This is a genomic window from Frigidibacter sp. RF13, assembly GCF_026626305.1.
Taxonomy (GTDB): Bacteria; Pseudomonadota; Alphaproteobacteria; order Rhodobacterales; family Rhodobacteraceae; genus TMP-24.
Genome location: NZ_JAPNUE010000002.1, coordinates 276965 through 332759, shown reverse-complemented (window position 1 = coordinate 332759; position 55795 = coordinate 276965). Strand labels below are relative to the sequence as shown.

Genomic DNA, 55795 nt, shown 5'->3' with positions numbered 1-55795 from the left:
GCGCCGGGCTGAAAGTGACGGTCCTTGAAAAGCACGCCGACTTCCTGCGCGATTTTCGTGGCGACACGATCCATCCCTCGACGATGGAAGTGATGTCACGGCTGGGGCTTCTGGACGATTTTCTGAAGCTGCCTCATCAAAAGGTGCCAACGGTTGCGGCGAATTTCGGCGGGGAAGAGCTGATCCTTGGGGATTTCTCGCATCTCAAGGTCGCGGCGCCCTACGTGGCGATGATGCCGCAATGGGATTTCCTGAATTTCCTCGCCGCGCGTGCCGCCGCCTTTCCCGGCTACGACCTTCGAATGCGGACGGAGGCGACCGGACTGATGACCGACGGCGGTCAGGTCACCGGCGTCCGCGTGCTAGGGCCGGAGGGTGTCGGCGAAATTCCGGCCCGGCTGACGATCGCGGCCGATGGGCGCGGGTCGGTCCTCAGACAGGCGGCGGGGCTGGAGGTGATGGACCTCGGCGCATCGATCGACGTCCTTTGGTTCCGCCTTTCGCGTCGGCCGGGCGATACCGACCAGACGCAGGGCCGCTTCGACCGGGGGCGGATCTTCATCATGCTGAACCGGGGCGAGTACTGGCAATGCGCCAAGGTCATCGCCAAGGGTGCGAACGCGCGGATCCGGGATGCCGGGATCGCAGCCTTCCGGGCAGAGCTTCGCCCGCTTCTGCCCTTCTCCGACGACCGCACGGCGGAGATTGACGACTGGGATCAAGTCAAGCTTCTGAATGTCCAGGTCAACCGGCTGAAGCGCTGGTGGCGACCGGGGTTCCTTGCCATCGGCGATGCTGCACATGCCATGTCGCCGGTTGGCGGCGTGGGCGTGAACCTTGCCGTGCAGGATGCGGTCGCCGCCGCGAACCTGCTGACCCGCCCGCTGCTGGCGGGAAATGCGACGGATGCCGATCTTGCCTCGGTCGAGAAACGGCGGCTCTGGCCCACGCGGGCAACGCAGGCCCTTCAGGTCTTCGCGCAGAACCGGGTGCTTGCGCCCGCGCTCGCCGCGACGGCGCCGAGGCTGCGCGCCCCCCTTGCGGCGCGTCTGGTCGCCCGCCTGCCCTACCTCAACTGCCTGCCCGCCCGGTTGATCGGCATCGGGCTCCGCCCCGAACTGCCCGACCTTTCATTGCCGCATGTCAAGGCTCCGTGAGCCATTGAAGCATTCGCTTGCGGCGTTATCATCTGCACCCATATGCGTGCGGCGACGGCAGCGAAGGGAGTGACGATGACCACCGCGACCAAGACCTATGCCAAGACCGACGAAGCAATTTCCCGGCTGACGCCGGAACAGTACCGCGTGACCCAGACCGACGGGACCGAGCGCGCCTTCACCGGCGAATATTGGGACCACAAGGAACCGGGCCTTTATGTCGACGTGGTTTCGGGCGAGCCGCTTTTTTCGTCCGACGACAAGTTCGACAGCCATTGCGGCTGGCCGTCGTTCACAAAGCCCGTTGTAGACGAGCATGTCGAGGAGCTGGAGGATCGGACCCATGGCATGATCCGCACCGAAGTGCGCTCGAAGCACGGCGACAGCCATCTGGGCCATGTCTTCCCGGATGGTCCGCGTGACCGGGGCGGCTTGCGCTATTGCATCAATTCCGCCTCGCTGCGGTTCATCCCGCTGAACCGGCTGGAGGCCGAAGGCTACGGCGCGTTCGCCAACCAGATCAAGGGAGGCAAATGACATGGCATCAGAGACCGCGATCCTCGCTGGCGGCTGCTTCTGGGGCATGCAGGACCTGATCCGGCGCATGCCCGGCGTGATCTCGACCCGCGTCGGCTATACCGGCGGCGATGTGGCGAACGCCACCTACCGCAACCACGGTACCCATGCAGAAGGGATCGAAGTGATCTTCGACCCCGCACGGCTGTCTTACCGCCAGCTTCTGGAGTTCTTCTTCCAGATCCACGATCCGACCACGCTGAACCGGCAGGGTAATGACCTCGGCCTTTCCTACCGCTCGGGCATCTATTACCTGAGCGAGGCGCAAAAGGCGGAAGCCGAGCGCACCATCGCCGATGTCAATGCCTCGGGCATCTGGCCGGGGCACGTTGTGACGGAAGTGAAGGCGGCAGGGCCGTTCTGGGAGGCGGAGCCCGAGCATCAGGACTATCTCGAGCGCTACCCGAACGGCTATACCTGCCACTTCCCCCGTCCGGGCTGGAAGCTGCCGAAAAGCGCGGCCTGACTGGCGGTTTAGTCCTTGGCGGTTGCGGGTAGCTCCATCGCCCGCAGCCGCCGCAAGAGCCCGCGAAGCGCCTCGGCGCTTTCCGGGCCGAGCCGCGCCCTCAAGTCCGCGTCATAGGACAGGGCAGATCGGCCAAGATCTTCAAAGACCGCCATTCCTGTTTCGGTAAGTGACAGGATTTCCGCCCTGCCGTCGTTCTCGCTGGGTGCCCGGGCCAGGTGCCCCGCCGCCTCCAGGGTCGCGACGGCGCGGCTGACTTTGGTCTTCTCGACGTGGCTCGCGGCACAGATGTCGCTCGCGGTCATCGCGCCAAACCTGCCAAGATTCGCCATGACCCGCCATTGGGTGCGCGTCATGCCGTAGCGGTCGCGATAGACGGGCTGAAACCCCTGACTGACCGCCTCGGCCGCCTGATTGAGCAGGTAGGGCAGGAACTGGTCGAGGTCGAAGTCAGTGTCGCGGCTTGTCATGCGTTCTGCAGCCTTTCGAAAAATCAGCCGGCCTGCTTCGCCCGGTCGGGATGCGCGGCCTGAAAGGCTGGCAGGGCCTCCAGCGCCTCTGCCACCGCGGCAGCCCGCGGGAAGGTCGCAAGGTCCACCCCCCAGCGGCGGGCATTGTAGATTTGCGGGACGAGGCAGATATCGGCGAGCGTGACGCTGTCGCCATGCGAATAGGGACCGCCCGCGTTCCGCTCAAGCAAGCCCTCGACGCCTTCGAGGCCGAGCGGAATGAAATGCCGCATCCAGCCTTCCATCGTCGAGCCGAGACTGACGGCATATTTCGCCACGCGCAGATTGCAGACCGGATGGATATCGATCGCGATCGCATGGGCGATCGCCCGCACCTCGGCGCGCTGCGCCGGATCGCCGGGCAGCCAGCCCGCCTGTCGCGTCTCATTGAGATAGTCGAGAATCGCGAGAGATTGCGTCAGGCGGAGCCCGTCGATGTCGAGGGTCGGCACCAGACCTTGCGGGTTGCGCGTGAGATTCAAGGCGTCCCGCTGCTCTCCCGCCGTCAGATCGACTGACACTGTCCGATAGGAAATGCCAAGCAACGCCAGAGCGATCCGGATCCGGTAGGAGGCTGAAGACCGCCAGTAGTCGTAGAGAACGGTTTCGGTCACCGGCTGCCTCATGATAAGTTGCACACGCAACTTTATCTTGACTTAGTTGCAGATGCAACTATTCCCTGTCCCGAGCTTTGCAGGGAGTCGTTGCCCTGCCCGACCCCGTTTCGTGGAGGATGAGATGACCGCACATGCGCTGCCGAAAGGCATGATCCGTGCCCTGTCCGTACCCGGCCCGCACGAAGGTTATATGCCGGGTTTCGGCAATGATTTCGAGACCGAGGCGCTGCCCGGCGCCCTCCCGCAGGGCATGAACTCGCCCCAGAAGTGCAACTACGGGCTTTACGGCGAGCAATTGTCCGGCACCGCCTTCACCGCACCCTCGCACCAGAACGAGCGGACCTGGTGCTACCGCATCCGGCCCTCGGTGAAGCACACCCACCGGTTCACCAAGATCGATGTGCCCTTCTGGAAATCCGCGCCCTGCATCGACCCCGATATCGTCTCGCTCGGTCAGTATCGCTGGGACCCGCTGCCGGTGCCTGCCGAGCCGCTGACCTGGGTCACCGGCATGCGGACGATGGTGACTGCGGGCGATGTGAACACCCAGACCGGCATGGCGAGCCATGTCTATCTGGTGACGGAATCGATGAAGGACGACTATTTCTTTTCGGCCGATGGCGAGCTTCTGGTCGTGCCGCAGGAGGGGCGGCTGCGGTTCTGTACCGAGCTTGGTATTATCGACCTCGAACCCAAGGAAATCGCCATCCTGCCGCGCGGTCTGGTCTACCGGGTCGAGGTGCTGGAAGGTCCGGCCCGCGGTTTTGTCTGCGAGAATTACGGCCAGAAGTTCCAGTTGCCGGGCCGCGGGCCGATCGGCGCAAACTGCATGGCCAACCGGCGCGATTTCAAGACGCCCGTGGCGGCCTTCGAAGATCGCGAGGTGCCCTCGCGCGTGGTGGTGAAATGGTGCGGCCAGTTCCATGAGACGAAGATCGGCCACTCGCCGCTGGATGTCGTCGCATGGCACGGCAATTACGCGCCGGTGAAGTACGACCTGCGCACCTATTGCCCGGTCGGCGCGATCCTGTTTGACCATCCCGATCCGTCGATCTTCACCGTGCTGACGGCGCCGAGCGGCATCGAGGGCACCGCGAACATCGATTTCGTCCTCTTCCGAGAACGCTGGATGGTGGCGGAAAACACCTTCCGCCCGCCGTGGTACCACAAGAATGTCATGTCGGAACTGATGGGCAATATCTACGGCGTCTATGACGCCAAGCCCAAGGGGTTCGTGCCGGGCGGCATGTCGCTGCACAATTGCATGCTGCCGCACGGGCCAGACAAGAACGCCTTCGAGGGCGCCTCGAATGCCGATCTGGGGCCGGAAAAGCTCGACGAGACGATGAGCTTCATGTTCGAGACCCGCTTCCCGCAGCATCTGACGCCTTTCGCCGCGCAGGCGGGCCATCTGCAGGAAGATTACATCGACTGCTGGGGCAGCTTGGAGAAGAAGTTCGACGGCACGCCGGGCGTGAAATAGGCCCCGCAGCAAGGCGGGGGGCGCTGCCCCCCGGACCCCCCGAGGTATTTGAGCCAAGATGAAGGGCAAAGAATGGGACTGAAGCGATCCTGGGTCGAAAGCGCCAATGCACCAGACGCGGATTTTCCGCTGAACAATTTGCCCTGCGGCGTCTTCTCGACCGGGGCGGAGGAGCCGCGCTGCTGCATGGCGATCGGCGATTTCGTACTGGATGTGAGCGGGCTGGAGGCCGCGGGGCTTCTGACGCTGGGCGGCGGGCCGCTTCTGGATGTGCCGTTCTGGAACGAGGTGATGGCGGCGGGGCCGGAGGTCTGGGCCGACTTGCGCGCCCAGGTGACCGCCCTTCTGGCGGAGGGCGCGGAGCGGGTGGCGGAGCCCTACCTTCATGCCCGTGCCGAGGTGGAGTTGCATCTGCCCTTCCTCGTCAGCGAATATACCGATTTCTACGCCGGTCGGCATCATGCCTTCAACGTGGGCACCATGTTCCGGGGCCCTGAGAATGCGCTGCCGCCGAACTGGCTGCATATTCCGATCGGCTATAACGGCCGCGCCTCGTCGGTGGTTGTTTCGGGCACGGATGTTCGCCGCCCCTGGGGGCAGGTGAAGGGACCGGACGATGCCGCGCCGCGTTTCGCGCCCTCGGCCCGGTTCGATATCGAGCTGGAACTAGGCGCGGTCGTCGGCCTGCCGTCCGAACACGGCCAGCCGGTGACGGTAGCGGAGGCCGACTCGATGATCTTCGGCTATGTGCTGCTGAACGATTGGTCGGCACGCGATATCCAGGCCTGGGAGTATCAGCCGCTGGGCCCGTTCCAGTCGAAGGCGACCGCCACGACGATCAGCCCCTGGATCGTGATGAAGGCGGCGCTGGAGCCGTTCCGCACTTCGACGCCCGCCCGCGAAAAGCCGCTTCTGCCCTATCTGGCCGAGCCGCGCCCCATGCTCTACGACATCGCGCTGGAGGTGGGGCTGACGCCCGAGGGCGGCACGGAGACGGTGATCAGCCGCACCAATTATGCCGAGATGTATTATTCCGCCGCCCAGCAGCTTGCCCATCACACGACCTCCGGCTGCGCGATGAACACCGGTGATCTTCTGGGGTCCGGCACGATCTCGGGTCCGGTGAAAGAGAGCCGGGGCAGCCTTCTGGAGCTCTCGTGGGGCGGGAAGGAACTGTTCGAGATCGCAGGCGGGCGCCGCAGTTTCATCGAGGATGGCGATGAGCTGACCCTGCGCGGCCATGCGCAGGGTGAAGGCTACCGGATCGGCTTTGGCGATTGCACCGGCAAGGTCATTCCGGCGCTCGCCGATCCTTACCGGCGGGACTAAGGGCTCTATCGCAGTTTCAGGACGATCTTCCCGATATGGTCGGCGCCTTCGATGCGCCGGTGGGCGTCGGCCGCGGCGGCAAGGGGAAATTCGCTGTCCATCACCGGCGCGATCCGCCCGGCATCGAGCAAGGGCCAGACATGGGTGCGAAGATCGACTGCGATCCGTGCCTTGGCCACGTCGGATTGCGGGCGTAGCGTCGATCCGGTGATCGTCAGCCGCCGTGACATCACCTGGGCGAAGTTCAGTTCGACCTTCGGCCCCTGCAGGAAGGCGATCTGCACCAGCCTCCCGTCATCGGCCAAAGCTTGCACGTTGCGCGGCAAGTAGTCGCCCCCCACCATGTCGAGGATCAGGTCGGCGCCGCCTTCGGCCTTCAGGATCGCGACGAAATCCTCTGTCCGGTAATTGATCGCGCGTTCCGCGCCGAGGCGCGCGGCGACCGCGCATTTCTCGTCCGATCCGGCGGTGGTGAAGACCCGGGCACCGAAGAGCGATGCGAGCTGTATCGCCGTTGTCCCGATGCCGGAGGTGCCGCCATGGACAAGGAAACGCTCACCCGCTTTCAGCCCGCCACGCTGGAACACATTGGTCCAGACGGTAAAGAAGGTCTCCGGCAGGCAGGCCGCTTCGCGCAGAACCATCCCCTTGGGGACCGGCAGCGCATGGGCGGCGGGTGTCACGACATAATCGGCATAACCGCCACCCGGCAGAAGGGCGCAGACCTGATCGCCCACCCGCCATTCGGCAACCCCGGGACCGACGGCCGCGACCCGGCCCGCCGCCTCCAGCCCTGGCAGGGGAGAGGCCGAGGGCGGCGGCGCATAGGCGCCCGCGCGCTGCAGCGCATCGGGGCGGTTCACGCCGGCATAGGCCACCTCGACCAGGATCTGACCCGCGCCCGGACGAGGCACGGGCCGTTCGCAAAGCTGAAGCACATCCGGCCCGCCCGGGCGGGTGATTTCCACCGCCCGCATCACCTCTGGAAGGTCCATCCTCAGCCCTTTCTTCCGGGAAGATCGTCTGCCCCGCGCACTGGTGCGCGGATCGCCTCCAGCCCCTTCAGCGGGGCCGCGAGCAGCTTCGCCCAGGGCGAAGCGCGGAAATCGGCCTTGGCCTTTTCAAAGCGCATCACATCGCCGATCCGCCGGTCGAGGAAGGCCCAGGTGGCAGCGTGACCTTCGCTTTCATCGCCGAGCCAGTAGAGCACGGTCGATCCATAGACCGCCGACAGGGTAGCTCGCTTGGTGTACCAGTTTACATCCGTGGACGTATCACCGAGCGCCCGCCAGATCGCATCGGCCGTGCCCCAGATCAGCTCTGCCCCCCGGCTCGCATTCTGCGGCAGGGCAAAAAGCGCAGCGCCCTTGCGCACCACCTCGCGGTCCGCGGACTGAAGCCTGAGCCGCACCGCCGTCGCCACCCGGTCGCGGAACCTGAGCCCCGCAAGGTCGGTGTCTGCCAGCCGCGCCTCCATCGCCCGGTCGCCCGCGCGGTGATAATCAGCGGCGAGGTCGCGCGCGCCCGCCGGGCAGAGAACCCGCCCAAGCGCCGGGTCCATCCCCGCATCCGCGCAAGCCGCCGTAAAACAAGCCTCCGACCAGCCGTCGAAGGCCACATGCGGCAAAGCCGCCGCCAGAAGCCGGGTACGTGCGTCCGCCATGTCGCTGGATTTCCCTTGCATGTTTTCTTTTACCCCGGCAGCGCGGTGGACAAAAGCCCAATCCCCTGCTATGGGGGCGCCTCCTGCGACTTGAAGCAACTCTAACTTAGGAAGGTGGTGACACCACATGCAGGTCAGCGTTCGCGACAATAACGTCGAACAGGCTCTTCGCGCCCTGAAGAAGAAACTTCAGCGGGAAGGCGTGTTTCGCGAAATGAAGCTCAAGCAGCATTTCGAGAAGCCGTCCGTGAAGAAAGCCCGCGAGCAAGCCGAGGCCATCCGTCGTGCCCGTAAACTGGCACGCAAGAAGGCCCAGCGCGAAGGTGCTCTCTAAGCGCCCGAAGGCTCGGAACGTTGGCGGGGGCAACCCCGCGCCAAGATCAACCCCTGGGGCCCGGCCGCAGGGGTTTTTCTTTTGCGGCTTTGGCTATTCCTGCGGCAGGCCGTCGTCGATCGCGTAATAGGCGCCCTTGCTGTCGGTGAAGATATGGCGGGCCAATTGGCCGCCGGTCGGGCCATCGACGCAGCCCGCCTCGACCGAGAACTCTCCGTCAGCGGACCGGAACCACAGGCTCGACCCACAACCGCTGCAGAAGCCGCGTGTACCGCCGCCCGGCGTTCTGTATTCGGAAAGGTTGCGTTTCGCGCGGTAGCGCAGCGTCGCCTCATCGGCATCGAAGGACGCTGAGTAGTGGCCGGAAAGCTTGCGGCACTGGTCACAGTGGCAGGCCCAGACCTCGCCTGCCGGACCGGAAACCGAAAAGGCGACATCGCCGCAGAGGCAGCCGCAGGACAGGTCCGCCTGTTCTGGGCCGGGCGTCGGCGGTGGGCCATCGGGGGCGTAATAGTCGCCCGCATCCTCGGTGAAGATATGGCCCGAGAGCGTGAAGGGCGGCGCATCGTCGAAGGCGCCGGGCGCGATGGCCATGCGGCCCTCGCCCTCGGGTTTCCAGAACAGGCTCGCGCCGCAGCGGCGACAGAACCCGCGCTCCGCCGTCGCGGACGAGCGAAACCATACAAGACCTTCGTCCGTGGTGATCTCGAACCGCTCAAGCGGCACCGAGGTTGCCGCCCAATAGTGGCCGGAGGTCTTGCGGCATTGGCTGCAATGGCAGCCCAGGACATCGCGCAAAGGGCCTGTCGCTGTGAAGGCAACAGCGCCGCACAGGCAGGAACCGGGATGGGGTGTTGTATCGCTCATGGCGCCATCCTGTCATGGCACCCGGCGCGCGCAACAACCGGATACGTCAAAGTGCGCCGAAAACCGACTCGAGGATTGCGCTGAGTTCGCGCGCGTCTTCCTCGGTAAAGGCCGCGGGCAGATCGCTGTCGATATCGAAGACGCCGATCAGCCGACCGCCGCGCCCGAAGACCGGCAGGACGATCTCGGATCGGGTCGAAGAAGCGCAGGCGATGTGGCCGGGGAAGGCATCGACATCGGGGACAAGCTGCACCTCGCCGGTGCGGGCGGCCGCCCCGCAGACCCCGCGTGAGAAGGGGATGACAAGGCAGCCGTGTCCGCCCTGATAGGGGCCGATCTTCAGAAGTTCGGGCCCCACGACCCTGTAGAAACCCGTCCAGTCAAAACGTGCGTCCGAATGATGGACCTCGCAGGCGACAGTGGCCATCAGAGATACCTCGTCGGTCTCGCCATGGGTCAGGCTTTCGATCGCGGCGGCAAGGGCGGTATAGTCGGGCATGTCTGTCTCTCGTGCGCTTTCGGACGTCATAGCGCCCTGAAGCGACGATTCCCATGGGCTGCCCGGCCGACGGATACCGATTGGTAAGGATTGGCCCCTAGGCTCTGTCCGGACGGCGGTACGGAGAGGGCCGATGAAACTCACATCCGAAATGATTGACGGCGCGCAGGTGGTGAGGGTGGAGGAGGAGCGGATCGACGCCTCCGTCGCCATCCAGTTCAAGGACCGGATGCGCGAACTTGCGGCCGGCGCCTCGGGCCGCGTCATCCTCGACATGGGGCGCGTCGGCTTCGTCGACAGTTCGGGCCTTGGCGCCATCGTCGCGGTGATGAAGCTTCTCGCCCCGGCGACGAAGCTGGAACTGGCGGCCCTGACGCCGACCGTGGGCAAGGTCTTTCACATGACCCGCATGGATTCGGTCTTTGCCATTCACCCCGAGGTTCCTGGCGAGGGCATGAGGCATGCAGTCTGACGCCACCGCGCACGCGCCCGACCAAGCGGGGGAAAGCGCCCGCTTTCGCCTTCAGGCGAGCGAGCGAGAGGTGCGGCGCGTTCTGGGTCGCATCATGGCGCATCTGGGCGACGGGCTTGCAGAACCCGATCGCGGCACGGTGGAGATCGTGCTGGCTGAGGTTCTGAACAATATCGTCGAACATGCCTATGCGCGCTGCCCGCCGGGGCGTATCCGCCTATTCCTGACCCCGATCGAAGAGGGCCTTGCCTGCAGGGTCGAGGATGACGGCCATCCGATGCCAAGCCTGGTTCTGCCCGACGGGCGCCTGCCCGACATCTCTGACGAGCTTGACCTCTTGCCCGAAGGCGGTTGGGGTTGGAGTCTGATCCGGTCGCTGACCGCCGATCTGATCTACGAGCGCACCGCCCGCGCTAACCGGCTGACTTTCCGAATCCCGGTCAGTTGGAAGGCGTGCCGCGACCCAGACCGCGATATGGTCGCCCGCCAGCGTGTCGCAGGCGGTTAAACCCTGCGGGAACCCGCAACGGACAAGAAACGATGCCGCGCGGATACGGCAATTGTTCTCATTTGAGCCATCATCATTTCTGCGTGCCGCCACAATCACCCGCCATTGTCACGCTGTAGCTTTCAGAGCTTCCCTCGGCGGTGCGTTTTTAGCCCCCTTTTCGTGCCGCCGAGGTCTTTCCTTTCGGTCTGCTGCTTCCTAGGCTCCCCGCACGGATCTGCGGAGGAAGACCATGCGCGATTTCGAAAGACCGGGCCGCTCTGCCGTCTTTGCGACCAACGGGATGTGCGCCACCTCTCATCCGCTTGCCGCGCAGACGGCGGTCTCGATCCTTCAGGCGGGCGGCAATGCCGTTGATGCCGCGATTGCCGGGGCGATGGTGCTGAACATCGCCGAACCGCAGATGTGCGGGCTGGGCGGCGATTGCTTCGTGCTGCTGAAACCGGCGGGGGAGGAGCGGGTCGTCGGCCTGAACGGCTCTGGCCGCGCGCCTGCGGGCCTCGACGCGGCGGCGCTGCGCGCGAAAGGCTGGTCATCGATCCCGACCGAGAGCGTCCAGGCGGCGACCCTTCCCGGTGCGGTCGATGCGCTTTGCCGCCTGTCGGCCGACTGGGGGCGCCTTGGCCTCGGCCCCACGCTCGCGCCCGCAATCCGCTATGCGCGCGAGGGTGTTCCGGTCGCACCGCGTGTCGCCTTCGACTGGGCTGACGATGGCGCCCGCCTCGCCGGTGCGGCCCGCGATTTCTATCTGGTAAACGGCGCAGCCCCCGCAACCGGCGCGATCTTCCGCGCCCCCGGACAGGCCGAGGTCATGGAGCGAATCGCGCGTGATGGACGCGCGGGCTTCTATGAAGGGCCGGTCGCCGAAGACATGATCCGTAGTCTTCGCGCGCTCGGCGGCAGCCATACCGAAAGCGATCTTGCGGCGACTGTTTGCGCCTATACCGAGCCGGTCGCGGGCGATTATGGCGGGATCGAGCTTCTGGAGCATCCACCAAACGGCCAGGGCGCCACCGCGATCCTGCTGCTAAACATCCTGTCGGAATTCGATCTGGCAGGCCTCGACCCGCTCGGGCCCGACCGCCTGCACCTGGAAGCGGAGGCCGCGAAACTTGCCTATGATGCCCGCAACCGCTTCATCGCCGACCCCGACCGCACGGCGCGGCTGGGCCATATGCTCGCGCCGGAAACCGCGCGCCGCCTCGCCGCCCTGATCGACCCCGATAGCGCGATGCCGAACCCGCCGCCCGCCGCGGGCGCCGCTCATCGCGACACGGTCTATATCACCGTCGTCGACCGCGACCTGATGGCCGTCTCGCTGATCTATTCGATCTACTGGGGCTTCGGCGCCGGGCTCGCGTCCGAAAAATACGGCATTCTCTTCCAGAACCGCGGCGCGGGCTTTTCGCTGGAATCGGGCCACCCGAACGAGGCGGGTGGCGGCAGAAAGCCCATGCACACGATCATCCCGGGTATGCTCAAGAAAGCGGACCGGGTGATCATGCCGTTCGGTGTGATGGGCGGCGCCTATCAGCCCACGGGGCACGCCCGCTTCGTCTCGAACATGGTCACCTACGGTATGGACCCACAGACGGCGATCGACGCGCCCCGCGCCTTTGCCAATCAGGACCGGCTGGAACTGGAACGCGGCTATGGGGAGGAGGTGCGCGCGGCACTTGCCGCCAAGGGCCACAGGATCGCCTCACCCGATGGCCCGCTCGGCGGCGCGCAGGCAATCTTCATCGATCGCGAAGGCGGGTATCTTCTGGGCGCCTCCGACCCGCGCAAGGACGGGATCGCGCTTGGATATTGAGACAGCCGACTAGTTCAGCCGAACCTGCAAGGGATAGCGGCCATCCTCGAAATCGCCGAAGAGGTCGGGCAGGTCGGGATGGCCAACCGGGCCGCCCGCATCGTCCGGCACGAGGTTCTGTTCTGAGACATAGGCGACATAGTAGTTCTCGCTGTTCTCGGCCAGAAGGTGATAGAAGGGCTGATTTTTCGCAGGACGGCTTTCCTCGGGAATGGCGGCATACCATTCCTCGGTATTGGCAAACATTGCATCGACATCGAACACCACGCCCCGGAAGGCGTGCTTGCGATGCCGGAGCACTTGCCCCAGATGATATTTCGCTTGCGTTTTCAGCATAGTCTCAGCCCCTAGTCTACAAATACTCCCCGAAGGCCGCCAAGTCCAATTCATTGCGCAGGGGCAGCGGAAACAGTTTGTGACGACTCGTCCGACAGTCTGGGACAGTCCGGGGCGGCTTTGTGATTTCCCCCGCGGGCGATTTCGCGTAAGGTCTGAAAAAAAAGAGCAGACCTGAGGCAGTATGAAGAAGTTTCTCCGTCTTGCGGTGCTTATGGCGCTTGTCTCCTGCGGGGGCGGCGAAAGAAGCGCGCCGCGCAATCTTGACAATGCTTGCGCGATCCTGGGCGAACGTCCGCATTACCTGCGCTCGCTCGAGGCGACAGAGCGGCGCTGGGGCATTCCCCGCCATGTGCTGATGGCGACGATCCATCAGGAATCGAAGTTCATCGGAAACGCCAAGACCCCGCACAAATTTGCGCTGGGGATCATCCCGATGGGCCGCCAAAGCTCCGCCTATGGCTACAGCCAGGCGATCGACGGCACCTGGGACGACTACCGAAAGGCGACCCGCAACTTCGGGGCAAAGCGCAACCGCTTCGACGATGCAGCCGATTTCATGGGCTGGTACATGAACGAGGCGGTGACGAAGCTTGGCCTCTCGCCCTATGACGCGACGAGCCTTTACCTTGCCTATCACGAGGGGCTGGCGGGCTTTGGTCGCGGCACGCACCTGCAGAAGTCTTGGCTGATGCGCGTGGCCGCGAATGTGGGCGAACGGTCGCAGACCTACCAGAACCAGCTGATCGCCTGCGGGAAGTTCTAGATCAGTTCAGGCCGCGCGCCCGCATCTCGGCATCGATGAGGAAGGTGGAGGGCGGATAGTTTCCGCCTTCTTCGAGCTTGTCGAGCAGAACGGTGGTCTGCCCGCCGGTCTCATCCGTCACAACCCATTGGCGCAGCGTCACCGGGTTTGCCGAAAAGCCAAGCGCCAAGGTGCCATATTCCGGATGGGCCGGGTCCTGCGCGGTGACGATGGTCAGCGCGCCTTCCTCGGCATGGCCCACCACCATCCGCGCCGCCTTCAGGTCGATCTTGCGCCCAAGAATCAGGTTCAGGGGTGTCTTTGACAGCGGATATTGCTCAGGCGGTTGGTTCGACTTCGCATCGAAGATCGCGACCTGACCCGAGGAGGCCAGAACCACCGTCTTGTCGGGCTTGGCATATTCGAACCGCATCCGCCCAGGGCGACGGATGATCACCTTGCCCTTGGCACCCGACCCGTCGGGATTGATCTGAGTGAAGGCCGCTTCGGCGATCGTCAGCCCGTTCAGATAGGCCGAGATTGCATCAAGCGACAGCTTCTCCGCCTGCGCGGGCAGGGCGAGAAGGGTGACAAGGGCCGAAGCCAGAAGGGTGCGTCTCATCATCATGGCGCCAATCTAGGGCGGCCCCGGCGGTTATGCCATAACCGGGAAGACGCGGGCGGCGAATGTCCGCCGTCCCGCATGACCTGCGCGCGGGATCAGAGCGACGCGTCGATCCAGTTCTTCAGCGCGGCCTTGGGTGCGGCGCCAACCTTGTTCGACACGACCTGGCCGTCCTTGAAGAGGAACAGCGCCGGAATGCCGCGCACGCCGAACTGGGTCAACAGGTCGGGGTTTTCATCGGCATTGACCTTGGCGATCTTCACCTTGCCCGCATATTCGGCAGACAGCTCTTCGAGCGACGGACCGATCTGTTTGCACGGGCCGCACCATTCCGCCCAGAAATCGACAACGACCGGAACGTCCGACTTGCGGACTTCACTGTCAAAGGTGGCATCGGTAACGGCGACGGTGGCCATGATAATCTCCGGATTCTCGTGTGTGGAAGGGTGAGGTCGGGTAAGGAAGGTAGGTCCGCCACCCCGCCCCGTCAAGGGAGTGTGGCTGTCTCGAAGGCGTTCCTCACGATATTGAGAGGAACCAGCATCAGCTCTGCCGTTTCGGTCCAGAGGACCGCCACCTCGATCTCCCGGTCGGGATAGATCGCTGCCAGCATCGCCGCATAAGCGCCAAGTTGGGCAAGAATACCCGATGGAATGTCTTCGGCGCGCGCGGGCACCATGCGGTTCGACTTGAAGTCCACCGCCACCACACGGTCCGGTGTCACGATCAGCCGATCAACCGTCCCCGCCATCAGCCGCCCGTCCAGCGCAGGCACCCGCGCCGCCAGCTCGACCTCGGCCAGGCTCCCGGGCCCGACCAGCGCAGCGAGTGCAGGGTCGGTGAGAAGGGCCGTAGCGCGCCGGAAAACAGTCTCTGTTTCTGCTGATAAAGGCCCGAGGAGTCGCCGGGCGATCCGCTCCCGGCCCGTCTCCGCCGCCCCTGGCAGATGTTCCAGCAAGAGGTGCAGCGCGGTCCCCAGCCGCTTCGCCATCTCCTGATCAAGCCCCGCCTCACCCGGTAGGGCCTTGGGCCCCGGCAAGGCAGAAGGCAACAGGGCCCGCTCCGGCTCCAGCCCGGTCGGCGCCGCCCGCAAAGCCCAATCGGGAAGGTCCGCCGGGCCGGGCGCACCGCGGCGCGCGGCCGCGACCGGTTCGGGCCAACGCCCCCAGTCATACCGCATGCCATGCCCGAATGGCCAAAGCTCACCCTCGGGCGGCAGCGAGGCCGCGCCCGCATGGTCCATTCCCGCCTCGACCAGCCGGTACCAGCTTTCGTCGCTCTTGCCCACATCGCCCGCCGCGCAGACGATCAGCCAGCTTTCCGCGCGCGTCATCGCCACATAGAGAAGCCGCATCCACTCTTCCCGCTCGGCCGCGCGTCGCGACCCGGCGAGCGAAGCCAAAAGCGGCGGCTTGGCGTCATCGGCCATCCGCCAGAAGGCGCCGTCCTTCGACGCCATCACCGACCCGCGCTCGCGCGGCGCCCATTTGGCGGTATCGGGCAGGATCACCAGAGGCGCCTCCAGCCCTTTGGCGCCATGGACCGTCATCACCCGGATCGCGCGGGCCGTGCCGTCATGGCGCCGCTTCACCTCGACATCGCCCGACTGCATCCAGACGAGGAAACCCGTAAGGCTCGGCACGCTCGCCTGTTCATAGGTCAGCGCCTCGGCCAGAAGCGCGTCGATCGCATCCTCGGCCTCGACGCCAAGCCGGGCCAGCAGTTTTCGCCGCCCGTCATGGCGTGTGAGCAGCCGTTCGATCAGTTCATAAGGTCTCAGGAAATCTGCCTGATCGCGCAGGTCGGCGATCACCGCCCGCGCCGCCTCAGCCTCCGCGCCGTCCCTGCTGCGCAGCGCCTGCCAAAGGTAACTGCCCTTCGCCCTCGGCTGGGCAAGTCGGTAGAGCGCGTCCTCTGACCAGCCGAACAGAGGCGAGCGCAGCGCAGCGGCAAGCGACAGATCGTCTTCCGGCAGCGCGAGGAATGACAGAAGCGCCAGAATATCCTTCACCGCCAGCTGATCGCCCAGGGTCAGCCGGTCGGCCCCCGCCACCTCGAGCCCCGCCGCCTTGCAGGCCCGGACCAGTTCGTGAAACAAGGGCCCGCGCCGGCGGACGAGAATAAGCACATCGCCCTCATCGAGCGCGCGCGACCCCTCCCGCGTTTCGATCGCCGTGCCCTCATCGATCATCCGGCGAATCTCGCCCGCGACCTTGCGGGCCAGCACCACGCTTTCATGACTGTCCGCCAATTGGTCTACGGGGTCGGACCAGTCGCCCTCCTCCGGCTCGCCCGGCTTTTCGACCGGTTCCCACAGATCGACACGCCCCGGCATCGCCGCATGAAAGGCGATATGCCGCGTCTCGCCACCGAGACCCCGGCCCGCCGCCGCCTTGAACGTGTGGTCGACCACATCGAGGATCGCGCGCGACGACCGGAAGGAATGCCTGAGCGACAGGCTCTCGAACGGCGCCACTGCACCCTGATGGCGGCTCTCGAACTCCTCTGCCATCGCGTCGAAAGTCGCAAGATCGGCACCTTGGAAGGAATAGATCGACTGTTTCTTGTCGCCCACCACGAAGATGCGGCGGCCTTCGCCCCGCGCGCCCTCGCCTGCGGTAAACTCCTCGGCGAGCCGCTCGATCACCCGCCACTGGCCGGGGCTCGTATCCTGCGCCTCGTCAACAAGGATATGGTCGATGCCGCCATCCAGCCGGTACAACACCCATGCTGCGACCGACCGGTCCGACAGAAGCGCAGCGGCCCGCGCGATCAGATCGTCGAAATCGAGCGCACCGCGCGCCGCCTTGCGCGCCGCGTAGCGGCCAAGAAAGGGCCGCGCGAAAGCGTGAAGAGCCAGCGACCGCTCCACCGCCGCAAGGCCCACGCGCAAGGCCCGCGCCGCCTCGACCCGCAGCATCAGCGCTTCAAGCGCGGGCATCAGCGCCGCGCCTGCCCCCTGCGCCACCGCTTTGGTGGGTACCGAACCGATCTTGGCGCCGAACGGAACCTTGGCCTTCGCCCCGGTCAGGAAATGTGCCTCAAGCTCGATCAGCGTCCCGATCGTCGGCGGATCGAAGGCCAGATCGGCCAGTGCCCGTCCAAGCTTCACATCGTTCACCGAACTTGCAGCGAGGAGCGGCCGCAAGGCCGCGAGGAGCGGCCCCTCGCCGCCCAGAAACACGTCTGAAAGAAGCGCGCGCGCGTCCAGACCGGGCGGCAGCCCGAGCGCCTGCCCGAGGCTTTCGCGCGTCTCTTGCCGTGAAAAAGCGTCTCTATTCCCGCAGATTTCGGTCAGAAGGGCGGCCAGATCGTCGCCCTGTACAAGGCTCGCGAGGGCGGCGACCGCGCTTTCCGTATCCTCTTCCGCCATTTCCTCGACGATCTCGCGGCGCATCAGGCCCGCCGTGCGGTCGTCAAGTTCGGTGAAGTCCGGCGACACCCGCGCCTCCAGCGGAAAGCGGCGCAGAAGTCCGGCGCAGAAAGCGTGGATCGTCTGGATCTTCAGCCCGCCCGGCGTCTCGATCGCCCGGGCAAAAAGCCGCCGCGCGCCTGCGAGCACTTCCGGCGTGATCTCCCCTTCGACGCCCAGTTCGGCCAGTTCGCCGCGCAAGGCCCCTTCCTCCAACATCGCCCAGCGGCCAAGGCGGCGGAAAAGCCGGTTCTGCATCTCGCTCGCCGCCGCCTTGGTATAGGTCAGGCAGAGGATGCGCTGCGGTTCGGTGCCGCCAAGCAGAAGCCGCGCCACCCGGTCGGTCAGGACGCGCGTCTTGCCGGACCCCGCATTGGCGGCAAGCCAGACCGAGCGGAGGGGATCGGCGGCGCGCGCCTGCGCGCGGCTGGCTTCGTCATGGGTCATTGGACCCTCCGCCCACATCCTCCGGAACCGGGACATCACTCATCTGCCATTCGCCAAAGCGCGCCAGATGGTCATAGTCGCCGGGGTCGTCCTTCATGAACGGCGCCCGCCGTGCACTATAACCTTTCGTGGGCCGAGCATAGGCAGCGATCAGCGCCTGAAGCCGCGCCCATTCGCCGTCCGGGTCAAGGTCGTCGCGGCTGATCGCCTGCTCCTCGCCCGTGCCGCCCAGCCGGATGAAAGTCGCCCCTGCAACCGGCCGCGGCCCGGTAGCGGCAAAGGCCCCGCGTTCGGCCATCGCAGCCTCCAGCGGCATCTGCTTTTCGAACTGCCGCCGCTGCTGGGGCGAGGGCGGCTTTCCAGATTTGTAGTCGATGATCTGCAAGGCGCCGTCGGCCAACATATCGATCCGGTCGGGCCGCGCCGTCAGGCGGAAATCGAGGCCCGGCAGACCGACCCCGCCCGCCTTTTCCAGAAGCACTGGCGCGCCCATCGCCTGCCGTCCGGCTTCGCTTTCCACGAACCAGTCAGCGATCCGCGCCATCCGCGCCTGCCAGAGCGCACGCGCGGCGGGCCATTGTACCTCGGCGGCCAGAACAGTGTCTGTTAAGGCCAAGAACCGCTCTTTTGCCGCCTGAGGGCCCTCGCCCTCCGGGCGGGTCTGGACGAATGTCTCGACGATCCGGTGCAGGATCTGGCCGCGCATCCGCGCATCCGGCTCTGCCAAAAGCGGGTCGAGCGGCTTCAGGCGTAATATCTCCCGCGCATAAATCGCGTAAGGATCGCGGATCAGCCGGGCGATAGCGGTGACCGGCAGTTCCTTCGGGCGGGCCTCCGGCGGTGGGCGCGGGCTGGGGCGGCGGGCTGATGGCACGGCTTCGCGCGCCTCTACCGCGCGGGTCAGCGCCAGCCAGCGCTGCCCGCGTGCGCGCATGTCGGCCAAGGCGCCGCCCTCGCCCTCAAGCCCGCCCATCAGGTTCACTAGTCGGTCGAGCCAGCGTGAGGCAATGGTTTCGGCCTCGTCATCGCGCATGGCGCGCGACAGGATCACCTGCGGCGCAGCGGCGGCGATCTGGAAATCATGCGCCGACAGGCCCACTTGGCGCTCTGGCAGCAACAGCCCCGCCTTCAGCCGCATCTGCCGCGACAGCCACGGATCGGGCGGCACCGCGGCGGGCCATATCTCTTCATTGAGACCGCCAAGCACCACCAGATCGGCCTGAATCTCGCGCGCCTCGCGCGTGCCCTCGACGGTGATCAAGCGAGAGGCCGCATGCGTCGGCCGGACGGTTTCGGCTTGCAGAAGCCGGGTCAGCAGGTCGGCGAAATCGGCGGCGGACAAAGAGACCTCCGCATCCGCTTCAGCGCGAAGCCCCGCCATCAGTCCCGCCGCCGCTTCCCCGGCCGCTTCGCGCCACAGCTCGCTCGCCTCCGGCACCCCGCCCGGCCCGGCGGCGAGCGCCTCGGACAGGGACAAAACCGTCTCTAACCAGGCTGAAAGCGGTCTCTCGGATGCTTCCGGCAAGGCCGAAAGACAGTCCGCGAGCCACATGGCCCAGCCGGTTCGCGCGGGTTCCTCTTCGAGCGCCGCCCAGGCAAGAAGATCGGCCCCGGCCGGAAAGGCCGGGCCCTTGCGGCGCAGGTGCAATTCCAGCTCACGTGTAAAGCGCAGGTGATCGCCCCGGTCGGTACCGCCGGTCGCCGCCAGCGGATGCTTGAGGAGGGTGAGCAGCGCTTCGCCCGTCACCCGCCGCCCGAACAGCCCGGCGACATGGCGCAGCAAACGTCCCGGCGCGCTTAGATGCAGCGGGCGCCCGGCGGAATCGTCGGGCTCGATCCGCCAGCGGTCGAGCTGCGCGGTGACGCGCCGGGCGAGCGTCCGGTCGGGCGTCACCAGCGCGGCACGCACGCCCCTTTCCGCCGCCTCGCGCAGCGCGAGCGCGATCGCCAGCGCCTCGGTGCGCGGGGTCGGTGCCTCGATCAGGCTCACGCCCTCCGCCGCACCGTCGAGCGGCAACAGGGCCTGCCCTTCGCTCAGCCACTGGTCGGTGACTGGTGCGGGGCGGAGCGCAAGCGACAGAAGCCTGTTCCGCGCCGGGTCGGGTGCCGCCCCGTGCCACAGGCCAACCTCCGAGGGCCGCATGCCAAGCGTGCCGAAAAGCTTCGCGAAGCGGAACTGCGGATGATCCTCATTAGGGACGCGCGCGCGCGTCAGGCTCTCCCACGCCGCAGCGGTCATGAATCCGTCGAAGCCCGGCAGCACAATGGCCCCTTGTGGCAGCCGCGCCACCGCCTGCATGAAAAGCGCCGTCGCCCCGCGCGAACCGGTCGATCCGGCGACGATCACCGGACTTTGTGGCACGCCATCCCGCCAGCGCTCGATCAGCAACTCGGCCGCGCGCCGTTGCCGGGCGGCGGCGCCCGCCGCCGTGCCGCCGTCCGCGAAGAAGGGCGCGATGATCCGCAGGAAACGGAGCGAGCGTTCCCAATGCACCGCATGGTCCTCGGCGAGGCCCGGGTCTTCCAGCGCCTCGGGCGGCACGCCTTCGGCCGCCATTTCATCCATCAGGTCGGCCAGACTGTCGGCCAGATCGATCGCGGCGGTGCCGGGGGCGAAATCCGCCTCGCGCGCCATCAGTTCACGCACCAGCCGCATCAGTTCCAGCCGCCGGCGAAGCGCGGGCTGGGCCTCGGGCAGGTCAAGCGATGGGTCGGCGTCAAGCTCAGAGAGAAGTTTGAGGCGCGGCAGCAACATAGGCCCGTGCGCCCGAAAGGCCGCGCGCACCCGTTCGCGCATCTTGGCGGTGTTGAGATAGATCGTGACGGCGGCCATCGCCTCGGGCGGCTTGTCGGCCATGCGCGCCAGCACGCCCGCGACGAAGCTTTGCGCGAAATCGGCGCCGGGCGGCAGGCCGTAAAGGCGCGGGCGGTCAGAGGCGGGAAACATCGGCGCCCCTCAGCATGTCTTCGGCAAGCGAAATGCTATCGGGCCGGCCGACATCGCACCAGCCGCCCTTGTGGACCACACCGAAAAGCCGCCCCTCGGCGGCCATCGCGTCCCAGACGGGATTGAGCGAAAACCGTGCTTCCGGCCAGGCGGCGATCCGGCCGGTGCGGATGATCTGGGCGCCGGTATAGACATGGCCCGGGCCCCGGGTCAGCCGCCCGTCGGACCCGATCAGGAAATCGCCATTGCCGGTATGTCCTGTCGCCCGATCCTTGGGGACAAGCAACAAAAGCGCCTCCATCCGCGCCCCGTCCCAGGCTGCGGCAAGCTGGTCGAGCGGGTTGGCGCCGGTCCAGACCGCATCGCTGTTCATAACGTAAACCGGGTCCGTGCCAAGAAGCGGCAGCGCGGCCTTCAACCCGCCGCCGGTTTCCAGAAGCGTCTCTGTTTCGGCCGAAAAGGTGATATTCTGGCGCCCCTTCAGATGCTGCCTTATCTGCTCGCCGCGGTAATGCAGATTGACGACGATCCGCTCGCCGCCCTGCACCTGGCCCAGCGCATGATCGAGAAGCGTCCGCCCCGCCACCCTGATCAGCGGCTTCGGCCGGTCGTCGGTCAGGGGCCGCATCCGTGTGCCAAGGCCTGCCGCGAACAGCATCAGCGATTTGGGCCGCGCGTTCATCCAACCCTCAGCCTTTCCAGCCGTTCGGCCGTCAGTTCCGGCACCTCGCGCGCCACGCAGGCGGCAAGCGGCCCGAGCGCGGGATGCGCGAGGCTGCGCCTGAGGTGCCCCGCGACGCGCGGCGCATAGGCCAGATAGTGCGGCTTGCCATCCGCCCGGGCAAGCTTTGCGAAGACCGCAAGAATGCGCAGCGCCCGCTGCGCGCCGATGAGCGCGTGGACGCGCGCGAAGAGTCGCTCCTCGAACCCGGTCAGGTCGAGATAGGCACGATAGGAGGCTTCGGCAGTTTCGGCGGACACATCGCGGCGCGCATCCTGCAACAGCGACACGAGGTCATAGGCGGGATGGGTGGCGAAAGCGTCCTGAAAATCCAGCAACCCCGCGCGGCGGGCCCCCTGCCGGTCGGGCAGCCAGATCAAGTTCTCGGCATGGAAATCGCGCAGGGAAAGGACAGGCGGCTGGTCATTCCACGCCTCGTAAAGCGCGGCGATCAGCCCTGGCAGTTCGGCAAGCGGCGGCGCGCCAAGCGCGGGCAGATAATGATCATTCAGCAGCGTGACGAGACGGGCGAGTGCCGCGCCGTCGCCCGCTGCCACGAAAGACGGCGGTACCTGCTGCGACAGATCGGCGAGGAAGGTGACCGCCGCGCCATAAAGCGGCGCCTCCATCGCCGGGTCGGCGGCAGTAACACGGGCGAAAAGCGCGTCTCCCAGATCTTCAAGCAGCAGGAACCCCCGATCAGGGTCGCGGGCAAGGATCTTCGGTGCCGAATAGCCATGGTCAAGCAGCCAGTCCCCCACCGCGAGGAACCGCTCGACCCGTTCGCCAGTCGCCGGGTCGGCATCCATCAGCACCGCCCCGCCCGGTAGACGGAAATAACGCCGCGCCGAGGCATCGCCCGCGAGCGGCGCGAAGGGACCGTTACCCCAATCGGCGCGGGCAACAAAGGCACGGGCCTCGTCATGCCGCCGATCATTCATGCTGCCGCACCTAGCGCGGCAAAGACCGGCGCCCAGCATATGCCGGTCGCCTGAAACGTCGCCATGCGGCCCTCGCCGGTCGCGTCGGGGCGAAGAGAGAGCAGAAGCGCTTCGCGTGGGGCAAGATCGCCCAAACGGTCGGGCCATTCGACGAGGCAGATGGCGGTTTCGAACGCTTCGGTCAGGCCGAGTTCAATGACTTCCGACGGGTCGGTCAGCCGGTAAAGGTCGGCGTGCCAAATCTCGCCCCGCGCGGTTTCATAGACCTGCACCAAAGTGAAAGTGGGCGAGGGCACATCCTCGCGTCGCCCTTCCGCCGCCAGCAGCGTCTGGATGAGGGCGCGGGCGAAATGGGTCTTTCCGGCGCCGATCTCGCCCTCGAGCAGCATCACTTGGCCGGGGCCGAGCAGCGGCGCGATGCGCGCCGCGAGGGCTGCCGTGGCCTCGGGCGAGGGCAGGGCAAGGCTCAGGTGAAACTCGGGCGGCGCGCTCATACCCTTCCATAGCGGCGCGCGCGCTTCGCCCGCAAGATCAAAGGGCAGGCGTCAACCCAACGTGCCCTGCAGCGCCACCAGGGCCAGCCAGCCTGTGCCTTCCGCGACTTGCTGCATCGCCCCGCAGACATCTCCGGTCTGGCCGCCGATACGGGACATCGCGCGCCGTCCGACCCAGAAAGCGGCGGCAGCCATCGCCGCAGCGACAAGGGCCGCGTCGATAAGGCCGAAAGGCAGAAGGCAGGCACAGCCGGTCAGGGCAGCGGCAAGGGCGGCCTCTTGCGTGACGCCCGAGGCACCGCTGCCGAGCCCGTCACTTCGCGCGGGCGGCATCAGATGCAGGGCGGCGGGCATCACCGCGCGGCTGGCGGCGGCGATGGCCAGGAAGCCCCAGACCGCGTCCCAACGCGACAGTGCGCCGATGGCAAGCACGCGGATCAGCAGTGAAAATCCGATCGCAAGCGTGCCGTAGCTGCCGATCCGGCTGTCGCGCATGATCTCCAGCACCCGCGTCTTGTCGCGCCCGCCGCCGAACCCGTCGGCCAGGTCGGCCAGCCCGTCTTCATGCAGCCCCCCGGTCGCCAGAACCGTCGCCAGAACCGCGAGCGTTGCCGCGAGCGGCCCGGTGAGCCCAAGCGCGGTGGCCAGCCAGTAGACGAAGGCCGCAAGGCCGCCAACCGCGAGCCCGGCGAGCGGCCAGGACCAGGCGGATGCGGCGACAGAAGGCGCCTCTTCCCGGACCAGCCCGACGGGAAGCCGGGTCAGCAGCATCAGGCCGACCTTCAGCTCCTCCCACCGTTCCGCCGGATCGCTTGCCATCGCGCCCTCCTCAAGCCTCAGACACGCCCGCTTCGCCGAAGGTCGCCATGCCATTGTGGCAGGCCAGTGCCGCCCGCACGATGCCCAGCGCCAAGGCCGCGCCGGAACCTTCGCCAAGCCGCATGTCAAACTCAAGGACCGGCCGTTTGCTGATGGCGGTCAGCAGCTTCCGATGGCCGGGCTCGGCCGAGGCATGGCCGACAAGGCAATGGTCCAGAAGGGCGGGATCGGCCAGATGCAGGACGGCCGCAGCCGCCGTGCAGATGAACCCGTCAAGGATCACCGGAACCCGCGCCGCCCGCGCCGCCAGAACCGCGCCGCAGATCGCCGCCTGTTCGCGCCCGCCAAGGGCAGCAAGGACCGCGCCCGCGTCGCCTTTGGCGCCTGCGTGCAGCTTGAGGCCACGTTCGATCGCATCGACCTTGCGGGCGATTCCGGCCTGATCAGAGCCTGTTCCGGGCCCGACCCACTCTGCCGCACCACCGCCGAAGGACGCCGCCGCGAGAGCCGCCGCAACGGTCGAATTGCCGATACCCATCTCGCCGAGGATGAGGATATCGGCGCCCTCATTCACCGCGGCAGCGCCCCGGTTCATCGCTTCGAGGCAGTCCGCCGAGCTCATCGCCGGGCCCTCAGTGAAATCCCGCGTGGGCCGGTCGAGGTCGAGCGCGATCACGTCCAGATCGGCGCCGTTCACGCGCGCTAGCTGGTTGATCGCCGCCCCGCCGGCCTGAAAATTCGCGACCATCTGCACGGTCACTTCCTGCGGATAGGGGTTTACCCCTTGTGCGCAGATGCCGTGGTTGCCCGCGAAGACCAGAGCCTGCGCCTGCCAGATTTCCGGCCGCGCCGTTGCGCGCCAGGCGGCCATGAATTCGGCAATCTCCTCAAGCCGCCCAAGCGACCCAGGCGGCTTCGTCAGCGAATTCTGCCGGGCACGGGCGCCCGCTGCCGCCGCGGCGTCAGCCATCGGCAGGCGCGCGGCGAGGGTCTTGAGGTCGTCGAGCGAGGAAAGCGCGAAGGTCATGTCAGTCACTTCCGGTCATTTGACGTGAAGGGGCAGGCCGGCGACGGCGAGCCAGACCTCGTCCGCCGCCGCCGCCACCCATTGATTGAGAAGGCCCGCCGCATCGCGGAAGTCTCGGGCGAGTTTGTTGTCCGGCACGATCCCGGCGCCGACCTCGTTGGTCACGATCACCACGGGGCTGGTCTGGCGCGGCAAGGCTGCAACAAGCGCGCGGCCGTCGGCCTGCCAGTCGCGATCCGCAAGCATCAGGTTCGTGAGCCAAAGCGTGAGACAATCGACCAGTCGCGGCCCCGCGCCGTCGGTCGCTGCCAGCGCACTGACCAGATCGAAGGGGGCCGGGTGATCGCGCCATTCCGGCCCGCGCCGCGCCTGATGCAGGGCGATGCGTGCCGCCATTTCCTCGTCACGGATCTCGGCGGTGGCGATATAGGTCGCAGGCCGCCCGAAGGACAGCGCCTTCGTCTCGGCAATGCCGCTTTTGCCCGATCGGGCGCCTCCGGTGACAAGTATCGTCTTGCTCATGGGTCAGCCTCAAAGCAGAAACGGCGGGACCACGGAAGGGGGAATGCGACCGTGCCCGGCCGGACCGCGACAGAACTGATCCTGATCCGCCATGCGCCAACCCTGGCCATGGGCCGTCTGAATGGCCGGACGGATGTGGGCGCCGACCTGTCGGACGCTGCGGCACTTGCGGCGCTGCGCGACCGCCTGCCCCGGCCCGACCGGCTGATCACCAGCCCGGCGCGGCGTTGCCGGGAAACCGCGCGCGCGATCTGGGACATGGCCCCCGATGAAGACCCCCGCCTGTGGGAACAGGACTTCGGCGATTGGGAAGGCAAGTCCTACGCCGAGCTGCCCGACATCGGTCCGCTCGAGGCGGCCGACCTTGCCCGCCATCGCCCGCCGGGGGGGGAAAGTTTCGAAGATATCTGCGCGCGGATTCACCCCGCGCTCACCCAAATCGCAGAAGCTGGCGCCGCCACCCTCCTGGCCCATGCCGGGACGGTCAGGGCCGCGCTGGCGCTGGCGCTCGGGTCTGTTGCGCCCGCGCTTGCCTTCGATGTCGCGCCCCTGTCCGTTACCCGTCTGGTGCGTCACGAGGCGGGCTGGCAGATCGGCAGCGTGAATGAAAGGGTGGCCGGGTGATTCGGGTTCAGGGACATTTCGGAGAATTCCTTCAGGGGCGGCTCGGGCCGGAGGGCCCTGTGGTTCTGGTCACGCTGCCCTGCCCACTGCTGACCGTCGGTATCCGCAGGACCGAGACGATGGAACCGCACGGCCTTTTGCCGCAGGCGCGCGGCCGGGCGCTTCTGAAGACCCTCGGCCTTGCCGATCCCGGCCCTTTCACCCTGTCGGCCAACATGCCGCGCGGTGGCGGGGCTGGGGTGTCGACGGCGGCTCTGGTGGCGCTCGCCCGGCTTGCCGGATCGCGCCATGACGCGATGGAACTGGCCAGCGCCTGCGTAGGCGTCGAGGGCGCGAGCGATCCCTTGATGTTCGAGAGGCCCGAGCGGATGCTCTGGGCCTCGCGCCGGGCCGAGGTCATTCGCGATCTGCCTGCGCTGCCCGCGATGGTAGTGGTGGGCGGCTTCTTTGGCCCGAACCGCCGCACCAATGCTGCGGACGAGAATTTCGCCGATATCACCGATCTGATCGACCCGTGGGAGGCGGCCGCGCACGCAGGCGACATGCCTGCGCTGGCCGCACTCACAAGCGAATCCGCCCGTCGCAACCGGACGCTGCGCGGCCCGGGCGAGGATCCGACACCGGACCTCTGCCGCGCGCTCGGCGCGCTTGGCCATACCGCCGCCCATACCGGTTCGGCGCGCGGGCTGATCTTTGCACCCGGACAGGTGCCGCAGGACGCCACGGCACGTCTGCACGCGGCGGGCTTCCGCCGTGTCGTCACCTTCCGCACCGGCGGCGGAGCATGACGGGTGCGGGGCTGATGCTGGCGGGTCTGGTGATCGACCTCGCGGTCGGCTGGCCGCGCGGGCTCTATGCGCTTGTGGGCCATCCGGTTACCTGGATCGGCCGCCTGATCAGCCGCCTCGACGACTGGCTGAATATTGAGGGCACCACCGACCGAGACCGGCGGATCGCCGGGTTGGCCGCTGCCCTTCTGGTAATCGCTGTCACGGCCATCATCGGCCTTGTCCTGCAAAGCCTTCTGCCGTCGGGCTGGAAAGGTCTCCTGATCGGCGGATGTCTTGCCTGGCCGCTGATTGCGGCCCGGTCGCTGCGCGATCATGTGGTGGCCGTGTCGAGGCCGCTCCGCGGCGGCGATCTCGCTGGCGCTCGCAATGCCGTGGCGATGATCGTCGGGCGCGACCCCGACCGGCTGGACGAAGCGGGGATCGCGCGGGCAACGATCGAGAGCCTTTCGGAAAATGCGTCCGACGGGGTCGTTGCGCCCCTGTTCTGGGGTGCGGTCTTCGGCCTGCCGGGGATTGCGGCCTACAAGGCGATCAACACGCTCGATTCGATGATCGGCCACCGCACGCCCCGGCACGAGGCCTTCGGTTGGGCGTCGGCACGGATCGACGATCTGGCGAACCTCATTCCGGCGCGGCTGACCGGCCTTCTGATCGCCGCGGTTTCACCCGCGCCCCGCGCGGCGCTCGATTGCATGTGGCGCGAGGCGCGGTTCCACCGCTCGCCGAACGCCGGCTGGCCGGAGGCTGCGATGGCGGCGGCGCTTGGTGTGCGCCTTTCCGGCCCGCGCCTCTACCACGACAGGGTGGCGAACGAGCCCTGGATCAACGGCGCCGCCCGTGACCCTGGGGCGGACGATATCACCCGGGCGCTGGAAATCTGCCGCAATGCGCTGGCCTTGACCGCAATCCTCCTCCTTCTCCTGTGGCTGATCTGATGCGCGACCATGGCGGCAATATCGATGCGGCGCGGGTGCGCTGGGGCGGACGGGCCGAGGACTGGATCGACCTGTCGACCGGCATCAACCGCGTGCCCTATCCGCTGCCGCGCCTGAGCTCCGACGCCTGGACCGCACTCCCTACCCGTGCGGCGATGGACGGGCTGATCGCCGCCGCCCGGCGCGCCTACGGCACCCGGGCCGCGATCCTGCCGGTGGCGGGCGCGCAGGCGGCAATCCAGATGGTGCCGCGCCTGCGAGCGGCGGGCGTCGCGCGGGTGCTATCCCCCACCTACAACGAACATGCCGCCAGCCTGCGCGCGGCCGGTTGGACGGTCGAAGAAGTGTCTAACCCGGCCCAACTCGCGGGTGCGGACCTTGCGGTCGTGGTCAACCCCAACAACCCCGACGGTCGCCAGCACGCACCCGCCGACCTCTCGGTACTGGCCGACAGGGTTGGACTTCTGGTGGTCGACGAAAGCTTCGCCGACCCCTATCCGCACCTCTCTCTTGCGGGCGAGGAACCCCAACCGGGCCTCGTGATCCTGCGGTCCTTCGGCAAGTTCTACGGCCTTGCCGGGGTGCGGCTCGGCTTCGTTCTGGGCCATGAGGAGACCATCGGACAACTTTCAGCCATGGCGGGGCCCTGGCCCATCTCCGGCGCGGCGATCGAGATCGGGGCGACGGCACTGGGCGATCGGGACTGGGCGGCAGAGACCATCGCGCGGCTCGCCGGTGAATGCGGCAGGATCGACGCGCTGGCGGCGAAGGCAGGGTGGCGCCTGATCGGCGGCACGTCTCTCTTCCGCAGCTACCGCGTGCCGGATGCCGAAGCCGCGCAGGCACGGCTCGCACGCCACCATGTCTGGACGCGCATCTTCCCCTGGTCGGACGACTGGCTGCGCCTTGGCCTGCCGGGCAGCGCGGCGGAATGGGCGCGGCTGGAGGAGGCTCTGACCCGCTGATGCTCTTCACCCGCGCCCATGCCACGACGCTCACGGAAATCCTGCGCTGGCGCCGCGACGTGCGGCATTTCCGCACCAATCCGGTGCCGGAAGAGGTGCTGGAGCGGCTGCGCCGCGCCATGGACTGCGCGCCCTCGGTCGGCAATGCCCGGCCCTGGCGGGTGGTGCGGGTGCGCGATCCGCAGTTGCGCGACGGGGTGCGCGCGAATTTCCGTGCCACCAATACCGCCGCTTTGGACAGCTACGACGGACAGGCGCGGTCCGACTATGCGCGACTGAAGCTCGCGGGCCTCGACCGCGCGCCGGAACACCTGGCCGTGTTCACCGCAACAGACCCCACCGAAGGCCGCCGCCTTGGCCGCATGACGATGCCCGCCACACTGCGCCAATCGACAGCGATGGCGATCCATACGCTGTGGCTGGCGGCGCGGGCGGAAAACCTCGGGCTCGGTATGGTCTCTATCCTCGATCCGGCCGGAATAGAGACGCTTTTCGGCGTGCCGGAGGGATGGGAATTCAGCGCCTACCTCTGCCTCGGCTGGCCCGAGACCCATGACGACACGCCGCTTCTGCACCGTGTCGGCTGGCAGGAAAACCGCGAAACGACCTGGGAAGAGCGCTGAAACCGGGCGTTATTGACCGGTCTCGGCGGCGATCTGTGCCCGGCTTTTCCGCGCTCGTTCGGTCGCGGATTTCAGCTGGCCGCAGGCCGCCATGATATCCTCGCCGCGCGGGGTGCGGATCGGCGAGGCATAGCCTGCCTTGTAGATGATGTCGGCGAACGCATGAATCCGGTTGCCCGAAGATCGCTTGTAGGGCGCGCCGGGCCATTCGTTGAAGGGAATGAGGTTCACCTTCGCCGGAATGCCCTCCAAAAGCTTCACCAGACGGTGGGCGTCTTCCTTCGTATCGTTGATGCCGTCGAGCATCACATATTCAAACGTGATCCGTTCGGAGTTCGACAGGCCCGGATAGGCCTTCAGCGCGTCAAGAAGCGTCGCGATGTTCCAGCGCTTGTTGATCGGCACCAGAATGTCGCGGACCTCGTCCGTCGTCGCATGGAAGCTGATCGCCAACTGGCAGCCGATTTCGGTCGCGGTCCGGGCGATTTCGGGCACCACGCCAGAGGTCGACAAAGTGATCCGGCGGCGGCCGAGCGCGATGCCCTCGCCGTCCATCACGATATTCATCGCGTCGCGGACATTGTCGAAATTGTAGAGCGGCTCGCCCATGCCCATCAGCACGATGTTCGAGACAAGCCGCGGCCCGTCCTCGCCCGTGCCCGTACCGGGTGCGGGCCATTCGTCCAGATCGTCTCGGGCGAGCATCACCTGACCGACGATCTCGGCCGGGGTCAGGTTGCGCACCAGTTTCTGCGTGCCCGTGTGGCAGAAGGAACAGGTGAGCGTGCAGCCGACCTGAGACGAAACGCAAAGCGTGCCGCGGCCTTCCTCGGGGATATAGACGACCTCGACCTCGTGGCCGCCGGCGATGCGCACCAGATATTTGCGGGTGCCGTCGGCGGACAGCTGGCGGGTGACGACCTCAGGCAGCGCGATGGTGAAATTGTCGGCAAGGAGGCGTCGATAATCCTTCGCCAGATTGGTCATCGCATCGAAATCGCGCACGCCCCAATGGTAGATCCATTGCCAGACCTGCCCGACCCGCATCTTCGCCTGTTTCTCCGGCGTGCCCGCGGCGATGAGCGCCTCGCGAAGGGCTGCCCGTGTCAGACCGACGAGATTGACCTTGCCCTCGACCGGCTGGCGGCGAGGGATCGCATGGACATCGGGCACCAGAGGTGCGGGGGCGGCATCGGACATGGAACAACCATCAGGGATTCGAGACCCGCTCCTATAGGCGAAAAGCGCGGCGAACGGAACAGGGTGGCTCACAGGGATGCTCATCGTCGCACTTCGTGCGCTCTTCGCGAGCCACTCCGACGAGAAGCGAAGCGCACGAGGAGGCCTCGGGTAGCGCTTAACCGACCGCCCGAAACTGCTGGTCGTAGAGCCTGCGGAACAGCCCGCCCTTCGCCAGAAGCTCCTCGGTCGTGCCCTGTTCCACGACCTTGCCTTCGTTCACAACACAGATCTTGTCGGCTTCCAGCACGGTCGAAAGCCGGTGGGCGATGACGATGGTGGTGCGTCCACGCGTAAGCCGGTGCAGCGCTTCCTGCACAAGTGCCTCGGAGGTCGCGTCAAGTGCGCTCGTCGCTTCATCAAGCAGCAGGATCGGGCTGTCCTTGAGGATCGCCCGCGCGATCGCCAGCCTTTGCTTCTGCCCGCCCGACAGGAAGGCGCCATTCTCGCCCACCTGGGTCTGATAGCCCTGTGGAAGCGCCTCGATGAATTCGTGCGCATTGGCCGCACGCGCCGCTTCGATCACCTGATCTTCGGTCGCGTCGGGTCGGCTGAGGCGGATATTCTCGATGATGCTCGCCGAGAAGAGGAAGGTCCCCTGCCCCACAAAGGATATCCGTTCACGCAATGTCGAGAAGGACACGGTGCTCAGATCTACCCCGTCGATCGTAACGGTGCCGGATTGCGGGTCATAGAGCCGCAGAACCAGATTGAGGATCGTCGACTTGCCGCCGCCGGACGGTCCGACCAGCGCGGTGGTCTTGCCTGCTTCGCAGACCATTGAAATATCGCGCAGTGCCGGCTGGTTCTTGGCGTAAGCGAACTTCACGGCGGTGAACTCGACCCGCCCCGGCCCCGGAGGCAGGGCGACGGGCTCTGCGGCTTCCGTGAGTGTCTCGGGCGCGTCCAGCAGATCGTACATCATCTTCACGCCGACCATGCTCGCCTCGATCGACACGCGCATGCGCGACAGCCGCTTCGCCGGCTCATAGGCCATGAGAAGTGCGGTTACGAATGACATCAGCTGGCCAGCAGACGTGGGGGATTCGCCAAACAGGTTCACAGCGCTGAGTGCGACGACGCCCGCGATTGCGAAGCCTGACAAAGTGTCCATCAGCGGGCTCGTCACCGCCTCAAGCCGCGCGATCGCGTTTGCGCGCTTTTCGACCTGCCCTACAGCCGCATTCATCCGCCCCGCCATTTTCTCTTCCAGCGAGAAGGCTTTCACCACCATGATCCCGGCCGAGGTTTCCTGCACGACCTTGAAAATCTCGGCGAGCGAGGCAAGTTCCTGCTCCATGATCGCGCGCACCTTGCGCAAAATGAGCCGCACGCCGAGAAGGGCGAGAGGACCGACCAGAAGCGAGACGACCGACAGGGTCGGCTGCTGATAGACCATCACACCGACCAGCCCGACAAGGGTCAGCAAGTCGCGCACGAAGCCGGTGACCAGAATGTCGATGATCGCGCGCGCAGACTGCGCCGATTGCGTCAGCCGCATCAGGAGGCTGGAGGATTCGTTGGTGTTGTAGAAGGCCGCGCCCTGGCGCAACAGTTTCGCATAAAGCCTGCGCTGCTGGACCGCGACGATCCGGTTACCCGCCCGCGTCAGCGCCACAGTCTGCACATAACTCGCCACGCCCTTCAGGAAGAAGATCAGCGCCACCGCCCCTGCGACCAGAAAGACCCGCATCCGGTCGTCCGGATTGGTCATCGAATCAACGATATCCTTCATGATCCAGGCGGTCAGCGATGTCGTCGCCGCAACCATCACCATGGCGATGACGGCAATGATATAGAGCGGCATCTGGGCGCGGAAATTCTCGCGCAGGAGCCGGCCGATGTGGCTATCCCGGAAACCGGACAGAACGTTCATTTTCACCGGGTGCTCATCTGCGATTTCTGGTCAAGGCGTGGTAGTTAAGTATCGCTTTGCCGCGGTCAAGCCAACCCAAAGCCCGCAGGCGGGTTACCGCCGCTCCTTCGGCGATGATTTTCACGCTTTTCCCTTGGCGCGCGACCGATCTGACCCTAGGGATGCGGGCGGTGCAGCGTCTGGCAGAAAGGTCTTCGATGGATCACTTCCTCTACCGAAACGGCGTCCTTCATGCCGAAGACGTGCCCCTGCCGGAGATCGCCGCAGCGGTCGGTACGCCCTTCTATGTCTATTCGACCGCGACGCTTGAGCGCCATTTCCGGCTATTTCAGGAAGCGCTGAGCCCGCTCGACCATCTTGTCTGCTTCGCGGTCAAGTCGAACGGCAATATCGCGGTCCTGAAGACGCTCGCGCGTCTTGGCGCGGGTATGGATGTTGTTTCCATCGGCGAATATCTGCGCGCAAAGGCCGCAGGTGTTCCGGGCGATAGGATCGTGTTTTCCGGCGTCGGCAAGACGCGGGAGGAGATGCGAACAGCGCTTGAGGGCGGCATCCGCCAGTTCAACGTGGAAAGCGAGCCCGAGCTGCGCGCGCTGTCCGAGGTCGCCACGAGCCTTGGTGCCACCGCACCGATCACCATCCGCGTGAACCCCGACGTCGATGCGCGTACCCATGAAAAGATCGCCACCGGCAAGAAGGAAAACAAGTTCGGCATCCCGATCGAGCGCGCCCGCGAGGTCTATGCCGAGGCCGCGCGCCTGCCGGGGATCGAGGTCGTAGGCATCGACGTTCATATCGGGAGCCAGCTGACCGAGCTTGAGCCGTTCGAACAGGCCTATCTCAAGGTCGCCGAATTGACCGGCATCCTGCGCGCCGATGGCCATGTGATTCGCCGCCTCGACCTTGGCGGGGGACTTGGCATTCCCTACACCCGGTCAAACGAGGCACCGCCCTTGCCGCTTGATTACGGCGCGCTGATCAAGCGCACCGTCGGGCATCTGGGCTGCGAGGTGGAAATCGAGCCGGGCCGCCTGATTTCCGGCAATGCCGGGCTTCTGGTCGCCTCTGTCATCTATCTCAAGCATGGCGAGGGCCGCGATTTCCTGATCCTCGACGCGGCGATGAACGATCTGGTGCGCCCGTCCATGTACGGCGCCCATCATGACATCGTGCCGGTGATCGAACCGGCGCCGGGCGTGGAACAACGGCCCTACGACATCGTCGGGCCGGTCTGCGAAACCGGCGACACCTTTGCCAAGGCCCGCCCGCTGCCGCCGGTAGGCGAGGGCAATCTGGTGGCCTTCCGCTCTGCCGGGGCCTATGGCGCGGCGATGGCATCGGAATACAATGCCCGCCCGCTTGTCCCCGAAGTGCTTGTTCATGGGCAACAATTTGCCGTTATCCGAGAACGTCCGACCTATGAGGAGATGATAAACCGCGATAGACTGCCTACATGGCTCTAGAAGCGGACGGGACGCACCTTGGCGGTTTCCGGTCCGGCGAAAGGCAAGATGACGAGAGAGACCCGGCAGATGCCCGTAGAGAGGGACCTGCGCTGGCCCCTGCGCCTTACCCGCGCGGGGCTCGTGGCCGAACGTCTGACCCGCGCCTTCTGGCCGCTCTGGACCCTTGCCATCGCCTCTATCGCGGCCCTCGCGCTCGGTTTTCAGGACTGGGCGCCGCTGGAACTGTTCTGGGCCGCGCTGGTCGCGGTGCCGCTCGCGCTCATATTCTTCGCCGTGCGCGGGTTGCGCGCGTTCCGCTGGCCCACGGCGGCGGAGGCCGCGGCACGGCTCGACGCGACCCTGCCCGGTCGGCCGATTGCAACCTTGAACGACCATCAGGCCATCGGCGCCGCTGATCCGGCCTCCCGCGCGGTGTGGCAGGCGCATCTCGACCGGATGCGCGTCCTGGCGCGCACTGCAAAGGCTCCCGCGCCCGACCTCAGGCTTGCCGCGCGTGACCCGTTCGCCCTGCGCTATGCGGCCTTCACCGCGCTGATGATCGCTCTGCTTTTCGGCTCGCTCTGGCGGCTCGCCACGGTGACGGCGCCTGCAGCCGGTGCCACGCAAGTCGCGGCCAGTTGGGAAGGCTGGATCGAACCGCCCGCCTATACCGGGCGGCCAACGCTTTATCTCTCGACCGTGAAGGACGAGAAGCTGGAAGTGCCGACCGGCAGCCGCATCATCCTGCGCCTTTACGGCCCCGCAACGGCGCTGACCGTGACGCAGGATATCGCCAGCCCGCCGCCCACCCCGGCAACGGCGCCAGAGGCAGCGCCGGACAGTCTGCGCGCATTCGACCTCGTCGCGACGAAATCCGGCACGCTTTCCATCGACGGGGAAGGCGGGCGGAGCTGGCAAATCTCGGTCCTCGCCGACGCGGCGCCCACCATCGCGCCCGAAGGGCCGATGGACCGCAAGGCCGACGGTCGCATGGTGCAAAGCTTCCACGCCACCGACGATTACGCCATCGCCAAGGGCGAGGTGCGTTTCACGCTTGATCTTGCCTCGATCCAGCGCCGCTACGGCCTAGAACCCGATCCCGAACCCCAGCCGGTTCTGACCTTCGACCTGCCCCTGCCAGTCAGTGGCAGCCGCGCCGATTTCACCGAGGTGCTGGGCGAGAATGCATCAGAGCACCCTTGGGCCAACCTGCCGGTCATCATGACGATGACGGTGATTGACAGCGCCGGGCAAACCGGCACATCGGAACCACTGGCGCTGACACTGCCGGGCCGCCGCTTCTTCGACCCGCTCGCCGCCGCCGTGGTCGAGATGCGCCGCGATCTTCTGTGGTCGCGCACCAATGCCAAGCGTGCCGACCAGATCCTGCGCGCCATCACTCATCGGCCTGAAGGCTTCGTGCGCGACGAAAAGGCCTATCTGATGCTGCGTGTGGCGATCCGGCGGCTGACGGCAGGGCGCGAGGGCGGCGAATTGAAGCCCGAGCTGCGCGATGAACTGGCGAAGGCGCTCTGGGATGCGGCGCTTCTGATCGAAGATGGCGGTCTCGACAATGCCCGCGAACGGATGCGGCGCGCGCAGGAGCGGCTTTCGGAAGCGATCAAGAATGGCGCGAGCCAGGACGAGATCCAGAAGCTGATGGACGAACTCAGGGCCGCGACCGACGATTACCTGAACATGTTGGCCGAACGGCAGGAGGAAGACCCGGCCGACCGGTTCACGGACAACCAGCAGGGACCGAACATCACCGACGACCAGATCCAGCAGATGATGGATGAAATCCAGCGGCTGATGGAAGAAGGCAGCATGGCCGAGGCGCAGGAACTTCTGAACGAGCTGAACCAGCTTCTGGAGAATCTGAAGGTCACTCAGGGGGAAGGCGGCGAGGGGCGGCAGCGGCCGGGCCAGCAGGCGATGCGCGATTTGCAGGATACTTTGCGCAACCAGCAGCAATTGTCAGATGACGCTTTCCGTGAGGGCCAGCAAAACCCCGAGGGGCGAGAAGGTCAGGGTGACCCCCAAGGCATGCGCGACGGCGAGGAGGGGCCTGAGGAACAGGCCGACCCATCGACCGGCGGCGGCGAGGATGGTCAGAGCCTTGCCGACCGGCAGCGCGCGCTGAGGCGCGAGCTTGACCGTCAGCGCAAGGGCCTACCGGACGCGCAAGGGCAGGATGCCGACAATGCCCGCCGCTCGCTCGAAGAGGCGGGCCGCGCGATGGACGGCGCCGAAGAGGCCTTGCGCAACAACGACCTGCCGACCGCGATCGACCGTCAGGCCGAGGCGATCGAGAACCTGCGCGAAGGCATGCGCAGTCTCGGTCAGGCCTATGTGCAGGATCAGAACCGCCTGCAGGGCGCCGAGGGTCAGGCGCAGGGCGATCCAAACCGCGAAGTGCCGCTTGACCCGCTTGGCCGCCAGGACGGCGCGCGCGGCCAGCTGGGCGATGGGCGTGACGTCTTGCAGGACAAGGATGTCTACCGTCGCGCCCGCGATCTGCTGGACGAAATCCGCCGCCGCTCGTCCGATCAGACCCGCCCCGACCTGGAACTGGACTATCTGAAGCGCCTCCTCGACCAGTTCTAAGGGGCGACGCAGGTTATCCGGGCGCAATCGCGCCCGCGCACCCTTTCCTGCCCGCGCCCTATGCGCTATCCCGGGCCGCGACGAAACGGCCGGCCGGGCGATCCCGGCCCCGAAATCCGGGACCAGACCATGAAATTCACCCTCTCCTGGCTGAAGGATCACCTCGACACCGGGGCGACGCTGGACGAGATCACCTATGCGCTGACCGACCTCGGGCTTGAGGTCGAGGAGGTCGTGGATCGCGCCGCGCGGCTGAAACCCTTCACGCTGGCTAAAGTTCTACATGCCGAACAGCACCCCGACGCCGACAAGCTCAGGGTCTGCCGGGTCATGACCGACGAGGGTGAAAAGCAGATCGTCTGCGGCGCGCCGAATGCGCGGGCGGGGATCATCGTCGTCCTGTGCAAGCCCGGCGACTATGTGCCGGGCATCGATGTGACGCTGGGCGTTGGCAAGATCCGCGGCGTCGAGAGCCACGGCATGATGGCCTCGGAACGCGAGCTGGAATTGTCCGACGAACATAACGGCATCATCGAACTGCCGTCGGGCGAGGTGGGCGACAAGTTCACCGACTGGCTGGCGGCGAACCGGCCCGAAACCGTCGATCCGATGATCCATGTGAAGATCACGCCAAACCGCCCAGACGCGCTTGGCGTCCGCGGCATCGCCCGCGACCTCGCGGCGCGGGGATTGGGGACGCTGAAACCCCTCGACATCCAGCCGGTGAAAGGCGTGTTCGACAGCCCCGTCGGCGTCCGGATCGAAGGCGGGCTGAAAGACAAGGGCTGCCCCCTTTTCGCGGGCCGGGTGATCAGGGGTGTGAAGAACGGCCCCTCGCCCGCCTGGCTGCAGGCACGGCTGACGGCGATCGGCCTCCGGCCCATTTCGACGCTCGTCGATATCACCAATTTCTTCACCTACGCACTGAACCGCCCGCTTCACGTCTTCGACGTGGCCAAGGTAAAGGGCGATCTGCGCATCCACCCGGCGAAGGGTGGCGAGGAGTTGCTGGCGCTCGACGGCAAGACCTATACCCTGCGCGAAGGGATGATGGTCATTTCCGACGACCAAGAGCCGGAAAGCCTTGCCGGGATCATGGGGGGCGAACTCTCTGGCTGCACCGAAGAGACGACCGATGTCTTCCTTGAAAGCGCCTATTGGGACCCGATCACCATCGCCGCCACGGGGCGCGCGCTGAAGATCAATTCCGATGCCCGCTACCGGTTCGAACGCGGCGTGGACCCGGCCTTCACCCTGCCGGGGCTGGAACTGGCGACCCGCTTGGTCATCGACCTCTGCGGCGGCGAGCCGTCGCATGTGGTGATGGACGGCGCCGTTCCCGACACATCGCGCGCCTACCGGCTTGATCCGGCGCGGGTGATCTCGCTCGTCGGCATGGACATCCCCGAGGCAGAGCAGCGCGCGACGCTGGAAGCTCTGGGCTTCACGCTGAAAGGCGACATGGCCGCGCCGCCGTCCTGGCGGCCCGACATTCTCGGCGAGGCGGACCTTGTCGAGGAAGTGGCGCGGATCGCCTCGCTGACGAAACTCGAAGGCAAGCCGATGCGGCGGGCGCGGCCGGGCGTGCCGAAACCGATCCTGACGCCGATGCAGGTCCGGGAAAAGACCGCGCGGCGCACGCTCGCGGCCTTGGGCTACAATGAATGCGTGACCTACTCCTTCATCGACGGCGCCTCGGCCGCGCTCTTCGGTGGCGGGGCAGAGGCGACGCGGCTCGAAAATCCGATCTCGTCGGAAATGACCCATATGCGCCCCGACCTTTTGCCCGGCCTCCTGCAGGCGGCCGCGCGCAATCAGGCGCGCGGTTTCATGGATCTGGCGCTTTTCGAGGTTGGTCAGGCCTTTTCGGGCGGCGAACCGGGCGAACAGGCCCTGCAGGCAACCGCCCTGCTGGTGGGCGCGAGTGCAGCGCGCGACCCGCACGGCAGCCGCCGCCCGGTCGATGTCTATGACGCCAAGGCCGATGCCGAGGCGGTGCTCGCCGCCATCGGCGCGCCCCTGAAGGTGCAGATCGGCCGCAAGGTCGCGGGTTGGTTCCATCCCGGCCGCTCTGGCGCCATGTCGCTTGGCCCGAATGTCATGGCCTCTTTCGGCGAAGTGCACCCAAAGGTCCTGAAAGCGATGGATGTGAAGGGTCCGGCTGTCGCCCTGACCATCCACTTGGCAGCCGTCCCCTTCCCGAAGGTGAAGACGGCAACCCGGCCCGCGCTCGACATTTCCGACCTGCAGGCGGTCGAACGCGATTTCGCCTTTGTCGTGGACAAGGGCGTCGAGGCGCTGACACTGGTCAATGCGGCACAAGGAGCCGACAAGGCACTGATCGAGCGCGTCGCGGTCTTTGACCAGTTCGCGGGCGAGAAGGCCGAGGCGCAGATGGGGGCGGGCAAGAAATCGCTCGCCATCACCGTGCGCCTGCAGCCGCGCGACAAGACCCTGACCGAGGCGGAGATCGAGGCAGTGAGCGCCAAGATCGTCGAGAAGGTCGCCAAGGCGACGGGCGGTCATTTGCGTACTTGACACGTCTAGGCGCTGCCTTTGGGAGGCACCCGGGTAAGCGAGGTGTCCTTAACGAACTAGAATCCGCTGTGAATGCAGAACCTTTCGGACACGCATTCGGTGCGGCGGCGATGAAAGCGCCCGCCTTGATCGCCCAAACCGGAGCGATCACGATCAGGAATGCGACAGGCCAAATATGCATGACATCACCCGGCCGCTTCGTGATATTAATGAAGGCAGACGTTCGCGGTACTGTCATCAGCGTGTGATTCCCGGAGGCTGACGTGCCGATTCAGGTGAAGACACTTCTCTTCGACATTGGAGGCACTGTTTTCGACTGGAACGCACCGCTGATTGCGGCTCTGAGTCGGCACGCTGCCTTCGCCGGAATTGATCCTGCGGCATTTGCGCTAGACTGTCGCGCTGGTTTTCTCGATGCCGCAGGCTCCGCTTCTCGGGGCGAAACTCAGCGGCAAAGTTCTGATCTGATGCTGGCGAACGTCATTGACGGTTTGCTTGGGGCGTTGCGCGTTGCGCCGGATGAGGAGGCCCGGCGCGACCTGCATCACGCCTGGCGCCACATGGTGGCTTGGCCCGGCGCACGCGAGGGCATCGAAAGACTGCGGCAAAGAATTGCCGCGCTGCCTCTGACGATACTCAGCTGGTCTATGGCGTCCGGTTCATCGAGAGCTAGTGGCATCGTATGGGATGGCTATCTGTGCTGTGAGATGATGGGCCTCTACAAGCCTGACCCTGCCTGCTACGCCCGGGCAGCGACCTTAGTGGATTGCCGCCCTCACGAAATCGCAATGGTCGCCGCGCACCCGAGCGATCTGCGCGCCGCTCAGGCCTGTGGATACCGCGCATTCTATGTGTTTCCGCAGATCGAGGATCCCGGGGAAGATTACGCCGACACCGGATTCGCCCGAGAGTTCGATATTGTAGCGAGGGATTTTGGTGATCTCGCCCGTCTGCTGACCTGAGGACTGGCGCAGGCGCACTGGCAGATGTCGTACCGCGCCTCAGCAGTTCAGTGCAGCATGCCGGTGGCAGGGGACGATATGGTCGTTCACCATGCCCACGGCCTGCATGAACGCGTAGGTGATCGTCGGCCCGGCAAAGCGGAAGCCCGCTTTCTTGAGGTCTTTCGAGATACGCTCTGACAGCGGCGTCTGGGCGGGTACATCGGCCATCGTGAGGAAATTGTTCTGAAGCGGCCGACCGTCGACATAGCGCCAGAGATAGCGGTCGAACCCTTCGCCTTCGGCGATGGCGAGATAGGCGCGGGCATTGCCGATCGTCGCCTCGATCTTGGCGCGGGACCGGACGATGCCGGGGTCGGCGAGAAGCCGCGCCACGTCTGCCTCGCCCCAGCGGGCGATGGTGGCGGGGTCGAACCCTTCGAAAGCGGCGCGAAAGGCGTCGCGCTTTTTCAGGATGGTGATCCAGCTCAGGCCCGCTTGAAACCCGTCAAGGATCAGCTTTTCCCACAAAGCACGCGCATCATATTCCGGCACGCCCCATTCGGTGTCGTGGTATTCGACATAGATCGGTTCCGTCCCGCACCAGCCGCAGCGTTCGGTCATCCGCCTCTCCTCTCGTGATCTCCTACGCCTCATAGCCCGGCCGAACCCGGCGGGTAAACAGACGATCAGGACCCCGCTTTCGCCAGCTCGGCGGACAGCCGGTCGCGACCCGCCGAGCGCGGTTTCGAAAGGCCCGCGAGCAGGAGATAGGCAGCAGGCGTCAGGTAAAGTGTCGCCACCGCCGACAGGCCGAGCCCGCCAACGATCACCCAGCCGAGCGCGGCGCGCGCCTCTGCCCCCGCGCCGCTGGCCAGCAGCAGCGGCACCGCGCCGACCACGGTCGAGAGCATTGTCATCGCCACCGGCCTGAGGCGGATCAGCGCCGCCTCCTCGATCGCGGCGCGGACGCTGGCGCCCTCCTCCCGCCGCTGGTTGGCGAACTCGACGACCAGAATTCCGTTCTTGGCCATGATGCCGACCAGAAGCACCAGCCCGATCTGGCTGTAGACATTCAGGCTACCGCCGGTCATCAGAAGCGCGAAGACCGCGCACGCCAGACCAAGCGGCACCGTCGCCATCACGATCAGCGCCGAGACGACGCTTTCGAACTGGGCGGCCAGGACCAGCAGCACCACGAGAAGCGCGAAAACGAAGGTGATGAGCGTGCCGGACTGGCTGGTTTCCAGAAGCTTCGCCTCGGCGAGCGGCACGATGCGCATGCCTTCGGGCAGAACCTCGGCCGCGAGCACCCGCACCCGGTCGAGCGCGGAACCGAGCGACAGCTCGGGCGAGAGGCCCGCGCTGACCGGCACCGCGCGCATCAGCCCTTCGCGCTGAAGGTCCGGCGCCACCGGCCTTTCTTCAAGTGTCACGAAGGACGACAGAGGCACCATTTGTCCGTCGCCCGCCTTGACGAACAGCCGTTCCAGATCGCCCGGGTCGTTCACCGGCTCCGACCCGGAAGTCAGACGAATGTCATAGCTCTTGTCATCCAGAAAGACCTGGCCGACCTTGCGCCCGTCGATCAAGGCCTCGATCGCCTGGCCAAGACCCGCGATGTCGATGCCGAGGTCGGTGGCGCGGGCGCGGTCCACGGTGACGAAAAGCTGCGCCTGCGTCAGATCGTAGCCCACCTGCGCGCGCCCAAAGGCCGGCTCCTCGCCCATCCGCTCCACCAGCCGCGAAGCGGCCTCGGCCAGCGCCACGTAATCGGGCCCGACGACCGCGAAGCTGAGGCCCTGGCCCGCACCGCGAATGCCGAGGGAATTGGGCTGGAGAAGCGTGGCGCGCACGCCGATTACGCCTGCGATCCGGTCCTGAACTTCGGCCGCGATCTCTTGCTGGCTGCGACTGCGCTCCGCCCAGTCGGCAAGCGCGATCACCATGAAACCGCCGTTGCCGCTGCCGGTGCCTGAGACGGAAAAGACGCTGCGCGCCTCGCCCGAGGTGCGCAGAGGTTCCACCAGATCCTCGATCTGGCGCATCTTTTCGTAGGTGTAGTCGAGGGCCGCGCCTTGCGGGGCGCGTATGGAAAGAAGGATCACCGACCGGTCCTCGGGCGGTGTCAGTTCACGCCGGATGGAAGATTGCAGGAACCATGCGGTGACGGCGGCAAGGACGGCGGCAAGGACTATGGCGAGGGGTATGCGCAGCGCTGCGTTAAGGCTCGTTGCATAGGCACGCGCGACAAGGCCGGGCCCGCGCGCGGGCGCCGAGGTTTCCTTCAGGGTCAGCGCGGCGAGGACCGGACAGAAGCTGAGCGCGACGAGCGCCGAGATGGCGACGGACAGGGCAAGCGTCAGGCCGAATTCGCGGAAGAGACCGCCGATCTGGCCGGGTAGAAAAGAGAGCGGCACGAAGACGGCAGCGAGTGTCGTGGTCGTCGCAACGACCGCGAAGAAGACCTGGCCGGTGCCCAGAACGGCAGCGGCGCGCGGACCCATCCCTTCGGTCCGGCGCCGCGCGATGTTTTCCAGGACCACGATCGCATCGTCGACGACAAGGCCGGTGGCCAGCACGAACGCGAGAAGCGTGAGGATATTGACCGAAAAGCCCACGGCCCAAAGTGCCGCGAGCGTGCCGATCAGCGAGACTGGGATTGCCAGAACCGGGATGAGCGTCGCCCGCAGGTCGCGCAGGAAGAAGAAGATGATCAGCGCGACCACCATCACCGAAAGCGACAAAGCGACCTCGATCTCATGCAGCGCGCCGCGCACGAAGGCGGCGGCGTCGGAGGAGATGAACAAGGTCACATCGGGCGGCAGGTCGCGCTGCACCTCGGCGACCAGCGCAGTGACGGCGGAAGAAATGGCCAGGCTGTTGCTTTGCGCAGCGCGGATGACGGAAAGGCCGATCCCGGTTTCGCCATTGGTCCTTAGGACCGACGTGCCGGGTTCGGGCCCGAAATAGACGGATGCCACATCGCCGAGACGCACGTCGGGTGCAACCTTCAGATCCTCGATATCGCTTTCGGTCTCGACCTCTGCCGTGGCGCGCACGAAGAGGCTCTGCCGCGCCGAGGTCAGCGCGCCCGCGGGCGCATCGAGTGCCGCATCGCCCAGCGTTCGCGTCAGATCGGCCAGTGTCAGGCCCCGGCTCGCGAGCGCCGCCTGATCGACATCGACGCGGAAGATCGCGCTGCGCACGCCGTTCATCTGTACGTCGGCGACGCCGGGAATGGCGAGAAGCCGGTCCTCCAGCAGGTCTTCGGCGAGTACTGTGAGCGCCTCTGATTCGCGCCGGGGCGAGGTCAGCGACAGGCGCAGGACCGTCTCGCCATTGGCGTCGGCCTTGATGGCGCGCGGCGCCTCGGCCCCGTCGGGCAAGGCGCCGGTCACCCGGGCAAGCGCGTCGCGTACATCGCTGGCGGCGATGTCGATACCCACAGTGTCACGAAACTCGATACTGACCCGGCTTGCCCCAAAGCGAGAGGAGGAAGAGATCGAATTCACCCCGCTCACCCGGCTGACCGCGCCCTCAATCACCGCCGTCACCTCGCGGTCGACGGTTTCGGGCGCGGCGCCGGGAAAGTCGGTCGAGACGGTGATGACCGGGGCCTCGACCGAGGGCAGTTCACGCACCTCGATCCCGAGGAAGGCCGCAAGGCCCGCGATCACGATCAGCGCATTGAGGACGAAGGCGAGGATCGGGCGCTCGACCAGCAAACGCACGATCCCGGCCCGGCGATCGCCAGGCCGCTCCGCGGCCGTTGGCCCTGCGGGCCTCACCCGCCCGCCTCGGGTGCTGCAGCCCCGGTCACGGCGATGGTGGCGGACTGGCCCGCGCGCAGGTTCATCATCCCCTCGCTGACCACCAGATCATCCGGCGCGAACTCGGCCTCGACAAGGACGCTCGCGGCATTGCGCTGGATCACCCGCACCGGCAGCTTCTCTGCAACGCCTGTTCGCAGGACCCAGACATAGGCGCCTTCCGCGCCCCACTGGATCGCGAGCGGATCGACAGAAGGATAGTCAGCGCCCGGAATATCGAGCGTCAGGCGGATCGCCATGCCGGGGCGGATCAGGTCGCCCTCGTTGGGGATGCTCGCCTCAGCGCGAATTGTCCGACTTGTGGCCTCGACCTGATTGTCGACGGCGGTGACATTGCCCACGAGGTTCAGGCCGGGATCCGACAGTGGATGGGCCGAAATCGCCATACCCGGCGCAAGACGCGCCGCGAGCCGTTCGGGCAGGCGGAACTCGACCGTCAGGGTTGACCGGTCCTCGATCGTGGTCAGCGTGCTGCCCGCCGTCAGGTAGTCGCCCGGCTCGGCCGCGATCAGACCGACCCAGCCCGGGACCGGCGCGAGGATCCGGTGCCGCGCAAGATCGAGCGTTGCCGCTTCAAGCGCCAGCTCAGCCGCACGCACGGCAGAGGCTGCATCCTCCTTCTGCTGGCCCGTGACGGCGCCCGACCCGGCCAGCCGGTCCAGCCGGTCGAGGGCGCGCTCGGCATCGGCGAGCGCCAGCCGGGCCCGCTCGACCCCGATCCGGGCGGCACCTGCGTCAAGTTCGGCGACGAGCGTTCCCTGATCGACATAGGACCCCGGGGCGGCCGCCACCCGCTCGACCCGCCCGAGAATCTCGCTTGCCACCGAGGCGGAGCGGATACCGCGTGCCGTGCCAATCGCCTCTGCCCGATCTACGAGCTTGGTCAGCGTCGCGGGTGCCGCGATGACCTGCGGGCCCGCCTGCCCGTCCGGCGACCTACCACCCGGCCCTTGCCCTGACCCCGGCGCCCCTGCCCCGGCAAGCGGCAGACCGACCGCTTCGAGAAGCGTCGTCGCGCCCACCCGGTCTAGCACGGGCCGCGCACCGGGCACGAAAGCCGCCCACAGAATGAGCGTTCCGGCCAGGATCAGCGTGAGAAAGGCGAATTGCAGGCGCAGCGCTTTGCCCCCCAAGGATGCGGCAGCGGAGGTGACTGTAGCAAATCCGCGCCAACTTGCGAGTCGATCCTAGCGATTTCAGGGTCTTGTGATAGGCTGAAAGGGCGCGAACCGACCCGGAAAGGACCTACCATGCCCGCGATCCGCCGCGACTTCACCGGACAGACGGTGATCACCACTTTCGAGATGACGCCCGGAACGGCACAAGACCTGATGGACGAGCTGAAGGACGCCTATGACGCCTTCATCCGCCATCAGCCCGGTTTCCTCGGCGCGGGCCTGCATATGAACGACGCCCAGACACGGATCGCGAACTACAGCCAGTGGCGGCGGCGCGAGGATTTTCAGGCGATGCTCCGGACAGAGGAGATGCGCGAAAGGAATCGCCGTATCGCCGCGCTGTGTTCGCGGTTCGAACCGGTGATGTACGAGGTGAGCGCGGTCGCCGAGCCGGCCTGAGGTCAGTCGCGCCCCTCGTCCTCGATGGCCAGCAGAAGGCCGCAGGCCTTGCAGTGGACGGCGTCGGGTTCGTGCCGTTTGAGACCGCAGGCGGGGCATTTATGCTCGACCTTCGGCGGCCGGACCAACACCTGCACCAGCCGGATGAAAAGCGAGATGCCGCAGATCATGATGATGACCGCCATCAGCCGCCCGCCGGTACCGCGCATCAGAACGTCGCCATAGCCGGTCGTGGTCAGCGTGGTCACGGTGAAGTAGAGCGCGTCGACGTAATTGTTGATGTCGGGATTGGTACGGTTCTGCGTCTCATAGACGAGCGCGGTCATAAGATAGATGAAGAGCGCCAGGTTGGTCGCAGCGATGATCGTCTGTTCATTGTCGTGGAAGAAGCGGAAATCCTGCCGCAGCCGTCGGAGCGTCTCGTACGACCTGAGCACCCGGAAGATGCGCGCCACCCTGAGGAAGGCAAAGCCCTCGCCCACCAGAGGCGCAAGAAGCGAGAAGACCACGACCATGTCGGCGATACCGTACGGGTGCAAGAGTTCGCGCACCCGGTGGCGGCTTATATAGACCCGGGCGCAGACATCGGCGAGGTAGATCACGCCGATCGCGACATCGAGCGCCTCCGTCTCGAAACCGCGCTTCACAAACGAAGTGGCGACGATGAAGGCAATGGTCACGAGATCGAAGATCAGCAGCCCATAGCGGAAGCGGACACCGCGCCTGGTTTCGCCTTCGTAGAGTTCCCTGAGAAATCTTGTCATCTGCCCTGTCGTCCCCCGTCCCTTCTTGCGGTGCGGGCGGCGGCAGGTCAACCGAAACGGACCGGGGGGCCGCGGCGGCAGCCCCCCTCTGCTTCAGTGGTCGGCGGTAGACGCCGCGGCCTTGAGGTCTTCCTCGGTGCCCGAGGCGCCGTTGAAGAAGGCGTTCAGCGCGACGGCCGCGATGGTGGCCAGAAGGATGCCGCTGTCGATCAGCGGATGAATGCCGTGCGGCATCCATTGTTTGAAGTTCGGCGCGACGAGCGGGATCATCCCGAAGCCGAGCGCCACCGCGACGATGAAGAGGTTGTTGCGGTTGCGGTTGAAATCGACGGCCGAGAGGATGCGAATGCCCGTGGCCGCGACCATCCCGAACATCACAAGGCCCGCGCCGCCCAGGACGGCGGTTGGCAGCGCCTCGACCAGCGCGCCCATCTTGGGAACGAGGCCGAGAACGATCAGGATCAATCCGCCCGCCACGCAGACGAAACGCGACTTGATGCCGGTGACGCCGACAAGGCCAACGTTCTGGCTGAAGGACGTGTAGGGGAAGGTGTTGAAGATCCCGCCGATCATCGTGCCGAGCCCGTCGGTCCTGAGGCCCGCGGCCAGCATCGGCTGCGTGACCTTGCGGCCGGTCATGTCGCCCAGCGCCAGGAACATGCCGGTCGATTCGATCATCACCACGATCATCACCAGGACCATGGTCACGATCATCACCGGATCGAAGGTCGGCGCGCCGAAATGGAAGGGCGTGATCAGCCCGAACCAGCTGGCGTCACCCACCTTGCCGAAGGACATGAGCCCCAGAAGCGCGGCAATCACCCCGCCAATGACGATCCCGAGCAGGACAGCGATATTGGCGACGAAGCCCTTGCCATAGCGGGCAATCACCAGGATCGAGACCAGCACCAGCGCCGAGATCAGCATGTTGCCCGGCGCCGCATAGGCCGGGTTGTTGGCCTTGGCTGCAAGTGCAAGCCCCTGCGGAACCTCGGGTATCTGCGTGCCGCCCGCGGCTGCAAGGTCGGTCACCGCCTTCAGCCAGTCGGCATGGGCCGGGTCGACGATCTGCGGTGCGGTCGGGCCGACCGGCAGGCCGAAGATCCAGTTGATGCCGATCCGCATCAGAGTGACACCGATCACCAGGATGATCGTCCCGGTCACGACTGGCGGGAAAAAGCGCAGCAGCCGCGAGACGACGGGCGCGATCAGCATCGCGATGATCCCGGCCGCAATAATCGCGCCGAAGATGGCGCGGGCGCCATCGGTGCCCGGGGTCTGATTTGCGATGGCAATCATCGGGCCGACGGCGGCGAAGGTCACGCCCATCATCACCGGCAGGCGGATGCCGAACCATTGCGTCGCGCCCAGCGACTGGATCAGCGTGACGATCCCGCAGGCAAAAAGGTCGGCCGAGATCAGGTAGGCCACGTCGGCCGGTTCCAGCTTCAGCGCACGTCCAATGATCAGCGGCACGGCGATGGCGCCCGCATACATCACAAGCACATGCTGCAGGCCGAGGGTGAAGAGTTTCGGTGGCGGCAGAACTTCGTCCACCGGATGGACTTTGTCAGACATGTTTCACTTCCCTTCGGGGCTTATTGTTCGCGCCGTCTCCGTGCCGCCCCTTGGGCACGGTCCGGTTAGAAGCCCCGCTCGGGGCTATGCCGTGACCCGAAACGGTTCGGGGTAACGGAATTCTTCAAGGTTTGGCGTCGTTCCGATCCGGTCGACCACGGCGAAGAGGCCGGGGCCGCCAAGCGGGGTCAGGACGCCGTGCCAGACATTGCGGTGGATGTTGACGCCCTGTGCGCCAGTCGTGAGGAAGGCCAGCGGGTCGCCGGGGCGCCCGCCCTCGTCGGGGGCAACGATAACCAGGAACGGATCATCACTCATCGGGATAAAGGCCTGGCTGCCCTCGGGATGGCGCTCGACAAGGTCGAAGTCGTGGGGCAGCGCGAAACATTCGGACTGGAAGATCGAGATACCGGCGCGGGAATCGGCGAAATCGAGAAGGGCGCGGTCGTGCCAGCGCCCGCATTTTCCAGCGTTGATAAGCTTGGTAGGCGGGCCCGACACTTCCAGCACCTCGCCGAAGGGGGCGAAAGCTTCGGCGGTCAGGGGCCAGGCGGCGATCGTTTCGGTCATTTGCCCTCCGGGCGGAGGCCGGGGGCGCTGCCCCGCGGCCTCTGGTTCTTGAACCGGTGGCGAACCTTCGGCCGCCCCCGGGATATTTGAAAACGAAAGAAGCGGTCAGCGCCCAAAGGCGCCGACGCCCCGCAGGCGCGCGTGTCGGTTGACATCCTTGTAGAGCAGATAGCGGAAGGGGCCGGGCCCCGCGGCATAGCAGGCCTGCGGGCAATAGGCGCGGAGCCACATGAAATCGCCTGCCTCGACCTCGACCCAGTCCTGATTAAGCTTGTAGACCGCCTTGCCCTCCAGCACGTAAAGCCCGTGTTCCATCACATGGGTTTCCTCGAACGGAATGACGCCGCCCGGTTGGAAGGTCACGATGTTCACATGCATGTCGTGGCTGAGGTCGTCCGGTTCGGTGAAGCGGGTCGTGGCCCAACGCCCTTGCGTGTCGGGCATGGCGATGGGCGCGACCTCCTTGTCCGAGGTCACGAAGGCCTTGGGCGCGGGAATGCCGGGGGCGGGTTCGTAACGCTTGCGGACCCAATGGAAACGCGCGGGCACGGTTTTGCCATTGTGGACCCGCCAGACACAGCCCGCCGGGATATAGGCGTAACCGCCGGGGCCGAGATCATGCTCCTCGCCGTCGAGCGACAACCAGAGATCGCCTTCGGTGACGAAGATCACCCCTTCTGCCCCCTCGTCCGGTTCCGGTGCATCGGAACCGCCGCCGGGGCCAACCTCCATCACATACTGGCTGAAGGTCTCGGAAAAGCCCGACATCGGCCGGGCGATCAGCCACATGCGGGTCTTCGTCCAGCCCGGCAGGAAGCTGGTGACGATATCGGAAAAGCAGCCCTTCGGGATGAAGCAATAGGCCTCGGTGAAGACAGCCCGCTGGGTCATCAGCGCGGTCTGCGGCGGCAGGCCGCCTTTCGGGGCGTAGTAGGGGCTTGGGGGCTTTGTCATCGGGGCAGCATGTCCTTTAGGCGCAGTTCGGCGATCCGTTCGACCTGTTTGCAGGCGGTCGCGAATTCGGTTGCGGTGTCGTTGCCGATCCGGGTTTGGAACGCCTTGAGGATCGAGGCCTTGTCATTGTCGCGGACCGCGATGATGAAGGGAAAGCCGTGCTTGGCCACATAATCGGCATTCAGCCGCTGAAAGGTCGCACGCTCCTCGTCCGTCAGCGCATCGAGCGCGGCTGAAGCCTGTTCGGCGGTCGATTCCGGTGTGAGGCGCTTCGCGGCGGCAAGCTTTCCGGCAAGGTCGGGGTGGGCCTTCAGCACGCCCAGCCTTTCGTCCTGGCTCGCCGATCGGAACATGCGCGAAAGCGCATTGTGCAGGCCCGCTGCGCTGTCATGGGCGGGGCCAAGCTCCAGGCCCCAGGCGCGCTCGGCAATCCAGGGCGAATGTTCGAAGACCGAGCCGAACCGTTCGACGAAACGCGCCCGCGCCATCTGCGAAGGCCGTTCAAACCGCTGATGCGGATGGGTCGCGGCCCAGTGCCGCGCAATGTCGATCCGCCGCGCGAACCAGACACCGTCATGGCCCCGCGCATAGTCGAGAAAGCGCTTGAGCCCGGCGATCTTGCCGGGGCGGCCGATCAGGCGGCAGTGCAGACCCACGGAAAACATCTTCGCCCGCCCCGCTTCTCCTTCGGCATAGAGCGTGTCGAACGTGTCCTTGAGGTAGGTGAAGAACTGCTCCCCCTCGATATAACCCGGTGCAGTCGCGAAGCGCATGTCATTGGCTTCGAGCGTATAGGGAATGACCAGCTGGTCGCGCTCGCCCGCCTCCATCCAGTAGGGCAGATCGTCGTCATAGGTGTCGGAGATCCAGTCGAGCCTGCCCGTCTCTGCCGTCAGGCGGACGGTGTTCATCGAACAGCGTCCGGTGTACCAGCCGTGCGGCGGCTCGCCCACCACCTCCTCATGCAGGCGGAACGATTCCGTGATCTGGGCGCGCTCCTCCGCCTCGTCCATGTCGCGGTGATCGACCCATTTCAGCCCGTGGCTGGCGATCTCCCAGCCCGCCGCCTTCATCGCGGCCACCTGTTCGGGGTTGCGGGCAAGGGCGGAGGTCACGCCATAGATCGTGACCGGAAGGCCCATGCCGGTGAACAGGCGATGCAGCCGCCAGAAGCCTGCCCGCGCGCCGTAATCGTAGATCGATTCCATGTTCCAGTGCCGCAGGCCCGGCCAGGGCGCGGCGCCGGCGATATCGGACAGGAAAGCCTCGGACTGCTTGTCGCCATGGAGGAGGTTATTCTCACCCCCCTCTTCGTAGTTCAGCACAAGCGAGATCGCGATCTTCGCGCCACCCGGCCAGTTCGCATCGGGCGGGTTCGGGCCGTAGCCTCGGAAATCGCGGGGATAGCGGTTCATGACGGGCGCCTTCCTGCAACGGTTGCTCTTTGATAGTACGCGATCGGCGAAAGGATTATCGCCAAAATCCAGAAAGTCTTATAGGGCTCTGCCGCTGTTGCGGATTTTGCGCACAGCGCATGATGGGGGCCAGACGGAGGATGATATGGCCGAGGGATATCTGACGACCCATGTGCTCGACACCGCGCGCGGCCTGCCTGCGGCGGGGATGAAGATCGCGCTCTACCGGCTGAGCGGCAACAGCCACAAGAAGATCGCCGAGGCGGTGACGAACGCAGACGGGCGGACGGACGGGCCGATCCTGCCCAAGGGCAAGTTCGCGGTCGGCACTTATGAGCTGCTGTTCTTCGCGGGCGACTATCTCGACCGGACCGGAGCGCCGCCGGAAAGCCCGCGCTTCCTCGATCAGATCCCGATCCGCTTCGGCATTTCCGATCCGGAAGCGCATTATCATGTGCCGCTTCTCTTGTCGCCCTTCGGCATGTCGACCTATCGCGGTAGCTGAGCGACTTTGCCGCCGAAGAATTTTCGCGAAAATTCTTCGGCCCCCCGCGCGACAGCAGCAGAAAATCCTTCGCGAAGGATTTTCCGCGTTATCGGCGGTCCTTTGGTGAAACACCGCCGGTTGCGATCGTCACCTCATCCGCTGCCGCGCACACCAAGGCGCCAAGCCGATCTGTTTGTCCCAGATCGACCCGGAAGGTCGGGCCCGAGATCGACAGGCCCGCGACCGGTTCGCCATGGGCGTTGAAGATCGGCGCGGCGACGCAGCGCATGCCTTCGGCGCGTTCCTGATCGTCAATGGCATAACCCCGCGCCCGGGTCCGTTCGAGATCGGCCGACAGGGAGGCGAGATCGGCGTGCGACTGCGCCGTGAAGCGTGCAAGGTTCCCCTGCCCGACGATCTCGGCCACCCGCGCGGGCGGCATCCAGGCGAGAAGCGCCTTGCCGATGCCCGACACATGCATCGCGCCGAGCGTGCCGGGAGGGAAGAAGGCGCGTATCGCCTCATGCGTTTCGACCTGGGCAAGGAACAGCACCTGATCGCGATGTTCGACCCCGAGGTTCGCGGTTTCCCCGGTCAGCCGCATCAGCCGGTCCATCGGCTGGCGGGCACGGTCGACGATCTTGGTGCGTCTTAGAAATGCCGACCCGACGCGGAAGGCACCGCCGCCTACATGCCAGAGCTGGCCGGGTTCCTCCACCTCGGCGAAGCCGTGCGACTGCAGCGTCGTGAGCGCGCGGTAGACGGTGGGGACTGAATTCCCGCTTTCCTGCGCCAGTTCGGTCAGGGTCAGCCCGCTCGATTCGCTCAGCGTGCGCAGGATCAGGAGCGCCCGGTCGAGCGACTGGACCATGTTCTGATCGGTCTTGTCATGGAAGCTTCTGGGGCGGCCTCGGGGGCGTGCGACGGACATTCTCAAATCTCCGAAAATCCATTCCGACGAATGAAAAACAAATACATGAGTGATTTCAAAAGGAAAGACCTTAATTTCACATGACGAAAATCATTTTCGAAAAAATTGCAGTGCGCCCTCTCTCGGCCTAACCTCCTGACGACAGCGAAGGGAGCGCCCGATGTATCACCAGAACCCGGTCTTTATTCCCGGCCCGACCAACATGCCGGACGTGATCCGCAAGGCCTGCGACATGGCCACGCTCGACCATCGGTCGGCGGCGTTCGGCGGCATCTTCGCCCCGGCGGTCGCGAGCGTGAAGAAGGTAATTGCGACCGAGACGGGCGAGGTTTTCATCTTCCCTTCGACAGGCACCGGCGGCTGGGAGGCGGCGATTTCGAATACGCTCTCCCCCGGCGACACGGTGCTTGCCGCGCGCTTCGGCATGTTCAGCCACCGCTGGATCGACATGTGCCAGCGTCACCGGCTGAACGTGCAGGTGATCGAGACGCCGTGGGGCCAGGGCGCGCCGCTCGCCGCAATAGAAGCGGCGCTGAGGGCCGACCGCGACCATATGATCAAGGCGGTGCTGGCGACCCACAACGAAACCGCGACGGGCGTCCGGTCGGATATCGCGGGGATTCGCCGCGCGCTTGACCGCACCAACCATCCGGCGCTGCTGTTCGTGGATGGCGTCTCTTCCATCGCCTCGATGGAGTTCCGCATGGACGACTGGGGCGTCGATATCGCCGTGACCGGCAGCCAGAAGGGATTCATGTTGCCCGCGGGCCTCGCGATCCTCGGCGCAAGCCCGAAGGCGTTGGCGGCGATGGAGGGCGCGAAGCTGCCGCGCACCTTCTTCGACTTCCGCGACATGCGCAAAAGCTATGCCGCAGGCGGCTATCCCTATACGCCGGCCGTGGGCCTTCTGAACGGGCTGAAAGTGTCGTGCGATCATCTTCTGGCCGAAGGGATGGAAGCGGTCTGGGCACGGCACCACCGCATCGCCGAAGGCGTGCGCCGCGCGATTGCGGGTTGGGGCCTGCGGCCCTGTGCAACCTCGCCCGAGCTTTATTCTGACACGGTGACGGCGGTCGTGGTGCCCGAAGGCTGCAACGGCACCGACCTCGTTAAACTTGCTGCACAAAAGTACGACATGGCCTTCGGCGTCGGCCTCGGCGAAGTGGCGGGCAAGGTTTTCCGCATCGGGCATCTGGGCAGCCTGACGGACGCAATGATGCTTTCGGGCCTCGCGGTCGCGGAAATGTGCATGGCCGATCTTGGCTGGAAAATCGCTCTCGGCTCGGGCGTGGCAGCGGCACAGGACTATTACCGGACAAGTGCTGCGGCGCCCGCGAAAGCGGCGGCGTGAGGGGGCAGGCGATGTATATTCCCACCTATCAGGACATGCTTGAGGCGCACGAGCGCATCCGGCCGCATATCCGCCGGACGCCGATCCGCACGTCGGATTATCTGAACGAGCTGACGGGCGCGCAGTTGTTCTTCAAATGCGAGAACTTTCAGGAGCCGGGCGCCTTCAAGGTGCGGGGGGCGACGAATGCCGTCTTTGGGCTAAGTGATGATCAGGCGGCAAAGGGGGTGGCCACCCATTCCTCGGGCAACCATGCCTCGTGCCTTTCCTACGCGGCGATGCTGCGCGGCATTCCCTGCAATGTGGTGATGCCGCATACCGCGCCGCAGGCCAAGAAGGACACGGTGCGCCGCTATGGTGGCAAGATCACTGAATGCGAGCCCTCGACCTCCTCGCGCGAGGAGACGTTTGCGAAGGTGCAGGCCGCGACGGGGGGCGACTTCGTTCATCCCTATAACGATCCGCGCGTGATTGCCGGACAGGGTACGTGTTCGAAGGAACTGGTCGAGGATGCGGATGGCCTCGATTTCGTCGTCGCGCCCATCGGCGGCGGCGGCATGATCTCGGGCACCTGCCTGACTCTCTCGACGCTGGCACCCGAGACGAAAGTGATCGCGGCCGAACCGGAACAGGCGGACGATGCCTATCGCAGTTTCAAGGCGGGGCATATCATCGCCGACGACGCGCCGAGGACCATCGCTGACGGGCTTCTGGTGCCGCTCAAAGACCTGACCTGGCATTTCGTCAAGACCCATGTCCATGAGATGTTCACCGCGTCCGACGCCGAGATCATCGAGGCGATGAAGCTGACATGGAAGCACCTGCGCGTGGTGATGGAGCCGTCCAGCGCCGTGCCGCTCGCGACCATCCTGAAGAACAGGGACTATTTCAAAGGCAAGCGCGTCGGGGTGATCATCACCGGCGGCAATGTCGATCTGGACAAACTGCCCTGGATGAAGGGGTAAGGAGCAAAAAATGACTTCACATGACCGTTTTGCCAACTTCGAAGTGGGCTATGACATTCCCGCCAAGCCCGGGATGGACGAGAAGGATATCCAGACACCCTGCCTGATCCTCGATCTCGACGCGCTGGAGCGGAACGTCAAGAAGATGGGCGATTATGCGAAGGCGCACGGGATGCGCCACCGCAGCCACGGCAAGATGCACAAGTCGGTCGATGTCCAGAAGCTGCAGGAAAGCCTGGGCGGCGCAGTCGGCGTCTGCTGCCAGAAGGTCTCGGAAGCCGAGGTTTTCGTGCGGGGCGGCATCAAGGATGTGCTGGTCTCGAACCAGGTCCGCGACCCGGCCAAGATCGACCGGCTGGCGCGGCTGCCGAAGCTCGGCAGCCGGATCATCGTCTGCGTGGACGATCTGGAGAATGTGGCCGATCTGTCGGCGGCGGCGGTGAAGCATGGTACTGCGCTCGAATGTTTCGTCGAGATCGACTGCGGCGCGGGCCGCTGCGGGGTGACGACGACGCAAGATGTGGTCGCCATCGCCAAGGCGATCGACGCGGCGCCGGGGCTGAAGTTCACCGGCATCCAGGCCTATCAGGGCGCGATGCAGCACATGGACAGGTACGAGGACCGCAAGGCAAAGCTCGATGCGGCGATCGCCATGGTCACGGATGCGGTGCAGGGGTTGAAGGCCAACGGGCTGGAGCCGGAACTCGTGTCCGGCGGCGGCACGGGCAGCTATTATTTCGAGGCGGGTTCCGGCGTCTACAACGAGCTTCAGTGCGGCTCCTACGCCTTCATGGACGCCGATTACGGCCGCATCCTCGACAAGGACGGCAAGCGGATCGACCAGGGCGAGTGGGAGAATGCCTTCTTCATCCTGACCTCGGTCATGAGCCACACCAAGGCCGACCGGGCAATCTGCGATGCGGGACTGAAGGCGCAGTCGGTCGATAGCGGCCTGCCGGTCATCTATGGGCGGACGGATGTGAAATACATCAAATGCTCGGACGAGCATGGCGTCATCGAGGATCCCAACGGCGTCCTGAAGGTGGGCGACAAGCTCAAGCTGGTGCCTGGCCATTGCGACCCGACCGCGAACGTCCACGATTGGTACGTCGGCGTCCGGAATGGCAAGGTCGAATGCGTCTGGCCGGTTTCGGCGCGCGGCAAGGCCTACTGAGCGTTTTCCTGAGACTTGGGGTCGGCACCGCCGACCCTCTTTTCTTTTCGATGGGGTAGCAATGCTGATCGTTCCCGAAGCGCTGATTGCCGATCTGGTCTCTGCCGAGGATGCCTTCGCGGCGGTCGAGGCGACCTTCGCCGCCATGGCGCGGGGCGAGGCCTATAACTTCCCGGTGGTGCGCGAGGCCTTGGGCGGGGACCGCCAGTACGGCTTCAAGTCGGGCCTCGACCGGGCGGGCGGCATGCTCGGCGTGAAGGCCGGGGGCTATTTCCCCGGCAAT

Annotated in this window: 53 protein-coding genes (2 of these 53 cut by a window edge); 25 read left to right on the top strand and 28 right to left on the bottom strand. The window is 66.0% G+C overall.

The window, feature by feature from the left end; all coding sequences use genetic code 11:
• From OU426_RS07295 to msrA, 3 genes are all read left to right on the top strand, one after another.
• On the top strand, positions 1–1157 hold the 3' portion of the coding sequence (locus OU426_RS07295) for an FAD-dependent oxidoreductase (protein WP_267633267.1). It extends 82 nt beyond the left edge of the window; the window shows 1157 of its 1239 coding nt (coding positions 83–1239); its start codon lies beyond the left edge, outside the window; it ends in the stop codon at positions 1155–1157.
• A gap of 75 nt (positions 1158–1232) precedes the next feature.
• The gene (gene msrB, locus OU426_RS07290; RefSeq protein ID WP_267633266.1) at positions 1233–1694 is read left to right on the top strand and encodes a peptide-methionine (R)-S-oxide reductase MsrB; all 462 of its coding nucleotides are present in this window, start codon (positions 1233–1235) and stop codon (positions 1692–1694) included.
• 1 nt (position 1695) lies between these two features.
• On the top strand, positions 1696–2199 hold the full coding sequence (gene msrA, locus OU426_RS07285; RefSeq protein ID WP_267633265.1) for a peptide-methionine (S)-S-oxide reductase MsrA: 504 nt from the start codon (positions 1696–1698) through the stop codon (positions 2197–2199).
• A gap of 8 nt (positions 2200–2207) precedes the next feature.
• Here the strand turns inward: msrA and OU426_RS07280 are convergent, their stop codons facing one another.
• Together OU426_RS07280 and maiA are read right to left on the bottom strand one after the other, a co-directional pair.
• Positions 2208–2669 (bottom strand): MarR family winged helix-turn-helix transcriptional regulator, encoded by a 462-nt coding sequence (locus tag OU426_RS07280; protein WP_267633264.1) that lies wholly within the window; start codon positions 2667–2669, stop codon positions 2208–2210.
• 23 nt (positions 2670–2692) lie between these two features.
• Positions 2693–3322 (bottom strand): maleylacetoacetate isomerase, encoded by a 630-nt coding sequence (maiA, locus tag OU426_RS07275; protein ID WP_267633263.1) that lies wholly within the window; start codon positions 3320–3322, stop codon positions 2693–2695.
• A 124-nt stretch (positions 3323–3446) separates the two neighbouring features.
• Here maiA and hmgA point away from each other — a divergent pair, with 124 nt between their 5' ends.
• Both hmgA and fahA read left to right on the top strand, forming a co-directional pair.
• Positions 3447–4808: a homogentisate 1,2-dioxygenase gene (gene hmgA / locus OU426_RS07270; RefSeq protein WP_267633262.1), complete on the top strand. Its 1362-nt coding sequence runs from the start codon at positions 3447–3449 to the stop codon at positions 4806–4808.
• A 72-nt stretch (positions 4809–4880) separates the two neighbouring features.
• Positions 4881–6137, top strand: a complete 1257-nt coding sequence (fahA, locus tag OU426_RS07265) for a fumarylacetoacetase (protein WP_267633261.1) — start codon at positions 4881–4883, stop codon at positions 6135–6137.
• A 5-nt stretch (positions 6138–6142) separates the two neighbouring features.
• Here the strand turns inward: fahA and OU426_RS07260 are convergent, their stop codons facing one another.
• Entirely contained in the window at positions 6143–7132 is a 990-nt protein-coding gene (locus tag OU426_RS07260; RefSeq protein WP_267633260.1) for an NAD(P)H-quinone oxidoreductase, read from the bottom strand.
• A gap of 2 nt (positions 7133–7134) precedes the next feature.
• Positions 7135–7800, bottom strand: a complete 666-nt coding sequence (locus OU426_RS07255; RefSeq protein WP_267633259.1) for a COQ9 family protein — start codon at positions 7798–7800, stop codon at positions 7135–7137.
• Positions 7801–7927: 127 nt separating this feature from the next.
• Between OU426_RS07255 and rpsU the strand changes: the two genes are divergently transcribed.
• The gene (gene rpsU, locus OU426_RS07250) at positions 7928–8134 is read left to right on the top strand and encodes a 30S ribosomal protein S21 (RefSeq protein ID WP_082400860.1); all 207 of its coding nucleotides are present in this window, start codon (positions 7928–7930) and stop codon (positions 8132–8134) included.
• 93 nt (positions 8135–8227) lie between these two features.
• Here rpsU and OU426_RS18125 read toward each other — a convergent pair whose 3' ends face one another.
• Both OU426_RS18125 and msrC read right to left on the bottom strand, forming a co-directional pair.
• Positions 8228–9001, bottom strand: coding sequence for a GFA family protein (locus tag OU426_RS18125; RefSeq protein ID WP_324289803.1), 774 nt, complete (start codon positions 8999–9001; stop codon positions 8228–8230).
• A 46-nt stretch (positions 9002–9047) separates the two neighbouring features.
• On the bottom strand, positions 9048–9500 hold the full coding sequence (msrC, locus tag OU426_RS07235; RefSeq protein ID WP_267633258.1) for a free L-methionine (R)-S-oxide reductase MsrC: 453 nt from the start codon (positions 9498–9500) through the stop codon (positions 9048–9050).
• A gap of 133 nt (positions 9501–9633) precedes the next feature.
• On the opposite strand from msrC, the gene OU426_RS07230 reads away from it, so the two are divergent.
• The 3 genes from OU426_RS07230 (at position 9634) to OU426_RS07220 (ending at position 12293) form a co-directional block, all read left to right on the top strand.
• Positions 9634–9972: an STAS domain-containing protein gene (locus OU426_RS07230; protein WP_267633257.1), complete on the top strand. Its 339-nt coding sequence runs from the start codon at positions 9634–9636 to the stop codon at positions 9970–9972.
• A complete protein-coding gene (locus OU426_RS07225; RefSeq protein ID WP_267633256.1) occupies positions 9962–10480 on the top strand; it encodes an ATP-binding protein in 519 nt (172 codons plus the stop codon). Before OU426_RS07230 ends, OU426_RS07225 begins: the two co-directional genes overlap by 11 nt.
• Positions 10481–10712: 232 nt before the next feature.
• Positions 10713–12293 (top strand): gamma-glutamyltransferase family protein, encoded by a 1581-nt coding sequence (locus OU426_RS07220; protein WP_267633255.1) that lies wholly within the window; start codon positions 10713–10715, stop codon positions 12291–12293.
• Positions 12294–12302: 9 nt separating this feature from the next.
• Here OU426_RS07220 and hspQ read toward each other — a convergent pair whose 3' ends face one another.
• Positions 12303–12629, bottom strand: a complete 327-nt coding sequence (gene hspQ / locus OU426_RS07215; protein WP_267633254.1) for a heat shock protein HspQ — start codon at positions 12627–12629, stop codon at positions 12303–12305.
• A 184-nt stretch (positions 12630–12813) separates the two neighbouring features.
• Here hspQ and OU426_RS07210 point away from each other — a divergent pair, with 184 nt between their 5' ends.
• Positions 12814–13395 (top strand): transglycosylase SLT domain-containing protein, encoded by a 582-nt coding sequence (locus tag OU426_RS07210; RefSeq protein WP_267633253.1) that lies wholly within the window; start codon positions 12814–12816, stop codon positions 13393–13395.
• Position 13396: 1 nt separating this feature from the next.
• Here OU426_RS07210 and OU426_RS07205 read toward each other — a convergent pair whose 3' ends face one another.
• The 10 genes from OU426_RS07205 to cobU form a co-directional block, all read right to left on the bottom strand.
• Positions 13397–14002, bottom strand: a complete 606-nt coding sequence (locus tag OU426_RS07205) for a LolA family protein (protein WP_267633252.1) — start codon at positions 14000–14002, stop codon at positions 13397–13399.
• A 92-nt stretch (positions 14003–14094) separates the two neighbouring features.
• Positions 14095–14415, bottom strand: a complete 321-nt coding sequence (gene trxA, locus OU426_RS07200; protein WP_267633251.1) for a thioredoxin — start codon at positions 14413–14415, stop codon at positions 14095–14097.
• Positions 14416–14486: 71 nt separating this feature from the next.
• Complete coding sequence (gene addA, locus OU426_RS07195; RefSeq protein WP_267633250.1) at positions 14487–17858, bottom strand: double-strand break repair helicase AddA; 3372 nt, start codon at positions 17856–17858, stop codon at positions 14487–14489.
• Positions 17848–20805, bottom strand: coding sequence for a double-strand break repair protein AddB (gene addB / locus OU426_RS07190; protein ID WP_267633249.1), 2958 nt, complete (start codon positions 20803–20805; stop codon positions 17848–17850). The genes addA and addB overlap by 11 nt, the downstream gene beginning before the upstream one ends.
• Positions 20789–21487: a nucleotidyltransferase family protein gene (locus OU426_RS07185; RefSeq protein WP_267633248.1), complete on the bottom strand. Its 699-nt coding sequence runs from the start codon at positions 21485–21487 to the stop codon at positions 20789–20791. Before OU426_RS07185 ends, addB begins: the two co-directional genes overlap by 17 nt.
• Positions 21484–22467, bottom strand: a complete 984-nt coding sequence (locus tag OU426_RS07180) for an aminoglycoside phosphotransferase family protein (RefSeq protein ID WP_267633247.1) — start codon at positions 22465–22467, stop codon at positions 21484–21486. The genes OU426_RS07185 and OU426_RS07180 overlap by 4 nt, the downstream gene beginning before the upstream one ends.
• On the bottom strand, positions 22464–22961 hold the full coding sequence (tsaE, locus tag OU426_RS07175; protein ID WP_267633246.1) for a tRNA (adenosine(37)-N6)-threonylcarbamoyltransferase complex ATPase subunit type 1 TsaE: 498 nt from the start codon (positions 22959–22961) through the stop codon (positions 22464–22466). The genes OU426_RS07180 and tsaE overlap by 4 nt, the downstream gene beginning before the upstream one ends.
• Before the next feature lie 51 nt (positions 22962–23012).
• Entirely contained in the window at positions 23013–23780 is a 768-nt protein-coding gene (locus OU426_RS07170; protein WP_267633245.1) for an adenosylcobinamide-GDP ribazoletransferase, read from the bottom strand.
• Positions 23781–23790: 10 nt separating this feature from the next.
• Positions 23791–24807: a nicotinate-nucleotide--dimethylbenzimidazole phosphoribosyltransferase gene (gene cobT, locus OU426_RS07165; RefSeq protein WP_267633415.1), complete on the bottom strand. Its 1017-nt coding sequence runs from the start codon at positions 24805–24807 to the stop codon at positions 23791–23793.
• A 15-nt stretch (positions 24808–24822) separates the two neighbouring features.
• Positions 24823–25329 (bottom strand): bifunctional adenosylcobinamide kinase/adenosylcobinamide-phosphate guanylyltransferase, encoded by a 507-nt coding sequence (cobU, locus tag OU426_RS07160; protein WP_267633244.1) that lies wholly within the window; start codon positions 25327–25329, stop codon positions 24823–24825.
• Positions 25330–25380: 51 nt separating this feature from the next.
• Here cobU and OU426_RS07155 point away from each other — a divergent pair, with 51 nt between their 5' ends.
• From OU426_RS07155 to bluB, 5 genes are read left to right on the top strand one after another with little or no spacing between them, the layout of a single operon-like run.
• Positions 25381–25953, top strand: a complete 573-nt coding sequence (locus tag OU426_RS07155; RefSeq protein ID WP_267633243.1) for a histidine phosphatase family protein — start codon at positions 25381–25383, stop codon at positions 25951–25953.
• Positions 25950–26741, top strand: a complete 792-nt coding sequence (locus tag OU426_RS07150) for a propanediol utilization protein (protein ID WP_267633242.1) — start codon at positions 25950–25952, stop codon at positions 26739–26741. Before OU426_RS07155 ends, OU426_RS07150 begins: the two co-directional genes overlap by 4 nt.
• Positions 26738–27679: an adenosylcobinamide-phosphate synthase CbiB gene (gene cbiB / locus OU426_RS07145; RefSeq protein ID WP_267633241.1), complete on the top strand. Its 942-nt coding sequence runs from the start codon at positions 26738–26740 to the stop codon at positions 27677–27679. Before OU426_RS07150 ends, cbiB begins: the two co-directional genes overlap by 4 nt.
• A complete protein-coding gene (cobD, locus tag OU426_RS07140) occupies positions 27679–28644 on the top strand; it encodes a threonine-phosphate decarboxylase CobD (RefSeq protein WP_267633240.1) in 966 nt (321 codons plus the stop codon). Before cbiB ends, cobD begins: the two co-directional genes overlap by 1 nt.
• The gene (gene bluB, locus OU426_RS07135; RefSeq protein ID WP_267633239.1) at positions 28644–29267 is read left to right on the top strand and encodes a 5,6-dimethylbenzimidazole synthase; all 624 of its coding nucleotides are present in this window, start codon (positions 28644–28646) and stop codon (positions 29265–29267) included. Before cobD ends, bluB begins: the two co-directional genes overlap by 1 nt.
• A gap of 9 nt (positions 29268–29276) precedes the next feature.
• Here the strand turns inward: bluB and rlmN are convergent, their stop codons facing one another.
• On the bottom strand, positions 29277–30467 hold the full coding sequence (gene rlmN, locus OU426_RS07130) for a dual-specificity RNA methyltransferase RlmN (RefSeq protein ID WP_267633238.1): 1191 nt from the start codon (positions 30465–30467) through the stop codon (positions 29277–29279).
• 157 nt (positions 30468–30624) lie between these two features.
• Positions 30625–32382, bottom strand: a complete 1758-nt coding sequence (locus OU426_RS07125; RefSeq protein WP_267633414.1) for an ABC transporter ATP-binding protein — start codon at positions 32380–32382, stop codon at positions 30625–30627.
• A 197-nt stretch (positions 32383–32579) separates the two neighbouring features.
• Between OU426_RS07125 and lysA the strand changes: the two genes are divergently transcribed.
• From lysA to OU426_RS07105, 4 genes are all read left to right on the top strand, one after another.
• On the top strand, positions 32580–33845 hold the full coding sequence (lysA, locus tag OU426_RS07120) for a diaminopimelate decarboxylase (protein WP_267633237.1): 1266 nt from the start codon (positions 32580–32582) through the stop codon (positions 33843–33845).
• 69 nt (positions 33846–33914) lie between these two features.
• Positions 33915–36434 (top strand): TIGR02302 family protein, encoded by a 2520-nt coding sequence (locus OU426_RS07115; RefSeq protein WP_267633236.1) that lies wholly within the window; start codon positions 33915–33917, stop codon positions 36432–36434.
• Positions 36435–36563: 129 nt separating this feature from the next.
• A complete protein-coding gene (gene pheT / locus OU426_RS07110; protein WP_267633235.1) occupies positions 36564–38972 on the top strand; it encodes a phenylalanine--tRNA ligase subunit beta in 2409 nt (802 codons plus the stop codon).
• A 263-nt stretch (positions 38973–39235) separates the two neighbouring features.
• On the top strand, positions 39236–39934 hold the full coding sequence (locus OU426_RS07105) for an HAD-IA family hydrolase (protein WP_267633234.1): 699 nt from the start codon (positions 39236–39238) through the stop codon (positions 39932–39934).
• Positions 39935–39973: 39 nt separating this feature from the next.
• Here OU426_RS07105 and OU426_RS07100 read toward each other — a convergent pair whose 3' ends face one another.
• The 3 genes from OU426_RS07100 to OU426_RS07090 form a co-directional block, all read right to left on the bottom strand.
• Entirely contained in the window at positions 39974–40537 is a 564-nt protein-coding gene (locus tag OU426_RS07100) for a DNA-3-methyladenine glycosylase I (protein WP_267633233.1), read from the bottom strand.
• A 65-nt stretch (positions 40538–40602) separates the two neighbouring features.
• Positions 40603–43647 (bottom strand): efflux RND transporter permease subunit, encoded by a 3045-nt coding sequence (locus tag OU426_RS07095; RefSeq protein ID WP_267633232.1) that lies wholly within the window; start codon positions 43645–43647, stop codon positions 40603–40605.
• 53 nt (positions 43648–43700) lie between these two features.
• On the bottom strand, positions 43701–44879 hold the full coding sequence (locus tag OU426_RS07090; RefSeq protein ID WP_267633231.1) for an efflux RND transporter periplasmic adaptor subunit: 1179 nt from the start codon (positions 44877–44879) through the stop codon (positions 43701–43703).
• A 117-nt stretch (positions 44880–44996) separates the two neighbouring features.
• Between OU426_RS07090 and OU426_RS07085 the strand changes: the two genes are divergently transcribed.
• A complete protein-coding gene (locus tag OU426_RS07085; RefSeq protein WP_267633230.1) occupies positions 44997–45323 on the top strand; it encodes an antibiotic biosynthesis monooxygenase family protein in 327 nt (108 codons plus the stop codon).
• A gap of 2 nt (positions 45324–45325) precedes the next feature.
• On the opposite strand, the gene OU426_RS07080 is transcribed toward OU426_RS07085, so the two are convergent.
• The 5 genes from OU426_RS07080 to puuE all read right to left on the bottom strand — a co-directional run bounded on the left by OU426_RS07080 (position 45326) and on the right by puuE (position 50604).
• Positions 45326–46087: an ion channel gene (locus tag OU426_RS07080; protein WP_267633229.1), complete on the bottom strand. Its 762-nt coding sequence runs from the start codon at positions 46085–46087 to the stop codon at positions 45326–45328.
• 93 nt (positions 46088–46180) lie between these two features.
• Positions 46181–47665, bottom strand: a complete 1485-nt coding sequence (locus OU426_RS07075) for a nucleobase:cation symporter-2 family protein (protein ID WP_267633228.1) — start codon at positions 47663–47665, stop codon at positions 46181–46183.
• 84 nt (positions 47666–47749) lie between these two features.
• Positions 47750–48235 (bottom strand): ureidoglycolate lyase, encoded by a 486-nt coding sequence (locus OU426_RS07070; RefSeq protein ID WP_267633227.1) that lies wholly within the window; start codon positions 48233–48235, stop codon positions 47750–47752.
• A 105-nt stretch (positions 48236–48340) separates the two neighbouring features.
• Complete coding sequence (locus OU426_RS07065; RefSeq protein WP_267633226.1) at positions 48341–49189, bottom strand: bifunctional allantoicase/(S)-ureidoglycine aminohydrolase; 849 nt, start codon at positions 49187–49189, stop codon at positions 48341–48343.
• Complete coding sequence (gene puuE / locus OU426_RS07060; protein WP_267633225.1) at positions 49186–50604, bottom strand: allantoinase PuuE; 1419 nt, start codon at positions 50602–50604, stop codon at positions 49186–49188. The genes OU426_RS07065 and puuE overlap by 4 nt, the downstream gene beginning before the upstream one ends.
• Positions 50605–50749: 145 nt before the next feature.
• On the opposite strand from puuE, the gene uraH reads away from it, so the two are divergent.
• Entirely contained in the window at positions 50750–51109 is a 360-nt protein-coding gene (uraH, locus tag OU426_RS07055; RefSeq protein ID WP_267633224.1) for a hydroxyisourate hydrolase, read from the top strand.
• An 88-nt stretch (positions 51110–51197) separates the two neighbouring features.
• Here uraH and bhcR read toward each other — a convergent pair whose 3' ends face one another.
• Entirely contained in the window at positions 51198–52022 is an 825-nt protein-coding gene (bhcR, locus tag OU426_RS07050) for an HTH-type transcriptional regulator BhcR (protein ID WP_267633223.1), read from the bottom strand.
• A gap of 160 nt (positions 52023–52182) precedes the next feature.
• Here bhcR and bhcA point away from each other — a divergent pair, with 160 nt between their 5' ends.
• From bhcA to bhcD, 4 genes are all read left to right on the top strand, one after another.
• Positions 52183–53373 carry an L-aspartate--glyoxylate aminotransferase BhcA gene (gene bhcA, locus OU426_RS07045; RefSeq protein ID WP_267633222.1) on the top strand — a complete coding sequence of 397 codons (1191 nt, stop codon included), beginning with the start codon at positions 52183–52185 and terminating at the stop codon, positions 53371–53373.
• An 11-nt stretch (positions 53374–53384) separates the two neighbouring features.
• On the top strand, positions 53385–54338 hold the full coding sequence (gene bhcB, locus OU426_RS07040; protein ID WP_267633221.1) for a beta-hydroxyaspartate dehydratase BhcB: 954 nt from the start codon (positions 53385–53387) through the stop codon (positions 54336–54338).
• Between the two features lie 10 nt (positions 54339–54348).
• On the top strand, positions 54349–55512 hold the full coding sequence (gene bhcC / locus OU426_RS07035) for a 3-hydroxy-D-aspartate aldolase BhcC (RefSeq protein ID WP_267633220.1): 1164 nt from the start codon (positions 54349–54351) through the stop codon (positions 55510–55512).
• Positions 55513–55573: 61 nt separating this feature from the next.
• A protein-coding gene (gene bhcD, locus OU426_RS07030) for an iminosuccinate reductase BhcD (protein WP_267633219.1) crosses the window boundary here: on the top strand, positions 55574–55795 show its beginning. 738 nt of this gene lie beyond the right edge of the window; 222 of the gene's 960 nt are visible here — the first part of the coding sequence; its start codon is at positions 55574–55576; its stop codon lies beyond the right edge, outside the window.

Excerpts from the sequence above, each read along its gene's own strand:
- msrB (WP_267633266.1), top strand. The coding sequence starts at position 1,233 with ATGACCACCGCGACCAAGACCTATGCCAAGACCGACGAAGCAATTTCC.
- msrA (WP_267633265.1), top strand. The coding sequence starts at position 1,696 with ATGGCATCAGAGACCGCGATCCTCGCTGGCGGCTGCTTCTGGGGCATG.
- OU426_RS07280 (WP_267633264.1), bottom strand. The coding sequence starts at position 2,669 with ATGACAAGCCGCGACACTGACTTCGACCTCGACCAGTTCCTGCCCTAC.
- hmgA (WP_267633262.1), top strand. The coding sequence starts at position 3,447 with ATGACCGCACATGCGCTGCCGAAAGGCATGATCCGTGCCCTGTCCGTA.
- fahA (WP_267633261.1), top strand. The coding sequence starts at position 4,881 with ATGGGACTGAAGCGATCCTGGGTCGAAAGCGCCAATGCACCAGACGCG.
- OU426_RS07260 (WP_267633260.1), bottom strand. The coding sequence starts at position 7,132 with ATGGACCTTCCAGAGGTGATGCGGGCGGTGGAAATCACCCGCCCGGGC.
- OU426_RS07255 (WP_267633259.1), bottom strand. The coding sequence starts at position 7,800 with ATGGCGGACGCACGTACCCGGCTTCTGGCGGCGGCTTTGCCGCATGTG.
- rpsU (WP_082400860.1), top strand. The coding sequence starts at position 7,928 with ATGCAGGTCAGCGTTCGCGACAATAACGTCGAACAGGCTCTTCGCGCC.
- OU426_RS18125 (WP_324289803.1), bottom strand. The coding sequence starts at position 9,001 with ATGAGCGATACAACACCCCATCCCGGTTCCTGCCTGTGCGGCGCTGTT.
- msrC (WP_267633258.1), bottom strand. The coding sequence starts at position 9,500 with ATGCCCGACTATACCGCCCTTGCCGCCGCGATCGAAAGCCTGACCCAT.
- OU426_RS07230 (WP_267633257.1), top strand. The coding sequence starts at position 9,634 with ATGAAACTCACATCCGAAATGATTGACGGCGCGCAGGTGGTGAGGGTG.
- OU426_RS07225 (WP_267633256.1), top strand. The coding sequence starts at position 9,962 with ATGCAGTCTGACGCCACCGCGCACGCGCCCGACCAAGCGGGGGAAAGC.
- OU426_RS07220 (WP_267633255.1), top strand. The coding sequence starts at position 10,713 with ATGCGCGATTTCGAAAGACCGGGCCGCTCTGCCGTCTTTGCGACCAAC.
- hspQ (WP_267633254.1), bottom strand. The coding sequence starts at position 12,629 with ATGCTGAAAACGCAAGCGAAATATCATCTGGGGCAAGTGCTCCGGCAT.
- OU426_RS07210 (WP_267633253.1), top strand. The coding sequence starts at position 12,814 with ATGAAGAAGTTTCTCCGTCTTGCGGTGCTTATGGCGCTTGTCTCCTGC.
- OU426_RS07205 (WP_267633252.1), bottom strand. The coding sequence starts at position 14,002 with ATGATGATGAGACGCACCCTTCTGGCTTCGGCCCTTGTCACCCTTCTC.
- trxA (WP_267633251.1), bottom strand. The coding sequence starts at position 14,415 with ATGGCCACCGTCGCCGTTACCGATGCCACCTTTGACAGTGAAGTCCGC.
- addA (WP_267633250.1), bottom strand. The coding sequence starts at position 17,858 with ATGACCCATGACGAAGCCAGCCGCGCGCAGGCGCGCGCCGCCGATCCC.
- addB (WP_267633249.1), bottom strand. The coding sequence starts at position 20,805 with ATGTTTCCCGCCTCTGACCGCCCGCGCCTTTACGGCCTGCCGCCCGGC.
- OU426_RS07185 (WP_267633248.1), bottom strand. The coding sequence starts at position 21,487 with ATGAACGCGCGGCCCAAATCGCTGATGCTGTTCGCGGCAGGCCTTGGC.
- OU426_RS07180 (WP_267633247.1), bottom strand. The coding sequence starts at position 22,467 with ATGAATGATCGGCGGCATGACGAGGCCCGTGCCTTTGTTGCCCGCGCC.
- tsaE (WP_267633246.1), bottom strand. The coding sequence starts at position 22,961 with ATGAGCGCGCCGCCCGAGTTTCACCTGAGCCTTGCCCTGCCCTCGCCC.
- OU426_RS07170 (WP_267633245.1), bottom strand. The coding sequence starts at position 23,780 with ATGGCAAGCGATCCGGCGGAACGGTGGGAGGAGCTGAAGGTCGGCCTG.
- cobT (WP_267633415.1), bottom strand. The coding sequence starts at position 24,807 with ATGACCTTCGCGCTTTCCTCGCTCGACGACCTCAAGACCCTCGCCGCG.
- cobU (WP_267633244.1), bottom strand. The coding sequence starts at position 25,329 with ATGAGCAAGACGATACTTGTCACCGGAGGCGCCCGATCGGGCAAAAGC.
- cbiB (WP_267633241.1), top strand. The coding sequence starts at position 26,738 with ATGACGGGTGCGGGGCTGATGCTGGCGGGTCTGGTGATCGACCTCGCG.
- cobD (WP_267633240.1), top strand. The coding sequence starts at position 27,679 with ATGCGCGACCATGGCGGCAATATCGATGCGGCGCGGGTGCGCTGGGGC.
- bluB (WP_267633239.1), top strand. The coding sequence starts at position 28,644 with ATGCTCTTCACCCGCGCCCATGCCACGACGCTCACGGAAATCCTGCGC.
- rlmN (WP_267633238.1), bottom strand. The coding sequence starts at position 30,467 with ATGTCCGATGCCGCCCCCGCACCTCTGGTGCCCGATGTCCATGCGATC.
- OU426_RS07125 (WP_267633414.1), bottom strand. The coding sequence starts at position 32,382 with ATGAACGTTCTGTCCGGTTTCCGGGATAGCCACATCGGCCGGCTCCTG.
- lysA (WP_267633237.1), top strand. The coding sequence starts at position 32,580 with ATGGATCACTTCCTCTACCGAAACGGCGTCCTTCATGCCGAAGACGTG.
- OU426_RS07115 (WP_267633236.1), top strand. The coding sequence starts at position 33,915 with ATGCCCGTAGAGAGGGACCTGCGCTGGCCCCTGCGCCTTACCCGCGCG.
- pheT (WP_267633235.1), top strand. The coding sequence starts at position 36,564 with ATGAAATTCACCCTCTCCTGGCTGAAGGATCACCTCGACACCGGGGCG.
- OU426_RS07100 (WP_267633233.1), bottom strand. The coding sequence starts at position 40,537 with ATGACCGAACGCTGCGGCTGGTGCGGGACGGAACCGATCTATGTCGAA.
- OU426_RS07085 (WP_267633230.1), top strand. The coding sequence starts at position 44,997 with ATGCCCGCGATCCGCCGCGACTTCACCGGACAGACGGTGATCACCACT.
- OU426_RS07080 (WP_267633229.1), bottom strand. The coding sequence starts at position 46,087 with ATGACAAGATTTCTCAGGGAACTCTACGAAGGCGAAACCAGGCGCGGT.
- OU426_RS07075 (WP_267633228.1), bottom strand. The coding sequence starts at position 47,665 with ATGTCTGACAAAGTCCATCCGGTGGACGAAGTTCTGCCGCCACCGAAA.
- OU426_RS07070 (WP_267633227.1), bottom strand. The coding sequence starts at position 48,235 with ATGACCGAAACGATCGCCGCCTGGCCCCTGACCGCCGAAGCTTTCGCC.
- OU426_RS07065 (WP_267633226.1), bottom strand. The coding sequence starts at position 49,189 with ATGACAAAGCCCCCAAGCCCCTACTACGCCCCGAAAGGCGGCCTGCCG.
- puuE (WP_267633225.1), bottom strand. The coding sequence starts at position 50,604 with ATGAACCGCTATCCCCGCGATTTCCGAGGCTACGGCCCGAACCCGCCC.
- uraH (WP_267633224.1), top strand. The coding sequence starts at position 50,750 with ATGGCCGAGGGATATCTGACGACCCATGTGCTCGACACCGCGCGCGGC.
- bhcR (WP_267633223.1), bottom strand. The coding sequence starts at position 52,022 with ATGTCCGTCGCACGCCCCCGAGGCCGCCCCAGAAGCTTCCATGACAAG.
- bhcA (WP_267633222.1), top strand. The coding sequence starts at position 52,183 with ATGTATCACCAGAACCCGGTCTTTATTCCCGGCCCGACCAACATGCCG.
- bhcB (WP_267633221.1), top strand. The coding sequence starts at position 53,385 with ATGTATATTCCCACCTATCAGGACATGCTTGAGGCGCACGAGCGCATC.
- bhcC (WP_267633220.1), top strand. The coding sequence starts at position 54,349 with ATGACTTCACATGACCGTTTTGCCAACTTCGAAGTGGGCTATGACATT.